Origin of the sequence: Curtobacterium flaccumfaciens, from assembly GCF_051548005.1 — a bacterium.
In the GTDB taxonomy this organism is placed as follows: domain Bacteria; phylum Actinomycetota; class Actinomycetes; order Actinomycetales; family Microbacteriaceae; genus Curtobacterium.
Window position 1 is genome coordinate 1 of the sequence record NZ_JBPUGH010000007.1, and the last position, 48,440, is coordinate 48,440.

The following is a 48,440-nucleotide window of genomic DNA, read 5'->3' on the forward strand; positions in this document are numbered from 1 at the left end:
GTCCTGCGCCGCCGCCACGGGCACCATCGCGCGCACCTCGTCGGCCGCGGCGTCGACGGTGAGCCGCGCCGTGCCTCCCGGCCGGTGTGCCGCGAGGCGGGCCGTCGGCCGCGTCGCGATCCAGGTGCGGCGGACGCCCTCGCTGGAGACGACCTCGAGGCCGTACTTCGTGCGGACCTCGGTGACGCGGCGCCAGGCGTAGCTGCTGGTGCGGCGGACGTCGACGATGCGGAGCGCGTCGGGCGTGAGTTCGATGCGGGGGCGCCACAGCACGGCCCACGCGAGGAACGCGATGAACACGCTCGGGATCGGGGCGAGCCAGGGCGACCCGTCGCCGACGAGGGCGAGGGGGACGAGCGCGACGGAGGCCGCCCAGAGCACGACGGCGAGCAGGCGCATCCCGGGCGCGACGATGACGGTCACGCACACAGCGTAGGAGAGTGTTCCGAGAGTGCCGACCCCTGGTGACCATCTGTGGCGTCCGGAGATCGTGTGTTCCGAGAGTGCCTCCCCGGAGACGTCCGGGGAGCGGGTGTGACACACCGGCGCGTATCTCCGGACGACCCGATTCTCCGGGGAGGCGAGTCCTACGTGGACCTCTCGTTCCACCAATGGTCCCCGCACCCCCGTTCGGGTGTCAATACCCCAGGCTGGGAGATTCCGGAGATCGACACGCCGTCACAGGACGAGTTGCTCGATCTGTTCGCGGATGACCTCGGCCTTCGGGAAGCGCAGGCCGACGAGGCCGATGTGCCGCCAGCGCACGATGCCGTCCGGTCCGATGACGAACACCGACCGTCGGAGGCCGATGCCCGGGGCGCGGACGCCGTAGGACCGGACGACCGCACCGGACGGGTCGCTCAACAGCGGGAAGGTCAGCGAGGAGCCGCGGGCGAAGGCCTCGTGGGAGTCGAGTGCCTGCGGGCTGATGCCCCACACGACGGCGCCGAGGTCGTCGAAGTCGTCGAGTTCCTCCTGGTAGCTGCACAGCTGCGCACTGCACACCGGGGTGGCGTCACCCGGGTAGAAGGCGAGCACCACGGTGCGGCCGATCTGCGACGAGAGGTCGTAGACGCCGTCGGTGCGCTTCCCGTCGCGCACGACGGTGCCGGCCAGGCTGAACGCCGGTGCGGGTTCGCCGACCTCGGGGATGCTCATGTGCTCACGGTACGGCCGGCGTCGACGCGGCTGTCCGCGGAGCGCTGTGGATCTGCTGTGCGTCTCCAGGAGTGGGGTGCACGGTGTCCGTGAGGTCGCTGACGCCCGGACTGGGGGCAGTGCACGGAACGCATCGTCCGGTCGGTCGCCCGGGGCGTCGGTGTGGCGCCGTCACCGGAAGAGCTGCGGGAACGCGGCCGCCACCCACGGGTAGCCGACGAACACGACGGCGTCGAGCAGGCAGTGCGTGATGACGAGGGGGAGGAGCCTGCCCCACTTCGTGTAGATCCAGCCGAACACGATCCCCATCACCGCGTTGCCGACGAACGCGCCGAACCCTTGGTAGAGGTGGTAGCTGCCGCGCAGGACGGCCGTGCTGAGGATGACCTGCCACCGCCCCCACCCGAGCCCGCCGAGGCGCTCGTAGAGGTAGCCGATGACGATCACCTCCTCCTGCAGCCCCGACCGGACCGCCGAGAGCAGCAGGACCGGGATCGTCCACCAGTAGGAGTCGAGCGCTGCGGGGTCGACGTTCACGGTGAAGCCGAGCGCCCTGCCGGTGAAGTAGAGGGCGAGCCCGGGGATGCCGATGCACAGTGCGATGAGGGCCGCGCCACCGAGGTCCGGCCGCACCCGGAACCGGTCGATGCCGAGGCGCGACAGGTGCGGACGGCTGGTGCTCCAGAGGAGGTAGCAGACGAGCGCGACCGGAGCGAGGTCGACCGCGATGCCGACGAGCTGCCGTGCGAGGTCGACGTACTGCACGGTGGTCGTCGACTGGTTGAGCGCGGTGGACTGCTGCCCGAGCGGGGTCGTCTGCGACAGGTCGTCGATGATCTGCAGGATCGAGTACAGCGCGCTGCCGCCGAGCGACAGCATGAGGACGATCGTGATCTCGGTCCACGTTCGCCGTCGGCTCATGGTCTGTACTCCTGCTGGTTGCGAACTACCGGTAGACTGGCGTGTCGGGCGTTCTGCCCACCTCCGGGCAGTGCCACCACGGCGCACGCGCCGCCGTCGGCCGCCCGATCTTCTTCCGAACACCAAAGGATGTCCTGTATGGCGCTCGCCACCCGGTCCGACCTGCGCAACGTCGCCATCGTGGCACACGTCGACCACGGCAAGACCACCCTCGTCGACGCGATGCTCACGCAGACCAACTCGTTCGACGCCCACTTCGAGGGCGAAGACCGGATGATGGACTCGAACGACCTCGAGCGCGAGAAGGGCATCACCATCCTCGCGAAGAACACCTCGGTGCTCTACAACGGGGAGCACGCCGAGGAGTTCAACCCGGGCGGTCGCATCACGATCAACGTGATCGACACCCCCGGCCACGCCGACTTCGGCGGTGAGGTCGAGCGCGGCCTCTCGATGGTCGACGGCGTCGTGCTGCTCGTCGACGCGTCCGAGGGCCCGCTGCCCCAGACCCGCTTCGTGCTCCGCAAGGCCCTCGCGGCCAAGCTCCCGGTGATCCTCCTCGTCAACAAGACGGACCGCCCGGACTCCCGCATCGACGAGGTCGTCTCCGAGTCGCAGGACCTCCTGCTCGGCCTGGCCTCCGACCTCTCGGACGAGGTCGACGACCTCGACCTCGACGCCATCCTCGACGTCCCCGTGGTGTACGCCTCGGGTCGTGCCGGTGCGGCGTCGCGCAACAAGCCGGAGGACGGCAGCCTGCCGGACAACGACGACCTCGAGCCGCTGTTCGAGGCGATCCTCCAGCACGTGCCGGCCCCGACCTACGACGACGAGCACCCGCTGCAGGCGCACGTCACGAACCTCGACGCGTCGCCGTTCCTCGGCCGCCTCGCGCTGCTCCGCATCTTCCACGGCACCATGAAGAAGGGCCAGACCGTGGCCTGGGTGAAGCACGACGGCAGCGTCGTCAACGCCCGCATCACGGAGCTCCTCATCACCAAGGCGCTCGACCGCTACCCGGCCGAGTCCGCGGGCCCCGGTGACATCGTCGCCGTCGCCGGCTTCGAGGACATCACGATCGGTGAGACCCTGACCGACCCCGAGGACGTCCGACCGCTGCCGACCATCACGGTCGACGACCCGGCGATCTCGATGACGATCGGCACGAACACCAGCCCGCTCGTCGGCAAGGTCAAGGGCCACAAGCTCACCGCCCGCATGGTCAAGGACCGCCTCGACCGCGAGCTCGTCGGCAACGTCTCGCTCAAGGTCCAGGACATCGGCCGCCCCGACGCGTGGGAGGTCCAGGGTCGTGGTGAGCTCGCGCTCGCCATCCTCGTCGAGCAGATGCGTCGCGAGGGTTACGAGCTCACGGTCGGCAAGCCGCAGGTCGTCACGAAGCGCGACGAGAACGGCAAGCTCCTCGAGCCGTACGAGCACATGACGATCGACACGCCGGAGGAGCACCTCGGCGCCATCACCCAGCTCATGGCCGCCCGCAAGGGTCGCATGGAGAACATGGTGAACCACGGCACCGGGTGGATCCGCATGGAGTTCATCGTCCCGTCGCGTGGCCTCATCGGCTTCCGCACGTCGTTCCTCACCGAGACCCGCGGCACCGGCATCGCCAACGCGATCTCGCACGGCTACGGCGAGTGGGCCGGCCCGATCCAGACCCGCATCAACGGCTCGATCGTGTCCGACCGCTCCGGTGTCGTCACGCCGTTCGCCATCACGAACCTCCAGGAGCGGATGACGTTCTTCGTCAACCCGACGGAAGAGGTCTACGAGGGCATGGTCATCGGCGAGAACTCGCGCGCCGACGACATGGACGTGAACATCACGAAGGAGAAGAAGCTGACGAACATGCGTTCGTCGACGGCCGACACCTTCGAGTCGATGACCCCGTCGCGGCAGCTGTCGCTCGAGGAGTGCCTCGAGTTCGCCCGCGAGGACGAGTGCGTCGAGGTCACCCCCGACGCCGTCCGCATCCGCAAGGTCGAGCTGGACGCGCAGGCGCGCCAGCGCGCGTACGCCCGCCTCAAGCGCCAGGACGCGTGAGCACGTCGCGTCGGCGCGTCGCGTCGGCACGTCGCCTCGGCGGGGGAAGCCCCAGCCTGGAGGCGCGACCTCCGTCCGTCGGCCCGGTCACCTCGTCGAGGTGGCCGGGCCGCGGTCGTGTCACGGCGCGGTTGTACGGTGGTCTGCGTGACGTTCGATCTGCTTGCCATCTACCAGGACCTCCACGCACACCCGGAGCTCGGCTTCCAGGAGCACCGGACCGCGGGGGTGATCGCCGAGCGGCTCGCGGAGCTGTCCGGTGTCGAGGTCACGACGGGCGTCGGCAGGACCGGCGTCGTCGCCGTCCTCCGCAACGGCGAGGGCCCGACGATCTGGCTGCGCGCCGACATGGACGGGCTGCCCGTGCAGGAGCGCACCGGTCTGCCCTACGCGAGCGAGCACACCGGGCAGGACGAGTCCGGCGCCACGGTCGCGACCATGCACGCCTGCGGGCACGACATCCACGTGACCTGGCTCCTCGGCACGCTCGAGCGGCTCGTGGCGACCACCGACGAGTGGCACGGCACGGTCGTCGGCGTCTTCCAACCGGCGGAAGAGGTGATCTCCGGCGCCCGCGCGATGATCGACGACGGGCTCGTCGAACGCTTCCCGAAGCCGGACGTCGTCCTCGGCCAGCACTCCGCTCCAGCCCCGGTCGGCACCGTCGCCGTCGGCTCCGGTCCGGTGATGGCGTCGAGCGACCGGCTGACCGTGACGTTCAACGGCCGTGGTGCCCACGGTTCGGCGCCGCAGGCCTCCCTCGACCCGGTCGTGACCGCGGCCTCGGCCGTCGTCCGGCTGCAGACCGTCGTCTCGCGCGAGGTCGCCCCGAGCGATGCGGGCGTCGTCACGGTCGGCTCGTTCCACGCGGGGACGCGAGCCAACATCATCCCCGACCAGGCGGTCATCGAGATCTCCACGCGCGCCCGCAACGAGGAGACCCGCGGCCGGATCATCGCGTCGATCGAGCGGATCGTCCGCGCCGAGAGCGAGGCGGGTGGGCTGCCCGAGCCGACCATCGAGCGCGCGCCGGGTGCCGACGTGCTCGTGAACGACCCGGAGCAGGCCGCGACGGTCCTCGCCGCCGTGCGTGCAGCCGTGCCGAACGCCGTCGACCTCGAGTCCGGTCTGGCGATGGCGTCGGAGGACGTCGGCCAGCTCGCGACCGCCGCGGGTGTCCCGATCGTCTACTGGTTCACCGGCATCACCGACCCCGAGCTGTTCCGCACCGGGCAGGAGATCCCGAGCAACCACTCGCCCTTCTACGCACCGCAGGCCGAGACATCGATCCCGGTCGGCGTGGACGCGGCCGTGGCCGCGGCGCGCGCGTACCTGGTCTGACCGCTGCCGGACGGGAGGTTCACAGCGAACGTCCGCCGGGCCTCCCGTCCGACCATCTAGGGTGCTGCGCATGCGCACCCCGACCCGCACCCTCATCGCCGCCGTCGCCGCCGGCATCGCCCTCGCCGGGCTGAGCGGCTGCTCCTCCGACTCGGTCCGACAGGCCACCGATCTCGGCTCGTCGATCGCCTCGGACGTGTCGAACGCGGTCCAGGGGATCGACGGCAAGGCGATCCAGGACGGCATGGCGTCGGTCGCGGGCGGCATCGACGGTGCGCTCGACACGGCGCTCAAGGGCGCGAAGGTGACCTCGGACGGGCAGCTGCCCGACGGCTTCCCGACGAAGGACGTGCCGCTCGTCGACGGGACCGTCCTCGGCGGCGGGTCGGGCCCGGACGGCTCCGGCTGGGTCGCCCAGGTCCGGGTCGGGTCGGTCGACGAGTTCCAGGCCGCGGCCGACGCCCTGACGCATGCCGGCTACACGGAGTCGGTGAAGCGGGCGGACGGGTCGAGCGCGTTCGGGCTGTTCCGGAGCGACGGGTACCGCGTCGTCCTGACCCTCGCGAAGACCGCCGCCGGGGTCACGGCGACCTACATCGTGACCTCGCGCTAGGCCGGTCCCGTACGCTGGGCACCGATGTCCCAGGCCCCCGTCACCCGCCCAGAGCGCGTCCTGTTCGTGCACGCCCACCCAGACGACGAGACCCTCGTGTCGGGCGGGACGATCGCCACCCTGCTGGAGCTCGGCGCCGAGGTCACCGTCCTCACCGCGACCCGGGGCGAGCGGGGCGAGATGCTCACCGCCGAGCTCGCACCACTCGAGGGTGACGGCCCGCGCGTCGCCGCTCACCGCGAGACCGAGATCGCCGCGGCGCTGGCCGCACTCGGCGGGCCGGCGCACCTCTGGCTCGGGGGAGCGGGAGCGCGCCCGACCGACCTGCCCGAGCGCCGGTACGCCGACTCGGGGATGCAGTGGGGCCCGGACGGACGCGCGACGGCCGCCGCCGACGCCCCGGCGGACTCGCTCACGATGGCCGACCTCGGCGAGGTCGTGGACGACGTCCGGGCCGCGATCCGGTCGACGATGGCCGACGCCGTCGTGAGCTACGCGGACGACGGTGGCTACGGGCACCCAGACCACGTGCGGGTGCACCACGCGGCCCGGTACGCCGCACGTGCCGAGGAGGTCCCGTTCTCGATGATCGTCGCAGCCGACTCCGGGCAGGCCGACCTGACCGTCGACGTCGTCCCGGTGCGGGCCCGGGTCCGTGCGGCGCTCGAGCAGTACCGCTCGCAGCTGACGGTGGACCCGGTCGACCCGTCCGACCCGATCGCGCTCTCGTGGGTGATGCCCCACGGTGAACGGCAGCACGCACCCGCCGTCGAGGCCTTCCGCCACGACGCCGACCCGGTCCCGCCGGCGCCGCAGACCTTCGCGGAGTTCTCCCCGCAGGGCAAGGCCACCGCGGTCGTGGTGTCGTTCGTGCTCGGACTCGTCGCGGGCGGACTCGGCTCCGTGACCCACCAGCAGACGATCGGCACGTTCCCGATCGGCATCTTCCTGCCGACGCTCGTCGTGGTCGGACTGCTCGCCGGCATCCGGCTGCTGTACCGCTCGCGGGTGCTCGTCGTCGCCATCTGGCTCGGCATCGCGCTCGCGACGACGTTCCTGCTCCAGCTCGTGCTCGCGAACGCCGCGGGCTACACGTGGATGATCGCTCCCACGGCCGTCGCGTTCGTCGTGCTCGTCTGGCCGGACTTCGGCAACAGGCGTCGTCCGGTCGGAACCGGTGCCGGATCGGCGGGGGCGACCGCCGGGCTGTCCGGATCCGCCCAGCGCCGCGAGTAGGATCGAACCGTGACGTACGTGATCGCTCAGCCCTGTGTGGACGTCAAGGACCGCGCCTGCATCGACGAGTGCCCGGTCGACTGCATCTACGAGGGCGACCGCTCGCTGTACATCCACCCGGACGAGTGCGTCGACTGCGGTGCCTGCGAGCCGGTCTGCCCGGTCGAGGCCATCTACTACGAGGACGACCTCCCCGAGGAGTGGGCCGACTACTACAAGGCCAACGTCGAGTTCTTCGAAGAGGTCGGCTCGCCCGGCGGCGCCGCCAAGGTCGGTGTGATCCACAAGGACCACCCGGTCGTCCTGGCCGAGCCCCCGCGCGGCTGACCCGGACCCGCACGTGGCGCTCGACCTTCCCGACTTCCCCTGGGACCAGCTCGTCCCGTTCAAGCAGCGCGCAGCGGCCGTCGAGGGCGGAATCGTCGACCTCAGCGTCGGCTCGCCCGTCGACCCGACACCGGAGCTCGTCCGCCGTGCCCTCGCCGAGGCCACCGATGCGCACGCCTACCCGCAGGTCGCCGGCACCCCCGCCCTGCGCGAAGCGATCGCCGCCTGGTACGGCCGTCGGCAGGGTGTGACGCTCACGGCCGAGCAGGTCCTGCCGACGATCGGCTCGAAGGAGTTCATCGCCGGGCTCGCGCTCTGGCTCGGCATCGGGCAGGGCGACACCGTCGTGTTCCCCGAGGCCGCCTACCCGACGTACGAGCTCGGGGCCGCCCTCGTCGGCGCGACCGCGCTCGCCTCCGACGACCCCGCTGCCTGGCCGGACACGACGAAGCTCGTCTGGTTGAACTCCCCGGGCAACCCCGACGGCCGTGTCCTGTCGATCGAGCAGCTCCGTGTCGCGGTCGAACGTGCCCGCGAGCTCGGCGCCGTCATCGTGGGTGACGAGTGCTACGCCGAACTCGGCTGGGAGGCGCCGTACGACTCGGCGCCCACCCCGACCATCCTCGACCCGCGCGTCGTGGGCGACTCGGTCTCGGGCGTGCTCAGCGTGTACTCGCTCTCGAAGCAGTCGAACCTCGCCGGCTACCGTGCCGCGTTCGTGGCCGGCGACGCCGAGCTGCTCGCCGAGGTCCTCGCGGTCCGCAAGCACACCGGCATGATGCCGCCGCTGCCGGTGCAGCAGGCCATGATCGTCGCGCTCGAGGACGAGACCCACGTGCAGCAGCAGAAGTCCCGGTACAGGGCGCGGCGGAACATGCTCCGACGGGCACTCGACGGCGCGGGGTTCCGGGTCGACCACAGCGAGGCCGGCCTGTACCTCTGGGCCACCCGCGGTGAGCCGGCACTCGACACCGTCGCGTGGCTCGCAGACCGCGGGATCCTCGTCGCCCCCGGGACGTTCTACGGTCCCGCCGGGGCGCAGCACGTCCGCGTGGCGCTCACGGCCACCGACGAACGCATCGCCGCGGCTGCGCAGCGGCTCGCGAGCGCGCGCCGCACGAGCCGGGTGTCCGTGGACTGAACGGTGTCCGACGGGCGCGTGTCGTGCCTCCCGGCCGGTCGGCACCACGTGGTGCGCTGTCAGCGCAATCCGTGGTTCCCACCAATCCCGGAGCGCGGGAGTGTGCACGACCGACAGTGAGCGCGATTAGGCTGTCACCGTGACTGACACTGCCAACGACGCTCAGAAGACGGCCACACCGCCCACCACGCCCGTCCCCGTGAGCCCGGCTGCGGAGCAGCAGACCGAGACCGCGACGCTGACGTACCCGGGTGGCTCGGCGGAGTTCCCGATCCTGCCGAGCGTCGACGGCGCGTCCGCAGTGGACATCTCGACCTTCAAGAAGCAGACGGGGATGAACACCCTCGACTACGGCTTCGTGAACACCGGCTCGACGAAGAGCGCGATCACGTACATCGACGGCGACCAGGGGATCCTGCGCTACCGGGGCTACCCGATCGACCAGGTCGCGTCGAACTGCACGTTCCTCGAGGTCGCATGGCTGCTCATCTACGGCGAGCTGCCGACGGCTGCCGAGCTCGAGTCCTTCGACGCGCGCATCCGCCGCCACACGCTGCTGCACGAGGACCTCCGTCGCCTCTTCGACGCCCTCCCGCACTCGGCGCACCCGATGTCGGTCCTCTCGAGCGCCGTGAGTGCCCTGTCGACCTACTACGAGGACGACATGAGCGTCGACGATCCGGAGAAGGTCGAGCTGCAGACCGTGCGGCTGCTCGCGAAGCTCCCGGTCATCGCCGCGTACGCGCACAAGAAGTCGATCGGACAGGCGTTCCTGTACCCGGACAACTCGCTGTCGTTCGTCGACAACTTCCTCCGGCTGAACTTCGGCACCATGGCCGAGACCTACCAGCCGAACCCGGTGCTCTCCAAGGCACTCGAACGGCTGCTCATCCTGCACGAGGACCACGAGCAGAACGCCTCCACCGCGACCGTCCGGCTCGTCGGCTCCACGAAGGCGAACATGTTCGCGTCGATCTCGGCCGGCATCAACGCGCTCTACGGTCCGCTCCACGGCGGCGCGAACGAGGCCGTGCTCGAGATGCTGCAGCAGATCAAGGACTCCGGCGAGCCGGTGTCGCGCTTCGTCGAGCGGGTGAAGAACAAGGAGCGCGGCGTGAAGCTCATGGGCTTCGGGCACCGCGTCTACAAGAACTACGACCCGCGCGCCAAGCTCGTGAAGGAGTCCGCGCACGAGGTGCTCGAGGCGCTCGGCGTGCAGGACGACCTGCTCGACATCGCGATGGAGCTCGAGGGGATCGCGCTCGAGGACGAGTACTTCGTCAGCCGCAAGCTCTACCCGAACGTCGACTTCTACACGGGCATCATCTACAAGGCGATGGGCTTCCCGCCGCGGATGTTCACCGTGCTGTTCGCGATCGGGCGGCTGCCGGGGTGGATCGCGCAGTGGCGTGAGCTCAACAACGACCCGCTGAACAAGATCGGGCGTCCGCAGCAGCTGTACGTGGGGTACCCCGAGCGCGACCTGCCGGCGCGCTGACGGGCGGGGCGGCGCTGCCGGCGCTGCCGGCGCTGCCGGAACCAGGTTCCGGACACAGCACCACGACGCTCCGCGGTGCTGTGTCCGGCACCTGGTTCCTCACACGCGGAACGACAGCGCCCACTTCGTCGCGAGGTCGAGCGTGGTGTCCGAGTCCGGCGTGCCCGGACGGTTGAGGAACGCGTGCCGAGTACCCGGCAGGACGTGTCGTTCGACGTCGACAGCGGCGGTCCGTAGTTCCAGCGCGAACCGGTCGCCAGACGACCGCATGGTGTCGTACTCGGCGTCCACCATCAGGACGGGCGGGAACACTGACAGGTCCTGCCCGCCGGGGAACGCGGTCTCCGTCGGGGCCCCGCGTCCGACGAGGTTCTGGTTCGCCCGGTCGAGCATGGCTGGGTGGTGGGTCAGTCGACGGTGCCCCCGGACGGATCCGGTGATGGCGGCGTCGCGCGGGGTGCGGGCGTGGAAGAAGCCGTAGGCCAGGAAGAGGCCGTCGGGTCGGGACTCCGCGGGCAGCGTCCGGGTGACGGCCGCGGCGAGGCACGCTCCGGCGCTCGCGCCGCCGAGCAGGAGCGGTCCTCGGTCACGGTCGCGGACGGCCTCGAGCACGGCGCGCACGTCGTCGGCCGCAGCCGGGTGTCGTCGTCGGCCGCGGGGACCGCGGCGTCCGAGGAACGGCAGGCCGGGTACGGGTGCGAGACGGTAGTCGACCGCCAACACGTCGATCCCGCGGTCCGCCAGGGTCGTCGCCACCGCGTGCGACTCCGGGAGGTCGAGGTCGCCGCGGAAGAACCCGCCGCCGTGCAGCCAGACGAGCGTGACGGCGGAACCCGACCCGTAGCGCCGGACCGGGACCGGACCGTGCGGGCCCGCGATGGTCGCTTCCGGAGGCACCGTCCTACGCGTGCAGGGCGGTGTTGAGCTGGATGCCCTGGCCCTGGCGCTGCAGGGCCTCGACCGCGCCGGTGACCGAGTTGCGCCGGAAGAGGATGTTCGGCGTGCCCGAGAGCTCCGCGGCCTTGACGGTCTTCGGGGTGCCGTCCGGGTTCGGCGCCGCTCCGACGAGGACGACCTTGGTGCCGGCGGTCACGTAGAGTCCGGCCTCGACCACGGAGTCGTCGCCGAGGGAGATCCCGAGCCCGGCGTTGGCGCCGAGCAGCGCCCGCGCGCCGAGCGACACCCGGTGCGTTCCCCCGCCCGAGAGCGTGCCCATGATGGAGGCTCCGCCGCCGATGTCCGTGCCGTCGCCGACGACGACGCCCTGGGACACGCGCCCCTCGATCATCGCGTCGCCGAGGGTGCCGGCGTTGAAGTTCACGAAGCCCTCGTGCATGACGGTGGTGCCGGGCGCGAGGTGTGCGCCGAGACGGACACGGTTCGCGTCGCCGATGCGCACCCGGTCCGGGACGACGTAGTCGACCAGCCGAGGGAACTTGTCGATCGCGTGCACCGCGATGCCCGCCCGCTGGAGGGCTGGGCGCAGGCGTGTGAGGTCAGCGGGGGCGACGGGACCGGCGTTCGTCCACGCGACGATCGGCAGGTGCGCGAAGACGCCGTCGAGGTTCACCTCGTTCGGGCGGACGTGCAGGTGGCTGAGGAGGTGCAGTCGCAGGTACGCGTCCGGCGTGCTCGTCGGTGCGGCGTCGATCGTGACCTCGGTGGTGACCGCCTCGATCCGGACGGCCCGTCGCGGGTCGTCGCCGACGTGCGCCAGCAGTTCCTCGGGGAAGGCGGCGTCGGACGGCCGCGCTCCGAGGTGCGTCTCCGGGTACCACGTGTCGAGCGTCGTGCCGTCGGCGGCGATCGTCGCGAGGCCGTGGCCCCAGGCGGTGGTCGGGCGGGCGGAGGCGGTCGTGTCGGTCACGTGGACAAGGGTAGCGAGGTGCGCGCGGCGACCACCGTCCGGCCGGACGGCCTGTGGAGGACGCCCCACGGGCCTCCCGGCCGGCTTGCGCAGGACGCGCGTTCCGCGCATCCGGACCGGCCTGGAGGCACGCCTCCTGTGGACGGACGGCACCCGGTCCACAGGTGGTCGGCTCGACGGCGGCCGGCAAGGGTCGGCCGGTAGGCTTCCCGCATGCCGGAGCAGCTCGACCTCACCGCCTCGTCCATCGACATCACCCGCGCCGTCTGCGACATCGAGTCGGTGTCGGGCAACGAAGGCGCCCTCGCCGACGCGATCGAGGCAGCGCTCGCCCCGCTGCCGCACCTCGACGTCGTCCGCGACGGTGACGCGGTCGTGGCGCGCACCGAGCTCGGTCGTGACCGCCGGGTCGTCATCGCCGGCCACATCGACACCGTGCCGCTGAACCACAACCTGCCCACCGAGTTCCGCACCGCGGAGGACGGCACCGAGATCCTCTGGGGTCGCGGCACGGTCGACATGAAGGCCGGCGTCGCGGTGCAGCTCAAGCTCGCGTACGACCTCACCGAGCCGACCAACGACGTGACCTGGGTCTTCTACGACCACGAAGAGGTGAGCGACTCGCTGAACGGCCTCGGCCGGCTCGCGCGCACCCGACCGGAACTCCTCGCCGGCGACTTCGCGATCCTCGGGGAGCCGTCCGGCGCGCAGATCGAAGGCGGCTGCAACGGCAACCTGCGAGCCGAGATCCGCACGTTCGGCAAGCGGTCGCACAGCGCCCGGAGCTGGATCGGCGACAACGCGATCCACAAGGCCGCTCCGATCCTCGCGACGCTCGCGGCGTACGAGCCGCGAACGGTGACGGTCGACGGGCTCGAGTACCGCGAGGGGCTCAACGCCGTGGGCATCTCCGGTGGCATCGCCGGCAACGTCATCCCGGACGAGGCCATGGTCCACGTGAACTACCGCTTCGCACCGTCCCGCAGCGCGGACGAGGCCGTCGCCCACATCCGCGAGCTCTTCGACGGCTACGACGTGCAGATCGTCGACCTCGCCGCCGGTGCCCGGCCCGGGCTCGACGCGCCGCTCGCGCAGGAGTTCGTCGCCGCGGTCGGTGGTCCGGCTCCGCGACCGAAGTACGGCTGGACCGACGTCGCGCGGTTCTCCGCGCTGGGCGTCCCCGCGGTCAACTACGGCCCGGGCGAGCCCGTCTTCGCGCACCACGACGACGAGCAGGTGCCGCTCGCGCAGATCACCTCGGTCGAGGACGGCCTCCGTCGGTGGCTGACCGCCTGACGACCGGCGGGACCCTCCGCGCACGGTCCAGCCCGGCCGTCCGGTGGCGCGCCCGCTACCGAGCGGTGCCGTGGTGGGCACGGATCACGGTCGTCTACGTCCTCGCCCGGATCGTGACCGGCGCGATGATGCAGGGCTTCGCGGCCGTGCAGTCGGCGAACTCCTTCACGTCGGAGCATCCGTCGTACCTGTCGTTCGCCGCGATCTGGGACGGCGCCTGGTACCGGGTGATCGCGACCGGTGGCTACCCGTCCACCCTGCCCGTGGACGCTGCGGGGCACGTCACCGAGAACGCCTGGGCCTTCATGCCCGCGTACCCGTTCCTCGTGCGCGGACTCATGGTGCTGACCGGTGCGTCCTTCGAGGCGGTGGCGGTCACGGTGTCCCTCCTGGCGGGCCTCGGGGCGGCGCTCGTGTTCCGTCGGCTCGTCGGTCGGTTCCTCGATGCGCCGCGGGCGACGTTCGCCACGGTGCTGCTCTGCGTCGCGCCGACCTCGGTGATGTTCCAGGTCGCCTACGCCGAGTCGATGGGGCTCTTCCTGCTCTTCGTCGCACTGCTGCTCGCGGTGGACCGTCGCTGGTGGACCATGCTGCCGGTGGTGCTCCTGCTCGGCATGACCCGGCCGACCGGGCTGGCGTTCGCGTTCTTCCTCGTGCTGTTCCTGGCCGTGTGGTGGTTCCGCCCGGCTTGGGTCCGCGAGGCCGCCCGTCTCACGCTCCGCTCCGGCCTGCCACCGCTCGTGCTCGCCATCGTGTCCGGGCTCGTGGGGTTGGCCTGGCCCGCGATCGCCTGGGCCGTCACCGGAGTGCCGAAGGCGTACACCGACACCGAGCTCGCCTGGCGGTCGTCCTACGTCGGCTGGGGAGAGCTCCTGCCGTTCTCGCCGTGGGTCGAGGGGTTCTCGTGGTGGTTGCGGTACCCCGGCGGCTGGCCGGCAGCGCTCGCGATCCCGCTCGGGCTCGCGGCCATCGCGTTCCTCGTCTGGATGCCGGCGGCACGTCGGGTCGGGCTCGAGCTGCGTCTGTGGGTCGTGGCGTACGTCGTCTACCTGCTCGCGGTGTTCTTCCCGCAGTCGAGCACGTGGCGCATCCTCATGCCGATCGCGCCCCTGCTCGCGGTCGTGGCGCTGCCGCGGTCACGGGTGTACCGAGTCGTGCTGGTCGTCGTCGCACTCGTGCTGCAGTGGGTGTGGTTGTACGCGAACTGGTGGGTGGACGGCTACGACTGGACGCCGCCGTGATCGAGGGTTGCCGCTCGTCCGTCTCCGGTACCGGTACGGGTCGCTAGTCCGCGTCCGGCGCCACTTCGTGCCGCTCGATACGCTCGATGTCGGAGAGCGGCACGCCGTCCTCGGGGCGCCATGCCGCGGCGGCGTTGACCATCGCGTTCACCGTGGCGATGAACGGCACGGCGAAGAACGCCCCGACGACACCGGCGATCGTCGTACCGGCCGTGACCCCGAGCACGACGCCGAGCGGGTGCACCTTGACCGCGCTGCCGGTGAGGAACGGGTGCAGGACGTGGCTCTCGAGCTGCTGCACGAGGACGATGATGCCGAGCATGATGAGCGCGGGCACCCAGCCGTTGAAGACGAGCGCGATCACGACCGCCACGATGCCCGCGACGATGGCGCCGACCACCGGCACGAACGCGCCGAAGAACACGATGACGCCGATCGGGATCGCCAGCGGGATCTGCAGGATGAGCGCTCCGATCACCACGCCGAGAGCGTCGGTGATCGCCACGACCAGCTGGACGCGGATGAAGCTCGTGAGCGTCTTCCACCCCGCGTGGCCGGCGACGTCGAGGCGGGCGCGCGCTCGGCGCGGGAAGATGCGCACGACCCACTGCCAGATGCGCGGCCCGTCGATCAGGACGAACAGGGTCGTGAAGATGATGATGAACAGGCCCTCGAACACGTGGATCGCGCCGGACCCCGCCGCGAGGAACCCCGAGAAGATCGACGATGCGTGCGACTGCAGGTAGTCCGAACCGTCCGAGATCCACTTGTTGACCTGGGTCGCCGTGATGCCGAACGGCTCCGAGGCGAGCAGCGACTGCAGTGACGAGATGCTCGCGTGCAGGCGCTTCTCGAGCGAGGGCAGGTCGTAGCGGATCTGCGCCGTGACGATGAGGCCGAGTCCGCCGATCGCCACGACGACGGACACCAGGCTCGAGAGGATCGCGAGCCACTTCGGCCAGTGGTGCCGGCGGAGGAACGACGACATCGGCACGAGCAGGGCGCAGAGCAGCAGTGCGATGAGGAACGGCACGATGATGTCCTGCAGGAGGATCACCAGCAGGATCAGCACGGCCAGCGCCGCGCCGACGACGAGCAGGCGCCACGAGAACGCCGCCGCGATCCGCATGCCCGCGGGCACCGCGTCGTCGATGGGTGCGGGATCGCTTCCGCGGAGCATGGAGCGGATGTTCGGCATCCGCATAGGTTAGGGAGCAGAACCGCGAGAACGTCGCGTTTCGCGACCCCCAACCTGGGCGGTTTCGCAGTTGCCCCTCCGATACGGGATAATGGGCAGGCATGTACTGCACGAAAGGGGACATCTGATGGCAGCCATGAAGCCGAGGACCGGTGACGGGCCGATGGAGGCTGTTAAGGAGGGTCGACTCATCATCGTGCGGGTTCCGCTCGAGGGTGGAGGCCGCCTGGTCGTCTCGGTCAACGATGCCGAGGCCAAGGAACTCCACGACGCACTCGCCGAGGTCGTCTCGGCCTAGTCCGTCGAAGCACTGAACGACGAAGCCCGGAGCGCGTACGCTCCGGGCTTCGTCGCGTCCCGTCGGTGGCACGGAGCAGGATGTTCCCGTGCGCAGGTCCCACATGCCGATCACCCGGGTCGAGGAGTTCAACGACCCGAGCCCGATGCCCCGCGACGTCTGGCCCGCGACGCTCCCGCCCGTCCGGCAGCTGCTCGACGAGGGGCTCGACCTCGACCCCGTGACCGTGTTCGTCGGTGACAACGGCGTCGGCAAGTCCACGATCGTCGAGGCGATCGCGCTGCAGTTCGGCATGGGGCCGGAAGGCGGTGGAACGGGATCGCAGCACTCGACCCGCCCGTCGGAGTCGACGCTGTGCGAGCACATCCGCCTGCGTCGCGACTTCGGTGCGCCCAGGGGTGGCTTCTTCCTGCGTGCCGAGACCATGCACGGCTTCTTCACCTACCTCGAGGAACACCCGAACCTCAGCCGCCCTGAGCCGCGGTTCCACGAGCGCAGCCACGGCGAGTCCTTCCTCGACTTCGTGATCGACCGCGCGCGGTGGCCGGGCCTCTGGATCCTCGACGAGCCCGAGTCGGCGCTGTCGTTCTCCGGGTGTCTCGCCCTCATCGGGCTGCTGCAGTCCATCGTCGACAGCGGGATCGGGCAGGTGATCCTCTCGACGCACTCACCCGTGCTCGCGGCGTTCCCGGGTGCGACGATCCACGAGGTGGGGGAGTGGGGCCTCCGTCGGACGGCGTGGGAGGACCTCGATCTGGTGCGGCACCAGCGGTCGTTCCTCGAGTCGCCGGAGCGCTACCTGCGCCATCTGCGCGACGACGACGACTGACCGAGGCCAGACGACGAACGAGCGAGACGCCCGACGAACGGCGCTACGCCGTGAGCTTGGTGAGCTGCAGCAGGCCGTCCCCGGCGGGCGAGAGCGCACTCCGCACCGCACCCGACGTCGACACCTCGGTCAGCAGCAGCCGGAAGTCGGTCGTCGCGCGGTCCCGCTTCACCGGGTCCGCGACCCGCCCACGCCACAGCGCGTGCGGCACGAGCACGGTCCCGCCGAGCCGCGCGAGCCGCAGCCCGTGCTCGACGTACTCGATCACGTGCTCCGGGTCGGCGTCGACGAGCACCACGTCGTACGAGGCCTCGTTCATCCGCGGGAGCACCTGGTTCGCCCGCCCGGGGATGAGGCGGATGCGGGCCGGAGCGGTACCCGCGGCGATGAACGCGTCACGTGCGGCCTGCTGGTGGTCCACCTCGACGTCGATCGTGGTGAGCGTCGCCTCGGGTGCTCCGGCGAGCAGGTACAGCCCGGAGACGCCGAGTCCGGTGCCGATCTCGATCATGCTCGTTGCCCGCGAGGCCGCGGCGATGACGCTGATCTGCGCGCCGATGGCAGGGGAGATCGCCTCGACCCCGAGCTCCAACGAGTGTTCACGCGCGCGGGCGATCGTCTCGGGCTCGGCGACGATGTCCTCGGCGAACTTCCAGTTCGACTCTTTCTCTGACACGCACACTCCGTTCGGTTGACAACTCTACGGGTGATGCGTGGGGTGGACGGGTTACGCTCGTACCGTGTTCGACGGCTTCGAGAAGTTCCTGGTCATCGGGATCATCGGTGTCCTGATCGTCGGGCCGCAGCGCTTGCCCGCGTACGCCGCGAAGCTCGCCGAGTTCGTGAAGGCCGTCCGCCGGTTCGCCGACACCGCGAAGGAGCGGATGCGCGACGAGATGGGCCCGGAGTTCGACGACATCGAGTGGCAGAAGCTCGACCCGCGGCAGTACGACCCTCGGCGGATCATCCGTGACGCCCTCCTCGACAGCGGGGGCAGCGTGGCCGCCGTCGAGACGGCCCAGGTCACCGCATCGAAGGTGCGCGCGACCGCGCCCGTGGTGCCGCTCGCCGCCGGCGAGGCGGCCCCCTTCGACAGCGAAGCCACCTGATCGCGCGGGCCGACGGCCCGTCAGGTGAGCGGCAGACGAACTGGAGGCGCGGTGCCGGCTGGCACCGCGCCTCCCGGCCGTCACGTGGTGGCGTCTACCGCAGGTCGGCGAGGAACCGGTCGGTCCACGCGAGCGCCGGCGCGCTCGGGACCGAGCTGCACGTGGCCATCGCCGTCGTCGAGGAGCACGGGGTGTCCCGGTCGAGCGACCACACGTGGACGCCGGCCAGGCCGTTCGCCTTCGCGTAGGACGTCAGCGTGTCCACGTCGGCGAGGGTGAAGACCTCGTCCGAGGCGTCGTTCACGCCGAGCATCGGGGTGACCTCGATCTTCGACGGCGCGATGCCGTAGGTGTGCTCGAGGTTGGTGACGGCCTGGATCGCGGACTGCCCCATCTCGCACGTCGACCCGGAGAGCACGCAGTTCGCGGAGGTGGCCCGCCCGAAGTCCATCGTCATGAGGTTGACCGTGTAGTGCGTCAGGGTCGACGCCTTGATGGCCTTCACGACGGCGTCACCGGTGCTGTTCAGCCCGCCGTACGTTCCGTCGGACGCCGCGAGGGTCGCGAGCGTGAACGAGAAGCGCATGCCGGGGTACTTCGACTGCGCGAGTGCCGCGGCGTTCACGAGGTTCTGCACGTCGGAGACGGACTGTCCGCTCTCGATGTCGAAGTCGACGCCGATCATGTGCGGGCTCGCGTAGCGGGCGATGAACGACTGCAGCGCCGTCCCGGAGCATCTGAACGAGCCGGCCGCGCCGCCGGTGCTCACGATGTAGTCCACCCCCGCGCCATCGAGCTTCGGGATGTTGGCGCTCGCGAACGCATCCGCGGCGACACCGCCCCAGTTCTCGCTGCCACAGGTGCCGGTGGCGAACGCGAGGGTGATCGCCTTCAGGCCCGGCTCGCGGGTCGAGACGAGACTGTTCGAGGATCCGACGACGGGGATGCGCGTCCCGGTGACCGCCGTGTTCATGACGTTCGTGTTCCAGTCGAGGTTGACCGTGACGTCCTTGTACGGACTGAACACGAGGCCGCTCGCGGTGCCGCCGCTGCCGCCGGTCCCGGTGCCCGTACCTCCGCCGGTGCCGGTCCCGCCGCCCCCGGTGCCGCCACCCGTGCTCGTGCCGCTGCACGCGCCCGTCGAGGTCCACGGCTGCCCGCTGCCCGTCGCGCCCGAGTGCGTCGCGGGCTCGTCGCCCTGCGTCCACCAGTTCGCGCTGTAGTTCGTGCCGTTCTCACTCACCGTGGCACCGCCGGTGTAGGCGGTGCCGGCGCTCCACGCGGTCGCGCACGGCGGCGTGGCCGCCGTGGCGGGAGCTGCGGCCACGGCTCCGCCCGTCAGCGCGGCCGCGACCGCCGCGACGATCCCGATCCTGGTCCTGGTCATGCTGATCACACGGTCCTCCTGTCCTCGGCCCGGCGACGTCGCCGGGCGGGCTGGAGCTCCTGCGGACCCGATTCCGCAGGAGCATTGTGGAATACCCCTGCACAATGCACCCGAGTGGAACGACCTGTCCATGAAAGGACGTACAGGCGGGTCGGTCAGTCCTTCGTCGCCACGATCGTGAACGTGGTCGGCACACGGTCGCGATCGGCACCGGGCCACGCGAAGTCGCCGTCGGGGAGCTCGTCCATCCGGGCACTGAACCGCCACGGCAGGGTCCGGCCCTCGTCCAGGAAGCGCAACCGCAGGCCGGCGCCGAGGAGCGCGTTCACGATCTCCGACAGCGGGTGCGGCCACTCGTAGGTCCGGGTGTTCGCGACCGTCCCCTCGCCGACGTAGGTGCCGGCGTCGTCCCACTGTTGCGCGGTGCCGTCGGCGAAGTACCGGTGCCGTGCGACGAGCTCGCCGGCGTCCTCGTCCAGGGCGTACATCGCCGGGTGGCCGTCGCGGATGAAGAACACCCCGCCCGGTCGGAGGAGCGCGGCGATCTGCGCGGCCCAACGATCGAGGTCGTCGAGCCAGCAGATCGTCCCGATGCTCGTGTAGACGACGTCGAAGGCCCCGGTGACGGCGGCCCGGGCGTCGAGGACGTCCGTCTCCACCCAGGTGACGTCGAGCCCGAGGCGATCGGCGAGCCCTCGGGCGGAGTCCAGTGCCGCGGGGGAGAAGTCCACGCCGGTGACCCGGGCGCCATCGCGCGCCAGTGACACCGTGTCCGTACCGATGTGGCACTGCAGGTGGCAGAGGTCGAGCCCGTCGAGGGAGCCCCTGGGCAGCCAACGGGCGAGGACGGGGAGGTCGGCGCGGACGACGCCCGAGCGGTGCTCGGGGTCGCTCAGTGCGTCGATGTCGTAGGCGCCCTCGTGGATCGGGACGCGGTCGTCCCAGTTCGCGCGGTTCGTGTCGCGGGCCTGGTCCCAGTCGACGTTGACGTGGTCAGTGCTCATGCCGTTGACCCTACCGAGCGAGCGGAACGGCCCGACTCCACCGAGCGAACGGGTGGGCCTGGCCGTCCTGGCGGAGCGGCGAGCGTGGCGGCGGGTCAGCCGACCGACAGTCCGAGCTTCCGACCTGCGAGTCCCCTGCCCATCGTCGACACCCGGTCCGCGATCGCGCCGAGGGCCACTGCCGCCGGGTCCTCCGGCGCTCCGAGCACCACCGGAACGCCCGTGTCCCCGCCCTCCCGGAGCGGCACGGAGAGCGGCACGCTGCCGAGCACCGGGACCGGGACGTCCTGCCCGCGGGAGAGCCGAGCAGCGGTCTCGGCACCACCGCCCTCGCCGAAGAGGTGCAGGACCGAGCCGTCGGGCTGGACCAGCCCCGCCATGTTCTCCACGACGCCGATCACCCGCTGCCCGGTCTGCCGTGCGACGATCCCGCTGCGCTCGGCCACGTCCGCGGCGGCGGTCTGCGGCGTCGTGACGACGAGGACCTCGGCGTGGGGGAGCAGCTGGCCGACCGAGATCGCGACGTCCCCGGTCCCCGGCGGGAGGTCGAGGAGCAGCACGTCGAGGTCGCCGAAGAACACGTCGGTGAGGAACTGCGACACCGTCCGGTGCAGCATCGGCCCGCGCCAGGACACCGCGGTCGAGACGTCGTCGACGAACATGCCGATCGAGACCACCTTCACGTCGTGGGCGACCGGCGGCAGGATCATGTTGTCGACCCGGGTCGGTCGTGGTGCCACCCCCGCGGCATCGGTGAGGCCCATGAGCCCCGGGATGCTGAAGCCGTGCACGTCGACGTCGACGATGCCCACCCGCTGTCCACGGGCAGCGAGCGCGACGGCGAGGTTCGCCGTGACGGTGGACTTGCCGACGCCGCCCTTCCCGCTCGTCACCGCGATCACCCGCGTCAACGAGTCCGGCGTGAACTGCACGCCGCGCGGGCGACCGGCACGGAGTCGCTCGGTGAGGGCCGCGCGGGTCGCCGGGGACATGACGGAGACGTCCACGTCGACCGCGGTCACGCCGTCCACGGAACCGGCGGCCGCACGGACGTCGCGCTCGATCGTGTCGGCGGCCGGGCACCCCGTGATCGTGAGCTGCAGGTCGACGCGCACCGCGCCTCCAGGCTGGACGTCGACACCCCGGATCATGTCGAGCTCCGTGACGGGCCGACGGATCTCGGGGTCCACGACGCGACCGAGCGCCGCGAGGACCGCGCCGCCCAGCTGTTCGTCCGAGTTGCCGGGGTCAGCCACGGGTCGCGGTGCCGGGCTCGTCGGCGAAGCCGGCGGAGTCCGCGTCTCGCCGGTCGAGCTCCTCGAGCAGCGACCGGATCTCGGCGCGGATGAAGTCCTTCGACGCCATGTCCCGCATCGCGAGGCGCAGCGCGACGACCTCGCGGGCGAGGTACTCGGTGTCGGCGAGGTTGCGCTCCGCGCGCTGCCGGTCCTGCTCGAACTGCACGCGGTCGCGGTCGTCCTGCCGGTTCTGCGCGAGGAGGATCAGCGGTGCGGCGTACGACGCCTGGAGCGAGAGCACGAGGGTGAGGGCGGTGAAGCCGATCGCCGCCGAGTCGAACTGCCACGGCTTCGGCGCGACGGTGTTGTAGATCATCCAGACCGCACAGAAGAGCGTCAGGCCGACGAGGAACCAGGGCGTCCCCATCGCCCGCGCGATGCCCTCGGTCGCACGACCGAAGGTGTCCCCACGGCCGCGGCGGCGGGTCGGCAGGACCCGGGTGCGCATGCCCTTGGGGGAGTCCAGGCGCTCCTGGCGGGTGTCATCCGTTCGGGCCACTGGTGGTCCTCCTTCCCGTGGTCACGGGCGTCTTGCGGGAGCGTTGGCGAGGAAGGGGTGAGGGTTCTCCCTCACCCTGACTTCGCCAGTCGTCGGGCAGGACGTGGTCGAGGACGTCGTCGATCGTCACCACCCCGACGAGACGGTGGGCGTCGTCGACCACGGGGACGGACAGCAGGTTGTAGGTCGCCATGATCCGCGTGACCTCGGCGGCGCTGGCGTCGACCCGGACCGGCTCGGTCTGCTGGTCGATGAGGGTGCCGAGCCGCTCGTTCGGCGGGTACCGCAGCATGCGCTGGAAGTGCACGAGCCCCAGGAAGCGCCCGGTCGGCGGCTCGTACGGCGGGAGCACGACGCAGACGCTCGCGCCGAGGGCCGGCGCGAGTTCGTGGCGTCGGACGAGCGCGAGCCCCTCGGCCACGGTCGCGTCGGCCGAGACGATCACCGGCTCGGTCGTCATGAGACCACCGGCGGTGTCGGGCTCGTACTCGAGGAGCATGCGGACGTCCTGCGCCTCCTCCGGCTCCATGAGCTGGAGGAGGGCTTCGGAGCGGTCGTCCGGGAACTGCGCGAGCACGTCGGCGGCGTCGTCCGGCTGCATCTGGTCGAGCACGTCGGCGGCGCGCGCGTCCTCGAGCCGGCTCAGGATCTCGATGCGCTCCTGGTCGGGCATCTCCTCGAGGACGTCGGCGAGCCGGTCGTCCGGGAGTTCCTCGGCGACCTCGAACCGGCGCTCCTCGGGGAGGTCGAGCAGCGTGGAGGCGAGGTCGGCCGGCAGCAGGTCGGAGTACGCGGCGATGACGTGCTCGGCGGACTGTGCCTCGCCGGGGAGTTCGTCCTCGGTGACCTCGTTCCAGGTCGCGAACGTGGTCGGACCCTTGCCGAACGGGGACGGCGTCGTCTTCGGCTTGCGGAGGAAGAGCTGCGACACCTCCCAGTCGCCCTGCCCGCGGTCCTCGATCGCGACGTCCTCGATCGTGGCGCGGATCCGCTGGTTCTTGATGAGCACCTTGCGGCCGAGCATCTCCGCGATCACGCGGACCTCGCCGCCGCGCTGCTCGAAGCGGCGCATGTTCACGAGGCCGGTGGTGATGACCTGGCCGGCCCCGATCGACGTGATGCGACCGACGGACACGAAGATGCGGCGCTTGCCGGGGACCTCGACGATCAGCCCGACGACGCGCGGGGAGTCGACGCGTCTGTAGACGACCAGGACGTCCCGGACGCGGCCCACGCGGTCGCCCGCGGGGTCGAAGACGGAGCACCCGGCGAGGCGGGCGACGAAGACCTTCGTGGCGCTCACCCGACCAGCGTAGCCGTTCGGTCCTGCGCCGACGCCGCCGCGCCTGTGCAGGCTCACCGACCGGACCGCCAGCCCTCGGGGAGGAGCTCGGTCGGCGGCTTCCCTGGGAGCGCACGTGCGATTGCAAGGTGCCCGGTGGATGATGGCTGAGTGAGCAATCAGAGCCCCTTCGGCGGCCGGACGGCCCAGGCATTCCCGACGCTGCCGCGTGGCGACGTCCTCGGCACCTACGACAGCTACCCGGAGGCGCAGCGCGTCGTCGCGAAGCTCGCCGAGTCGGACTTCCCGGTCGCCAAGATCGCCATCGTCGGCAACGACCTCAAGACCGTCGAGCGCGTCACCGGCAAGATGACCTACGGCCGTGCGGCGATCGCCGGCGCCCTGTCGGGTCTGTGGCTCGGCATCTTCTTCGGCATCGTGCTCACCCTCTTCTCGCCGACCGCGGGTGGCCTCATCATCGCCGCCGCCATCATCGGTGCGGCCTTCGGCATGCTCTACGGGATCGTCTCCTTCGCGATCACGAAGCGGCAGCGCGACTTCACGAGCGTCCACCAGGTGCTCGCGACGAACTACCAGATCGTGGTGGACCCCCAGCTGACCGGGCAGGCGCAGAAGATCCTCGGGCAGTTCGGCGCGACGCAGTCCACCCACTGGAACTCGCCGTCGCCCTCGCAGGGTGCGCCGATGAACCGGCAGGAGCCGTGGCGGCCGGAGCCGCGGCAGCAGCAGGCACCGTACGGCGGGCACGCGACGCCCCACCAGCAGCCTGGAGGCACGCAGCAGCCCGGTACGTCGGCCCCCGGCCCGCAGGCGGGAGCGCCGCGCTACGGCACCAACGACGGGCCGCGGTACGGCACGAACGACGGGCCGCGGTACGGCGAGACCCCGTCCGGGTCTCCGTCCGGTCCCGCCGCCGGGCAGCCCGGGGCCTCGTCGAGTGCTCCCGCCGGTCCGCCGCGCTACGGGACGAACGACGGGCCGCGGTACGAGCCTCCGGCCGCCGGGTCCGATCGCCCCGGCGAGGCAGCACGTCCCGATGAGCAGCCACAGTTCGGTGAACGGGTGACCCCCACGTCCGCGCCCTCGTCGGCCCCGGAGCAGCGCAAGAGCCCGAACGACGACCGGTCCTGACGGCGCCGCTCGCCGGGCAGACCGCGGGCCCGGGCAGTGCCGGATGCCCGGGCAGTGCCGCATGCCCGGGTCCGCCGATCGTCTGTGCCACCAGCGCCGTCGAGGTTCCACGACATGCCGTCGTCGATCCATGGAGGTTCCACGGATCGGTGGCGGCCCCGCTCGGGATGCCGGGATCCTGGAACCTCGGCGGCGGAGCGGACCGACGCGCCCGCGCTAGAGCACCTTGGAGAAGCAGACCGAGGTCGGCACGCCCGAGTACGGGCCGAAGTTGGCGATGCGCGTGAAGCCCTCGCGCTCGTAGAACCCGATCGACCGCTTCTGCTCCGTGCCCGTCTCGAGCACCAGCGCCGGCGACCCGAGGTCGAGCGCGGCCTCTTCCAGCCGACGGAGGAGCGCGGTCGACACCCCGGCACCACGCGACTCCGGTCGCACGTACATCCGCTTGATCTCCGTGATGCCGTCCTGCACGATCCGCAGTCCGCCGCAGCCGAGCGGCGTGCCCGAGGCGTCGCGCGCCACGAAGAACACCGCGATGGACTCGGCCGTCGGCTTCTCGCCGGGTTCGGTGTCCTGCCCGTAGGCACGGTCGATCTCGAGTCGCTGCGCGGCACGGAGCCGCTGGGCGTCCGGGGAGTCGAAGTGCTCGACCTCGATGTCGAGGTCGTCCGTCGTCGGCGTGTGCTCGGGCGTGGTCACCCGCTCAGGCTAGCGGCCGGAGCGGGCGATCCACCCCTCCACTTCCGAGGGGGTCCGGGGGATCCCGACCGAGAGGTTCTCGGCGCCGTCCTCGGTCACCAGGATGTCGTCCTCGATGCGCACGCCGATGCCGCGGAACTCCTCCGGGACGGTCAGGTCGTCCTGCTGGAAGTACAGTCCGGGCTCGATCGTGAACACCATGCCGGGCTGCACGACGCCGTCGATGTACATCTCGCGGCGGGCCTTCGCGCAGTCGTGCACGTCGAGCCCGAGGTGGTGGCTCGTCCCGTGGACCATGTAGCGGCGGTGGAACTGGTTCTCGGACTGCAGCGATTCCTCCGCCGTGCCGGGCAGGAAGCCCCACTCGGCGGTCTTGCGCGCGATGACCTCCATCGCGGTGGCGTGCACCTGGCGGAAGGTGATGCCCGGCTTGACGATCGCGAACGCCGCGTCCGCCGCCTCGAGCACGGCCTCGTAGACCATCCGCTGCACCTCGGTGAAGGTGCCGCTCACCGGCAGCGTGCGGGTGATGTCCGCGGTGTAGAACGAGTCGACCTCGACCCCGGCGTCGATGAGGATGAGGTCGCCCGGCTGCACGGCGCCGTCGTTCCGGGTCCAGTGCAGGATGCAGGCGTGGTGCCCGGACGCCGCGATCGTGTCGTACCCGACGGTGTTGCCGTCGGCCCGCGCCCGGCGGTTGAACGTGCCCTCGACGATGCGCTCGCCGCGGGGGTGTGCGAGCACGGCGTCGAAGTCGGCGATGACGTCGTCGAAGCCGGCCTTCGTCGCCGCGACGGCCTGGCGGAGCTCGTGCACCTCGTACGCGTCCTTCACGAGGCGGAGCTCCGAGAGGTCGCGGGCGAGGACGTCGTCCGTCGCCGGTGCGCCGTCCTGCTCGGGGGCGCCGCCGACCGTGCTGCCGAGGCGCTCGTCGAACGACCGGGTCAGCTCGGTGTCGGCGTCGCGGACCACGAGCACGGTCTGGTCGAGGCCGTCGACCACCGCGTCGAGGTCGCCCAGGTCGGCGGTGGAGACCCCGAGGTCGGCAGCGACCTCGGCCAGGGACGGACGCGGTCCCACCCAGAACTCGCCGATCTCCGGATTGGCGTAGAACTCCTCGGAGTCACGGCCCGCCGTCGCCCGGAAGTACAGCGTGGTGTCGTGCCCGGAGCCGTTCGGCGTCATCACGAGCACGGAGCCGACGACCGTGTCGGAGCCCCACCCGGTGAGGTGCGCGAACGCGGAGTGCGGTCGGAACGGGTAGTCGCAGTCGTTCGAGCGCACCTTCGCCTGGCCGGCCGGCACGACGATCGTCCGGCCGGGGTGCAGCTCGGAGATGCGGGCCCGACGTGCGGCGGCGTGCGCGGCCTGCTCGCGGGGTTCGGGGAGCGGGCGCTCGCGTTCGGCCCACTGCGACCCGATGTAGTCCTTGAAGGTCGAGGAGCCGGGGGTCGTGGAACGGTTGCTCGTCGCGCGGGGAGTGGTGTCGGCCATGCCCCCATCCTCGCACCGTCCGCGGCACCGCGGCCTGTGCGCGTGCTCACCTGTGGATAGCATTGGCGACGTGCCCGATCCGTTCATCGACCTGCACACGCACTCGAGCGTGTCCGACGGCACCCAACGCCCCGCCGAGCTCGTCCGGGCCGCGGCCGCCGCCGGGCTGGACGGCGTCGCACTGACCGACCACGACACCACCTCGGGCTGGGACGAGGCGATCGCGACCGTCCGCGAGCTGCCGGTGACGCTCCTCCCCGGTCTCGAGCTGAGCACCCGCATCGGGTTCCGCAGTGTGCACGTGCTCGGGTACCTCGTCGACCCGACCGACCCCGACCTCGTCGCGGAGACCACACGCATCCGCGACGGCCGTCTCACCCGCGCCCGGCGCATGGTCGAACGGATCGGCGCCGACCACCCGCTCACCTGGGACGACGTGCTCGCGCAGGCGAGTGAGGGCGCGACCATCGGCCGACCGCACATCGCGGACGCCCTGGTCGCCCGCGGCCTCGAACCCGACCGGAGCGCTGCGTTCCGCGGCATCCTGCACCCCGCATCCGGCTACTACGAGCCGCACGAAGCCCCGTCGCCCCTGCGCGGCGTCGAACTCATCCGCGGTGCCGGTGGTGTCCCGGTCATCGCGCACCCGGCGGCGTCGTCGCGCGGCATCGTCATCGACGAGGACGTGCTCCGTGCGCTCGTGGAGGCGGGCCTCGGCGGACTCGAGGTCGACCACCGCGAGAACGTCTCGCACGGCAAGCGCACCCTGCTCGACTGGGTGGTGCGCTACGACCTGTTCGTCACCGGGTCGAGCGACTACCACGGCACCGGCAAGCCGAACCGGCTCGGCGAGCACCGCACCTCGCGTGCTGCGTTCGACACGATCGTCGCCGAAGCCACCGGTTCAGCCCCCGTCTCCGGACCGGGCGCCCGCCTGGCCTGACCCGGCGGACCGGTCCGTTCCCCACTCCGGTGGGCGGGGACGACGAAGGGCCCGTCGCGTCAGCGACGGACCCTTCGGCCTGGAGGCGCTACTCGCCCTCGCCGGCGGCCTGCGGTGCCGAGGCGGTCGCCTCGGACGAACCGCCACCGCTGCGGCGACGACGCCGACGGCGGCGCTTGGCCGCACCGTCGCCGGAGCCGGCCTCCGCGGTCGCGCCGTCAGCGGGGGGAGTGATGGGCGCCTGCGCGTCGGACGGCTCCGTCGTGGCCGGTGCCGAGCCTCCCGAGCGGGTGCGACTGCGGGACCGCGAACGCGAGCCGCCGGTACGACCGTCGCCCTGCTGACCGCCGCGCTGGCGGTCGCCGCCCCTGCCCTCACCGGTGCCGGCGGACGCTGCGTGTGCCGACGCGCCGGGGAGGCGACCCTTGGTGCCGGCGGGGATGTCGAGGTCGGAGAAGAGGTGCGGGGACGACGAGTAGGTCTCGACGGGCTCCGGGATGCCGAACTCGAGCGCCTTGTCGATGAGCGTCCACTTGTGCAGGTCGTCCCAGTCGACGAAGGTGACCGCGATGCCCGTCTTGCCGGCGCGGCCGGTGCGGCCGGCGCGGTGCAGGTAGGTGTCGGGGTCGTCCGGGATCGTGTGGTTGATCACGTGCGTGACGTCGTCGACGTCGATGCCGCGGGCCGCGACGTCGGTCGCGATCAGGACGTCGCGCTTGCCGGCCTTGAAGGCGGCCATGGCGCGCTCGCGCTGCTCCTGGTTGAGGTCACCGTGGACGGCGGCGGCGTTGAAGCCGCGGTCCTTGAGCTCCTCGACGAGCTTCGCGGCGGCGCGCTTCGTGCGGGTGAAGATGACGGTCTTGCCACGACCCTCGGCCTGCAGGATGCGGGCGATGACCTCGTCCTTGTCGAGCGAGTGCGCGCGGTAGATGACGTGCTTGATGTTCGCCTGCGTCAGGCCCTCGTCAGGGTCGGTCGCGCGGATGTGCACCGGACGCGACATGAAGCGGCGGGCCAGCGCGACGATCGGGGCGGGCATCGTCGCCGAGAACAGCATCGTGTGCCGGACGGCCGGGACGGCCTGGAAGATGCGCTCGATGTCGGAGAGGAACCCGAGGTCGAGCATGCGGTCAGCCTCGTCGAGCACGACCTCCTGCACGTGGGAGAGGTCGAGCAGGCGCTGGCGCTGCAGGTCGATCAGGCGACCGGGGGTGCCGACGACGATCTGCGCGCCGGCCTTGAGCTGCTCGATCTGGCCCTCGTACGCCTTGCCGCCGTAGATCGACACGATCGTCGTCGGGCGGTTCGAGGTGGCGAGCTCGAGGTCCTCGGTCACCTGCACCGCGAGCTCGCGCGTCGGGACGACGACGAGGGCCTTCACGCCCGGTTCCGGAGCGGAGCCGAGGCGCTGGATGAGCGGGAGGCCGAACCCGAAGGTCTTGCCGGTGCCCGTCTTGGCCTGACCGATGATGTCCTGGCCGGTCAGGGCGAGCGGGATCGTCTGCTGCTGGATCGGGAAGGGCTCGATGATGCCCTTCGTCGCGAGCGCGTCGACGATGTCCTGCTCGATGTTGAGGTCTGCGAAAGTCAAAGAATCACCTTAGTCCTGGTGGAAGTCCCGACCAGTCTACCGACGCGGACGGGGGTCCCGGGTCCGGACCCCTATGCTGCTGGCGTGGTGTCATGGTGGAACCGGAAACGTGCGGCGCAGCTCGCTGCTGCCTGGCTCGCCTCGCGCAACCCGAAGAAGGCGTCCGGCGAACGACTCCGGCTGGACGACGTCAGCCCGGAGCTCGACGTCTACCTCGGTCAGGCCGCGTACCTGCAGCTGTCGATGTACGAGACGATGGGTCGGGCCGGAGCATCAGCGCCGACGCTCTCCGGGCGGCTGGTCACCGGCGTGCTCGCCACGACGGCGCTGGAGCGGCACCGCACCATCGTCGCCGAGATCGAGCGGAACGGGCAGGACCCGGCCGAGCTCATGGCGCCGCACCGCGAGGCGATCGACCGGTTCCTCGAGCGGACGAGCGGTGCCGACTGGTACGAGTCGATGCTGACCGGCTACGTCACCGCCGGGATCCTCAACGACCTGTTCGACGACCTGCTGCGCTCGCTGCCGATCGACGTCCGGCAGCGGCTCCGCTCGGTGTTCGACGCGCGTGAGGAAGCGGCCGTGGTCGAGGAGCTCACGGCGCACATCGAGGCCGATCCTCGGGTGGGTTCGCGGCTGGCGATGTGGGGCCGACGGCTCGTCGGGGACACCCTGCTCGTGGCGCGGTCAGCGCTCGCGTCGCACGCCCGCGAGGACCAGTCGAGGCTCGAACCGGTCTGGACGGAGCTCATCGCGGCGCACAGCCGGCGGATGGACGCGCTCGGGCTGACCGCCTGACGCGCGGACGTCCGGGCGCAGGGCTGCTGCGCCGGGTCGGGCGCTGCGCGGCGTGCGCCGGGTCAGGCGCCGTTCGCCCGGACCCGCTCGTAGTACGCGTCGTCCGCCGATCGGCGACGGCTGCCGAGCACCGTCGCGACGATCGCCGCCGCGACGGCCGCGCCGACGAGGGCCACGACCCAGATCCAACCGCCGTCGTACGGCCAGCCGGCCCAGGTCAGGGCTTCCCAGAGGACGGCCGCGGCGACACCGCCGACGACCGGACCCACGAGGACGCCCCGGCTCGCGCGCCACGGCAGCACGACGTGCGGGACGGCCCCGACGAGCAGGCCGCCGAGCACGGCGAAGAGCAGTTCCACGTCAGGCGACGAAGCCGATGCGACGAGCCTCTTCCGCGCCGACCTCGACGTACGCGAGCGACGCGACCGGCACGATGAAGCGACGGCCCTTCTCGTCCTGCAGGGACAGGTGCGTCGCCTTCGCCGTGAGGGCCTCCGACACCGCCTGTTCGATCTGGTCAGCGGTCTGCGCGCTCTCGAACGCGATCTCGCGCGGGCTGTTCATGATGCCGATCTTGATGTCCACGACCACAGCGTAGCGGGGCGGTCCCCGGCTGCTCCGGCCGTTCGCCGCGGGCGCACACCGCTGCGCGGAACGGTTCCCGCGCCCGTGTCGGGCACCGGCGGTGTCGGCCGTCGTGGGTACCGTACGAGCGTGCCCCGGACGACCCTCACGCCCACCCCCGCCGACACGGGTGTCGCGCGCGCACTGGTCCCCGACGCGGCGCAGGACGCGGTGCTCGCGCTGCCCCAGGGCCGGCACGCAGCGGTCATCGGCGCCCCGGGCACCGGCAAGACCACGACCCTCGCGCGGTTCGTCGCCCAGCGCCTCCGGGTGGCCGACGCGATCTCGGCGGACGGGCACACCACCGTCCTCGCGCTCACCTCGGCCCGCACCGCCGCGACGGCACTGCGCGACCGCCTGGCCACCGCGGTGGACCGGGTCGTGCCGGGGGCGCTCGCCCGGACGGTCAACTCCCTCGCCTTCCAGGTCGTCACGCACGCCGCCGTCGCGCAGGGGCAGGACGTCCCGACGCTCCTGACCGGCGGCGAGCAGGACCGCATCATCGCCGACCTCCTCGCCGGGCACGAGACCGACGGCACCGGGCCGGACTGGCCGGAGCCGATCACGGCCGTGGTCCGCGAGCGCGCCGGGTTCCGCACGGCACTGCGCGACGTGATGATGCGTGCCGTCGCCGCCGGGATCGAGCCGGACGAGATGCGTGAGCTGGGCGACGACACCGGCCACCCGGAGTGGCGGGCGGTCGGTGACTTCGTCGACGGGTACCGTGCGGCGCTCTCGGCCTTCCGGGCGACCAGCCTCGACGCCGCCGAGCTCGTCGCGTACGCCACCGCCGCCGTGCTGCGCGGCGAGGTCCCACCGGCGGTCGCCGCGCTCCGGACCGTCGTGGTGGACGACACACAGGAACTCGTCGAGGGTGAGATCGCCCTGCTCGGGGCGCTGGCCCGCTCGGGCGTGCAGGTCGTGGCGTTCGGCGACCCGGACATCGCCGCCTCGGCCTTCCGTGGCGCCGTGCCGGACGTGCTCGGTCGGCTCGGTGCCAGGCTCGGTGTCGCCGAGGTCGAGCAGGTCGTCCTCGGGACCGTCCACCGGCACGCGGCACCCGTGCGCGCGCTCGTCGCCGGGATCACCGCGCGGATCGGCACCGCGGCGGCCGGTCGGCAGCGGAACGCCGTCGCGACGGTCACCGACGCCCGGTCCGACGCGGTCGTGCACGTGCAGGGAGCGAGCCGCGCTGCCCTCGTGGTCGCGGTCGCCCGCCGACTCCGCGAGCACCGGCTCCTCGACGGTGTGCCCTGGCACCGGATGGTCGTCGTGACGCGCAGCGGTGCCGCGATCCCCGAGCTCGTCCGTGCCCTGTCCGTCGCCGAGGTGCCGGCGACCGCGGGGGCCGCCCCCGTCCGTGTCCGCGACGACTCGGCAGCGCGGTCGCTCCTCGACGCCGCTGCGGTCGCCCTCGGGGTGCTCCCGCTCGACGCCGAGCTCGCCACCGCGTTCGCGACCGGGCCGCTCGGTGGCCTCGACACCCTCGCGATGCGGCGCCTCCGGCTCGCCCTCCGGCGTGAGGAACTGGCCGGCGACGGCGGGCGCACGGCGGACGAACTCCTGGTCGAAGCGCTGGGTGCCCCGGAACGCCTGGCCACGATCGACGCCGGCTTCGCGCGGCGGGCCACCCGGCTGGCGAAGAGCCTCGTGCAGGCCCGTGCCGACGCCGAAGCGGACGCCAGCATCGAGGAGATCCTCTGGGGGCTCTGGGAACGCAGCGGGCTCGCGGAGGTCTGGCGGTCGCAGTCCGAGGCCGGCGGCGTCGGTGCGGGCGAGGCCGACCGGCACCTGGACGCCGTGGTCGGGCTCTTCACGGCGGCGAAGCGGTTCGTCGAGCGCACGCCCGACGCCCCCGCACGGGTGTTCGTCGACGACCTGCTCGACGCGGACCTGCCGGAGGACTCCATCGGACCGGACCGCACCGCGGGTCGTGTGCGTGTCCTCACCCCGTCGGCGACCGTGGGCCTCGAGTGCGACGTGGTCGTCGTCCTCGGCCTGCAGGACGGTGTCTGGCCGAACACGCGCGTGCGGGGCAGCCTGCTCGACCCGGACGGTCTGGTGCGCGCTGCCGAGGGGACGGAGCGCTCCGCCGTCGACGACCGCGCAGCAGTGGTCGCCGACGAGCTGCGCCTGTTCGCCCGCGCGGTGTCCCGCGCGACGACCCAGGTCGTGATCGGCACGGTCGCGAACGACGACGAGTCCCCGTCGCCGTTCGTCCGCCTCGTGCCGGAGCCGCCCGACCGCGCGGCGACCGTGCACCCGCTGTCGCTGCGTGGTCTCGCCGGATCGCTCCGGCGGCGTGTCGTGACCTCGGGCGACCCGGAGGCCGCGTCCGCCCTCGCCCGCCTGGCCGACGCCGAGGTCCCCGGCGCCGCACCGGACGACTGGTACGGCACGGCGGAACCGACGACCGACGCTCCGCTGGTCGACCTCGACGCCGAGCCGGCCCCGGAGTACGAGGGCGGACCGGTGGTCACGCCGACCGTGAGCGTCTCGCCGTCCCGGATCGGCACGTTCGAGGAGTGCCCGGTGCACTGGTTCGTCCAGACGTTCGGCGGTGGTGCCCCCAGCCCGGCGATGGGCATCGGGACGATCGTCCACGACGCGATGGAGCACGCGACGAGCGTCGACGTCGAGTCCCTCTGGGCACACGTCGAGTCCCGCTGGGGCGAGCTCACGTTCGAGTCGCCGTGGATCGCCGACCGGGAGCGCGCCCGCACCCGACGGATGATCGAGGGACTGAGCGACTACCTCCGCACGTTCGCCGCGGCGGGCCGGCGGCTGCTCGGCGCCGAGACCGCGTTCTCGCTCGTGACCGGGCCGGCACGGATGCGGGGCAGCATCGACCGCATCGAGGTCGACCCCGACGGACGGATCAGCGTGGTGGACCTGAAGACCGGCCGGTCGATGCCGAGCGAGAAGAACGACATGCCGGAGCACCCGCAGCTCGGCGCCTACCAGCTCGCGGTCGAGGACGGCGCCGTCGAGGGCGTCCCGGCCGGGGCACCGATGGCGGACGCCCGACTGGTGTTCGTGCAGAACGCCCGGAGCACCCAGGCGTACTCGGAGCGGACGCAGCACGCGTTCGACGCGGAGGCACGCGAGTCCTACCGTGCGCGCCTGCACTCGGTGGCACGGGGCATGGCCGGGCGGACGTTCATCGCGAACGTCGACGATCACTGCGAGCAGTCCCGGACCGGCGCCGAGTGTCGGATCCACGTGGTGGGGGAGGTCACCTGGTGAGCACCGAACAGGTCGAGTCCGAACAGGTCGAGTCCGAACAGGTCGAGTCCGAACAGGTCGAGTCCGAACAGGTCGAGTCCGAACAGGTCGAGTCCGGACAGGTCGACGCCGGACAGGTCGACCCCGAACAGGCCGAGTCCGAACAGGTCGACGCCGGACAGGTCGACGCCGGACGGGTTGGCACCACGCGCGCGGTCCGCAGCGCGGACGAGATCGCCGACGCCCTCGGCCGCCCTCGCCCCACCGAGCAGCAGCGCGCCGTCATCGAGTCGCCGCTCGCCCCCGCCCTCGTCGTCGCGGGCGCGGGCAGCGGCAAGACCGAGACCATGGCGTCCCGCGTCGTCTGGCTGCTCGCCAACGGCATGGTCCGGCCCGACGAGGTCCTCGGTCTGACGTTCACCCGCAAGGCGGCCGGCGAGCTCTCGGTCCGCATCAACGACCGCATCCGGGCCCTCGAGGACGTCGGGCTCATCACCCCGGGAGACGCGTTCGAGGCACCGACCGTGTCGACCTACAACGCCTTCGCGAACTCGGTGTTCCGCGAGAACGCGCTCCTGGTCGGCCGTGACGGGGAGTCGCAGGTCCTCACGGAACCCTCCGCCTGGCAGCTCGCCCGCCGGGTCGTCGTCGACGCCCGCGACGACCGGCTCGCCGGGCTCGACCGTGACGTCGACACCGTCACGGCGGCCGTCGTCGCGCTCGCCGGAGCAGCGTCCGAGCACCTCGTCGAGCCCGAGCAGCTGCGGCGGTTCGCGATCGAGTTCGCCGGGGTCCTGGAGCTGCCGGGCAACCGTGGGAAGCCCTACGCCGAGGTCGCGAAGGCCGTGGCCGCGGTGGGCGCGCTCGAACCCCTCGCCGACCTCGTCGAGCGGTTCCGACGGCAGAAGGTCGACCGGGGCTTCGTGGAGTTCTCCGACCAGATCGCCCTGGCGCTCGCCGCCGCCGAGTCGGCGCCCCGCGTGGTCGACGACCTCCGGAGCCGGTTCGGCGTGGTGCTCCTGGACGAGTACCAGGACACGTCGGTGGTGCAGACCCGGTTCCTCGCACGGCTGTTCCGGGGGCACCCGGTGATGGCGGTCGGTGACCCGCACCAGTCGATCTACGGCTTCCGCGGCGCGAGTGCGGCGAACCTCGGGCGCTTCCCGCGCGACTTCGGCGGCGACGACCAGCCGACCCCGGTGACGTTCCCGCTGTCGACGAGCTGGCGGAACCCCGTGACCGTGCTCGCCGCCGCGAACGCCGTCGTGTCGCCGCTGTCCGAGGCCTCCGACGTCGCGGTCGAGCGGCTCGTCCCGCGCCCGGGTGCCGACGACGGCTCGGTCGAGGTCGTGTTCACCGAGACCCTCCCGGAGGAAGCCGCGTCGGTCGCGCAGTGGTTCCGGACCCACCGGCACCGCGACCCGCGCGCCTCGATGGCCCTCCTGCTGCGTGCCCGGAAGGACCTCGCGGCGTTCACGGGGGCGCTGGCGGAACTCGGCGTGCCGTTCCACGTGCTCGGCACCGGCGGACTCCTGCAGCGCCCGGAGATCGTGGACCTGGTCGCGTGCCTCCGGGTGCTGCACGACCCGGCGGCCGGCAACGACCTCATCCGGCTGCTCGCCGGTGCCCGGTGGCGGGTCGGAGCCGCCGACATCGCGGCGCTGCACGACCTCGCGAGGTGGCTGTTCGGCCGCGACCACACCCAGCAGCGCCTCGACGACGACCTGACCGCGGCGTTCCGGGCGTCGGTTGCGGTGGGGGAGCACGGCTCGATCGTCGACGCGCTCGACTTCGTGGCGACCGCGCCCGACGAGCACGGAGCCCTCGAACGGATCTCGCCGGACGGACGCGAGCGCATGCGTGCACTCGGGCAGCAGCTCCAGGCCCTGCGGCAGCGCGCCCGCGGCGACCTCGTCGACTTCGTGACGCTCGTCGTGCAGGAGATGCGGCTCGACGTCGAGGTCGCCGCCCACGAGCAGGGCAGCCAAGCGTTCCTCGACGCGTTCCTCGACGAGCTCGCCGGGTTCGTCACCACCGACGACCGCGCCGACCTCGGCGCGTTCCTCGGCTGGATCGACGCCGCTGCCCGACGGGACGACATGGGGCCGCGGTCCGAGGAACCCGAGGCGGGGACCGTGCAGATCCTCACGATCCACGGGTCGAAGGGCCTCGAGTGGGACGCGGTCGCGGTGCCGCGCATGGTCGAGGGCGGCCTGCCCGCGCGTCCCCAGGAGGGCTCCTCGGGCTGGATCGGCTTCGGCCGGCTGCCGTACGAGTTCCGCGGCGACGCCGACGAGCTTCCGCGGTTGGCCTGGCGCGGGCAGGAGACCCAGAAGGACGTCCGCGACGCCATCGAGGCCTTCAAGGCCGAGATGCAGGCCCGCAACGAGGACGAGGAGCGACGCCTGACCTACGTCGCGCTCACCCGCGCGAAGCACGACCTGCTCGTGTCCGGATCGTTCTGGTCCGGCGGTGTGAAGCCGACCGCGCCGAGCCGCTACCTCGCCGACCTCCGCGACGCCGGGGTCATCGCGGCCGACGCCGTGCCGGAGCAGTCGCACCACGAGCACGACCCGCTCGGGGAGTCGGGGGCGACCCAGACCTGGCCGCACGTGCCGTACGGCCAGCGGGAGGCTCGGGTGCACGCTGCCGCCGAACGGGTCCGGAACGCGGACCCCGGTGCCGCCGGGCGCTTCGCCGCGGACATCGACCTGCTGCTCGCCGAACGGGCCGCCGTCCGCAGTGCGCGGCACGCCGTGGTGGTGCCGCACCGCGTGCCCGCCTCCGGCTTCAAGGACTACCTGTCCGAGCCGGACCGGGTCGCCGAGCGGCTCCGACGTCCGATGCCGGAACGGCCCTACCGCGCGACCCGGCTCGGCACACTGTTCCACCAGTGGGTCGAGCAGCGCGCCCGGGCGGGCGGCTCGCTGGAGACGCTCGACCTGTGGGCGGACGAGGCCGACCTCGACGCGGACGACCTGCCCGACGCCTCGGCGACGGCGCCGGTCACCGACGACGACGCCCGACGACTCGCGGCGTTCCAGGAGACGTTCGCGCGCTCGCGCTGGGCCGAGCTGACGCCGGTCGAGGTCGAGCGCGAGATCCACATCCCGTTCCTGGGGCACAGCGTCGTCTGCAAGCTCGACGCCGTCTACGAGATCGACGGACGTGCCGAGGTCGTCGACTGGAAGACCGGCAAGGCGCCGAGCGGACGCGACGACCTGGCGAAGCGGCAGCTGCAGCTCGCGCTGTACCGCGTCGCCTACGCCGAGTTCACGGGGCGGCCGCTCGACGAGGTCGACGCGGTGTTCTACTTCGTGGCCGACGACCTCGAGGTGCGCCCGACCGGACTGCTCGACCGAGCCGGTCTCGAGCAGGCCTGGCGCGGCGCGATCGGCTGATGTCCGGGGCGCGTCGCGCCCCGCGCGCAGGGCGCGGAACACCGGACGGGAGGCACGGTGCGGGCCGGTGCCGCGCCTCCAGGCCGTCAGGTGGTGGCGTCAGCCGTGTCGACGCTCCGTCGACGACAGCAGCTGCTCGACCTCGCCGATCTCCATCGTCTCGGGGGAGACCGACTGCAGCGGCGCCGCGCTCGGCGCGTGCACGGCGTCGACCAGACGGTGCATCATCGCGACCGCGTCGTCGACGACCTCGGTGCTCTTCACCTGCACGCCGTGCAGCAGCCACTGGGCGGTCTCGAGTTCGTGGTGCACCCGTGCGCGCTGCGCGAGTTGCCGGTCGCGACCCCCGCCGTTCGCCTCGTACGCGCTGAGCACGGTGTCGAACGCGTCCTTCCGCCCGGCGAGCACCCACGCCAGGTCCTTCGCCGGGTCGCCGAGCCGCAGCTCGCCCCAGCCGAGGACGCCCGTGACGGTGTCGCCGTCGGCGAGGACCGATTCGGTCCCGAACGAGCCGTGCACGACGGTCGGCGTGAACTGCCAGAGCTGCTGGTCGCGGGCCGCGCCCTCCCACCGCTCCTTGAGCGCGGCGGGGACGAGCTTCGTGGCGACCGCGCGGTCCATCACGGAGACCGCCGAGCGCAGCACCTCGAAGGGGGTGAGTGACGGCAGGCCGGCGTCGGTGACGAAGCTCGTGGGGAGCTGGTGGACGGCCGCGACGGCGCGACCCACCGAGGTGGCGAGCTCCGGCTGCTCAGCGAGCGACCGCAGCGTCGGGTGCGACCCCGGCACGTAGGTGGTCACGATGGCTCGCGTGGACCCGATCGGCGCCTGACCGCGGTACTCGGCCACGGCGAACGGGAGGCGCGTGCGGATCCCGGCGCTCAGCGCGCGGATCGCGACGAGGTCGGCCGACTGCCGCGCCTCGGCGCGCTGGTTGCGCGGTCGGCGGATCGCGAGGGTGCCGCCGTCCGCGTCGCGGAGGACCGCGGACTCGTAGTCGCCGGACGCAGCCGAGCCGAGCGTGCGCGTGCCCGTGACGACGAGCCCGGGCACGGCCGTCGTCGCCAACGCGGCTAGAGTGAACTGGGATCCCGCCATGCCCATCAGGGTAGGTCCGTGTCGTCGCCATCCGGGCGCGCCACGCTGACCCGGGCGCTCCCGGCCGAAGCCGCTGATCTGAGGAGCCCTCCGCCGTGACCGTCGAGTTCGCCGCCAGACTGCCGCTGTCCCGGAACGAGCTCGACCGCGACGCCGAGTTCCGCACCACTCCGGACCTCGACCGCGTCCTGCGCGAGGACCCCTCGACACGCTACCTGCCGCTCCGCGGGGCCGAGATGCTCCGGAACGCCGACGGCACGCTCCGCTTCGTGTCCGCGGCGGACGTCCCCGACGGCACCGTCACGCTCTACCTCGGACGCGCGATCACCGACGCGGTCGACGCTCCCGCCGGCACCCGGTTCGTCGCGGCCTTCGTCGACGCGGACACCGCCCGGGCGATCGAGCCGGACGAGGACGCCTGGGAGAGCCTGCGCATGTTCGGCACCGAGCTGTCCGCGCGTGACCAGGGGCTCGCCGTCGAGGCCGTCGCGATGGCGAACTGGCACGCCGTGCACGGGTTCTCGCCGCGGACCGGTTCACCGTCCGAGGTGACCACGGGCGGCTGGGTCCGTCGCGACCCGGAGGGGCACGAGCTCTTCCCGCGCACCGACGCGGCGATCATCGTCGGCGTGACCGACGCCGACGACCGCATCCTGCTCGGTTCGAACGCCGCCTGGGACGCGGACCGCTACTCGCTGCTCGCGGGCTTCGTCGAACCGGGGGAGTCCCTCGAGGACGCCGTGCGACGTGAGGTGTGGGAGGAGTCCGGGGTCCGCGTCGAGGAGCCCGAGTACCTCGGGTCACAGCCGTGGCCGTTCCCGGCGTCGCTGATGCTCGGCTTCCGCGCCCGCGCGGTCGACGGCGACCCGACGACCGCCCGGCCCGACGGCGTCGAGATCCTCGACGTGCGGTGGTTCTCGCGCGATGAGATCCGCGAGCGTGCCGGGGACACCCTGCTGCTGCCCGGTCGCACCTCCATCGCCCGCGCCATCATCGAGGAGTGGTACGGCGGGCCGCTGGACCTGCCGTGAGCGAGGTCGGCGCCGGCCGCGCGCCGAGCACCCCGGCAGCCGGTCCGGCGGCGCCGTCCCCGGACGAGCTGCTCGCCGCGCTCGATCCCGAGCAGCGCACGGTCGCCCGGACGCTGCTCGGGCCCGTCGCCGTGCTCGCCGGTGCCGGCACGGGCAAGACCCGGGCGATCACGCACCGGATCGCGTACGGCGTGGCGACGGGGACCTACTCGCCGAACCACGTCCTCGCGCTGACGTTCACGACCCGTGCCGCCGGTGAGCTGCGGTCGCGGCTGCGCGCGCTCGGGGCCGGCACGGTGCAGGCGCGGACGTTCCACTCCGCGGCGATGGCGCAGCTCAGCTACTTCTGGCCGGACACCGTCGGCGGGCACGCCCCACGGCTCGTGGACAAGAAGGGGCGGGTGATCGCGCACGCCGCGGACACCATCGGGCTGCACGTCGACACCCCCGTGCTGCGGGACCTCGCGGCCGAGGTCGAGTGGCGCAAGGTGCAGATGCTCACGCTCGAGGAGTACGAGGCCGCCGCGGCGGAGCGCACCATGCCGCGGGACACCACGCCGCGGCGGGTGGTGGACCTCATGCGCGCCTACGAGCAGCTCAAGGACGACCGCCGTCAGCTCGACTTCGAGGACGTGCTGCTCGCGACGCTCGGCCTGGTCGAGTCGGAGCCCCGGGTCGCGTCCTACGTCCGGCAGCAGTACCGGTTCTTCGTCGTCGACGAGTACCAGGACGTCTCGCCCGTCCAGCACGCGTTGCTCCGGGCCTGGCTCGGTGGCCGTGACGACGTGTGCGTGGTCGGCGACGCCAGCCAGACGATCTACTCGTTCGCGGGGGCGTCCAGCGGGTTCCTGCTCGGGTTCGGGTCGGAGTTCCCGCGGGGTTCCGTCCTGCGGCTCGAGCGGAACTACCGGTCGACACGCGAGGTCGTGCACGCCGCGAACACGCTCATGCGCGGCCAGCCCGGCGCGCTCGACCTCGTGGCGCAGAGCACGACACCGGGGCCGGAACCGACGGTCGTCGCGTGCGTCCACGACGGCGACGAGGCGCAGACCATCGCGCGGACGATCGCCGACACCGTCGCGGGCGGAGCCGCGTACGGCGACGTCGCGGTGCTGTTCCGCGTCGGTGCGCAGTCGGCTGCGATCGAGTCGGCGCTCGGCCGGGCGGGCATCCCCTACCGCGTCCAGGGCGGAACCCGGTTCTTCGACCGACCCGAGGTGAAGCTCGCGGTGCACCACATGCGGGGCGAGGCCGTGCGGCAGACCGACGACGAGCTCACCCGGCGGGTCGGGCTCGTGCTGCAGGTCAGCGGCTGGACCCCGACACCACCGGAGGGCACGGGTGCGGTGCGCGAGCAGTGGGAGGCCCTGCAGGCGATCATGGGCCTCGCCGAGGACGCACCCGCCGGCACGACCATGCAGCAGTTCACCCAGGACCTCGTCGACCGCGCCGCCACGCACCACGAGCCCGAGCTCGACGCCGTGACGCTCGCGACCCTGCACTCCTCGAAGGGTCTGGAGTGGCCGCACGTGGTCATCGTCGGCGCCGCGGAGGGGCTCCTGCCGATCTCGCACGCCACCACCGACACCGAGGTCGACGAGGAACGACGACTGTTCTACGTGGGTCTCACCCGAGCGCGTCGCTCGGTGACGGTGACGTGGTCGCGGCAGGGGTCGGTGCGCGGGGGCACGCGGGCGCCGAGTCGGTTCCTGGCAGCGCTCGACACGCGCAGCGCGGATGGGGCGGCACCGAGCGGCGGGTGACCGCCAGGTCGGACCGGTCGAACACGAGCTGGACGTCGTCGGCCTGGTCGTCCGGGCGCCCCCGGGCGACGGTCGCGCTCGGCAGGCGGGCGAGCACGATCCGCACGGTCGTGACGGCGACCGCCGCGGTCCGCCACGCGCCGAGCGCCGCGGCCGGGCGCCCCCACACCTGCGCGGCGATCGCCGGCCACGCCGGGTCCTCGTCCGAGCGGGCGTACTCGAGGCACTGCAGGCACGGACCAGTGTCGCCGGACACCACCGGTCCCACCCGCACCGTGCCGTCGCCGACCACCACGGCCAGGTGCGGCACCTCGCGCCGGGTCCACGATGCCCGGAGCGCCGGATCGACCACGTGGTCGGCGACGACGACGGCGAAGTCGAGCAGACCCTCGTCGTCCGGGGCAGCCTCACCGGCGGGGACGTCACCGCCGATCCGGGTTCCGGCGGCCCGGTCACGTGTGCGCGGCTCACGCTCGTTCGAGGACGTCCGGACGACCGCAGCGCCCTCGCCGGCCAGGTGGGCGGCGATGAGGTCTGCGAGTGGACCGGCCCCGTGCACCTGCACCCGGGATGACGAACGCGGCAGGACCTCGACGACGGCGGGGGACGCAGCCGCGAGCACGGACGCCGCGACCTCGGGCCGGCACCCGAGCGTCCCGGCGAGCGCGGTCAGGGCATCGCGACCGGTCTCACGCCGCAGTGCGCAGAGGAAACGCTCCTCCGCCGTCGTGGGCACCGGGACCACCGCGCGCGGCGGATCGATCCCGAGCTGCACGGTCGCCGGGTCGCGCCAGACGAACTCGAGCGTCGGGTCGATGCGGATGCCCATGCATCCACCGTCGCGCACCCGGGCCGTCCTCGGGGCGGACGGCCACGATCTGTGGAGAACCGCTGGCCGCTAGGCCTTCGGACCGCCGTCGCCGTCGCTGCCGGCGTGACCCTCGCCGTCCTCGCCGCCGTCGGTGTCCGCGACCCGGCCCTGCTCGTCCTCGTGCGGGCGGCTGCCGGTGCTGTCGTCGAGGAGGTCCTGCAGCGCCTTGTCGAACTCGTCGTCCTCCGCGGAGAAGCCCGGGTTCTTCAGTCGCAGCACGAGCGTGTCCGGGGCGTCGATGTCCTCGGATGTGGGCACCGCATCGAAGTGCGACCACAGGGCGTCGCGGCCCTCGGCGCCGAGTTCGTCGGTGACCCGCTGCCACATCGCCGCGGCCTCGCGCAGTCGGCGCGGCCGGAGCTCGAGGCCGACGAGCGTGGCGAACGCCGACTCCGCCGGACCACCGGCTGCACGCCGTCGGCGGACCATCTCGGCGATCGCGTCCGCTCGCGGCAGCCGTGCGGTGGCGGCGGCGGTGACGGTGTCGACCCAGCCCTCGACGAGCGCGAGCATCGTCTCGAGGCGGGCGAGCGCCGCGTCCTGCTCGGGCGTCCGCGGGGGGATGAGCGCGCCGGACGCGAGGGCGTCGCGGAGCTGCTCCTGGTCGGTCGGGTCGATGTCGGCGGCGAGTTCCTCGACCCGGTCGAAGGGGATGTGGATGCCCTTCGCGTAGTCGGTGATCGACGAGATGATGTGCAGCCGGAGCCAGCGCGCGGAGCGGAAGAGCCGGGCGTGTGCGAGCTCGCGCACGGCGAGCCAGATGCGGACCTCGTCCTCGGGGACGTCGAGCCCCTCGGCGAACTCCGCGACGTTCTGGGGGAGGAGCGCCGCGACCTGCTCGTCGAGCAGGGGGACGCCGACGTCGCCGCCGGACACGACCTCCTTCGAGAGCTGCCCGACGACCTGCCCGAGCTGGATCGCGAACAGTGCGCCGCCGACGCCGCGCATCGCCTTCGAGACGTCGCCGAGCATGGCCTTGAGCTCCTCGGGCGCACGCTGGTCGATGGCCTCGGTGAGGGCGTTCGCGATGCTCGACGCGACGGGCTCGGCGATCTGCGTCCACACCGGAGCGGTCGCCCTCGCCCACTGCTCGCGGGTGTACAGGCTCGGGGTGGCCGTGAGCTCGGCGACCGTCGTGACCTCGTCGAGCCACAGTGCGGCGACCTGGAACGCCTGGTCCGACGCCTGCGAGGTCGCCGGGTCGACAGCGTGACCGCCCTCCCGTGCGATCGCCGTCGCGCGTTCAGCCGTCACGGAGAAGTCGATGCCGTCCCCACCCGACTGCGCTGCCCGCTGGAGCTGACTCATCAGGTTCGCGACGAACGCCGGGTCGTTGGGGAGCCCGGCCGCACCGGCGAGCTGCGACGGGTCGATCTGGCCCTCCCCGGACAGCAGCTTGCGCAGCATCTCCTGGAAGTCGTCGTCCGGCCCCGGCTGCGGTTCATCAGGCATGCCGACTACGCTAACCGCTGCTCACGGGCACCGACCTGGGACGCTCCCGTGGGAACGCCCGAACCGCTGCGCCGAGGGCGAACACCCCCGTGGAAGGACCCTGCGTGACGCTCTTCGCCCCCGAGCCCCGTCGTCGATCGCGTGCCCGGACGCTCGGTTGGGCGTTCGTCATCGGCGCCGTCGTGCTCGGCCTCCTCGCCAGCTTCCTGCCGAGCCCGTACCTCATCGAGGTGCCCGGTCCGGTCTACAACACCATCGGCACGCAGGAGCAGGGCGAGGGGAAGGACGCGAAGCAGGTCGAGCTCATCCAGATCTCCGGCCGGAAGACCTACCCGACGTCCGGCGCGCTCGACATGCTGACCGTCGGGGTCCAGGGCGACGCCACGCACCGGCCGAGCTGGACGAGCGTCATCCGCGCGCTGTTCACGAAGTCGCAGGCCGTGGTCCCCGCCTCCGCGATCTACCCGCCCGGCACCACGAACGAGCAGATCAGCCAGCAGGACACCGCCGACATGCAGCAGTCGCAGCAGTCCGCGGTCGCCGCAGCCCTCGTGCAGCAGGACATCCCGGTACCGACCGAGCTCGAGGTGGGCACCGTCCAGAAGGGGTCAGCCGCCGACGGCACGATCGAGAAGGGCGACGTCATCCGAGCGTTCGACGGCACCCAGCTGAGCGAGGACGTCGACGCGTCGAGCCTCCGCGCCGCCGTCGCGAAGCACGGCACGTCGACGCCCGCGACGATCACGATCGAGCGCGACGGGAACGAGCGGCAGGTCCGGGTCACCCCGCGTGAGCAGGACGGCACCGCGCTCCTCGGCGTCGGCGTCGTCGAGCGCTACGACTTCCCCTTCGACGTGAAGATCACCCTGCAGGACGTCGGCGGCCCCTCCGCCGGCATGATGTTCGCGCTCGGGATCATCGACGAGATCACGCCCGGCAAGCTCAACGGCGGCAAGCACGTCGCGGGCACCGGGACGATCACGGCGCAGGGCCAGGTCGGGCCGATCGGCGGGATCCGCCAGAAGATGTACGGCGCGAAGGACGCGGGCGCGACGATCTTCCTCGCTCCCGCGGACAACTGCGACGAGGTCGTCGGCCACGTCCCGGACGGCCTCGACGTCTACAAGGTCGCGACACTCGACCAGGCGGTCACCGACCTGCAGACTATCGCAGCCGGGAAGAGCACCGCGGGCCTCGCGCGCTGCGGGTCGTAGGCCCGGCCGTCCGCGCCACGCGACGTGCGCGCACGTCGCGATCCGCGCCTCCAGGCGGTCTGCCGGGAGGCCCGGACCACCTTCCTGAGTCCCCGTACAGTTTCACTGTCGGTGGCGACCAATAGGATCGACGCACTGACGGCCCGCCGCGCCGGGCCCGCCGGTCCGACACGTCTGGAGCACATCAAGTGACGACCACCTCGTCCACCTCGGGTCCATCCTCCTCTGGGCGGCGTTCGCCGCGGGTCCCGATCGTGGTCACGATCATCGTGCTGGCCGCACTGGTGATCGGCTTCTTCATCTTCGCCAGCCTCTACACCGACTACGCGTGGTTCGCGCAGCTCGGGTTCCAGCAGGTCCTGACCACGCGCTGGATCGCCGGGACGTCGATGTTCTTCGCCGGGTTCCTCGGCATGGCCGTGCCGGTCTACCTCAGCATCGCGCTCGCGTTCCGCTTCCGGCCGGTCTACGCGAAGCTCAACTCGCAGCTCGACCGCTACCAGCAGGTCATCGAGCCGCTGCGCCGTGCGGTCATGATCGGCATCCCGGTCGTCCTCGGCGTCTTCGCCGGGCTCTCCACGTCCGGTCGCTGGAGCATGGTGCTCGAGTACTTCAACCGGACGCCCTTCGGCAAGAAGGACCCGCAGTTCGGGCTCGACATCGGGTTCTACGTCTTCGAGCTGCCGTTCTGGCGCTCGGTCGTGGCGTACGCCTCGGCGGTCGTGCTCATCGCCGGGCTCGCGGCGCTCGCCGCCCTCTACCTGTACGGCGCCATGCGCTTCGGCGGGCGCGAGGTCCGGATCTCCCGCGCCGCGCGCGTGCAGCTGGCGGTCACGGCCGCCGTGTACATCGCGCTCCAGGCGGTCAGCCTCTGGCTCGACCAGTACGCGACCCTCGCCAAGAACAACTCGCTCATCACCGGCGCGCAGTACACCGACGTCAACGCGGTCATCCCGGGTCGCGAGATCATGGCCGGCATCGCGGCGATCGTCGCGATCCTCTTCATCGTGACGGCCGTCATCGGCCGGTGGCGCATCTCGATCGTCGGCACCGGGCTGCTCCTGGTCGCCGCGATCGTCGTGGGCGGCATCTACCCGTGGATCGTGCAGCGCCTCCAGGTCAAGCCGTCCGAGGGGTCGTACGAGTCGTCCTACATCCAGCGGAACATCGACGCGACGCGGGACGCCTACGGGGTCGCGACCACCCAGGAGCGGAACTACGACGCGAAGACGAGCGCGTCGTCGGGCGCCCTGGCCTCCGACGCCCAGACGACGGCGAACATCCGCCTGATCGACCCGAAGATCGTCTCGGACACCTTCAGCCAGCTCCAGCAGTACCGGCAGTACTACAAGTTCCCGGACACCCTCGACGTCGACCGCTACGACATCAAGGGCCAGACCGAGGACACCGTGATCGCCGTCCGCGACATCAACCTCGACGGGCTGAGCGCGAAGACGAACACGCAGTACAACCGCACGTTCGTCTACACGCACGGCTACGGCGTGGCCGCGGCCTACGGCAACCAGCGCGCGAGCGACGGCAAGCCGGTCTTCCTCGAGTCGGGCATCCCCTCGAGCGGCGCGCTCGGCGACTTCCAGCAGCGGGTGTACTTCGGTGAGAACTCGCCGCAGTACTCGATCGTCGGTGCGCCGAAGGGCTCCAAGAACATCGAGCTCGACTACCCGTCCGGGTCCGAGGAGAGCGACGACGCGAACAGCGGCGGCAACGCCACGACGACGTACTCCGCGAACGGCGGACCGAGCATCGGCAACTTCTTCAACCGCCTCGTCTACGCGGCGAAGTTCCAGTCCGAGCAGATCCTGCTGTCCCAGCGGGTGAACGCCGACTCGCAGATCCTGTACGACCGCAACCCGGTGCAGCGCGTCCAGAAGGTCGCGCCGTACCTGCAGACCGACCAGGACGCGTACCCGGCCATCGTCGACCACCGCATCGTGTGGATCGTCGACGGCTACACCACCACGAACGCGTACCCCTACTCGCAGAGCGCGAGCCTGCAGGCGAGCATCAGCGGGGCCGAGTCGTCGGCCTACAGCACCGACCAGGTGAACTACATCCGGAACTCGGTCAAGGCCACGGTCGACGCGTACACGGGCAAGGTCACGCTCTACGCGTGGGACACCTCCGACCCGCTGCTGAAGACGTGGCAGAAGATCTTCCCCACGTCGCTCAAGCCGGTGTCGTCCATGAGCGCCGAACTCCTCGACCACGTCCGGTACCCGACCGACCTCTTCAAGGTGCAGCGGTCCATCCTCGCGACCTACCACGTCACCGACGCCAACTCGTTCTACTCGGGTGACGACGCCTGGCAGACGCCGCAGGAGCCCACGAAGGAGGCGAACAGCGACTCGTCGTCCTCCGACTCGTCGGCGATCACGAACACGAACACCAACGGCCTCGGAGTCCAGACCACGACGACGACCAGCGCCGACGACCTGCAGGACCCGTACTACCTGACGATGAAGGTGCCGGGTTCCGAGACGAAGTACTCGTTGTACACGACCTACATCCCGCAGCAGTCGGGACGTGGCGCGGACAGCCGGAACGTGCTGACCGGGTACCTCGCGGTCGACTCGGACGCCGGCGGAGCGGGTAAGGGCAAGAAGGCGTCCGGCTACGGCAAGCTCACACTGCTGACGATGCCGAAGACGGACAACATCCCCGGTCCACTGCAGGTGCAGAACCTCTTCAACTCGGACACGAACGTGTCGCAGGAGCTGAACATCCTGAAGCGGGGCAACTCGACCGTGAAGCAGGGCAACTTGCTCACACTCCCGGTCGGCGGCGGCTTCCTCTACGTCCAGCCCGTCTACGTCCAGTCGACGTCGAGCGGTTCGTACCCGCTGCTGCAGAAGGTCCTCGTGGCGTTCGGCGACAAGATCGCGTTCGAGGACACCCTCGACCAGGCGCTCGACACGCTCTTCGGTGGCAACTCCGGGGCGAACGCGGGCGACCAGGGCGTCTCGGACGGTTCGTCGGACTCGGGTTCGGGTTCCGGTTCGTCCGACTCCGGGTCGTCCAGCGGTTCGTCGGACTCCGGCTCGTCGGGTTCGGGTTCGTCCGACTCCGGGTCCTCTGGGTCGGGCTCGAGCTCGGGCAGCACGGACAACGCCGCACTGCAGAAGGCCCTCGACGAGGCGAAGCAGGCGCTCTCCGACCGTCAGGCCGCGTACGCGAAGAACGACCTCGTGGCCGCCGCCGAGGCGGACCAGCGGCTGCAGGACGCCATCGAGGCGGCGACCAAGGCCGAGGGCGGCAACTGACACGCCGTGGCGGGGCGCTCGATTTGCACCCCGCCACGGGCCCCGCTAGGCTATTGGATGTGCCGCGGGGTGGAGCAGTTCGGTAGCTCGCTGGGCTCATAACCCAGAGGTCGTAGGTTCAAATCCTGCCCCCGCAACCAAGCGTCACACGAAGGCCCCGGTCCGATGGACCGGGGCCTTCGTCGTTCCCGGCCTGCAC

Annotated in this window: 39 protein-coding genes, 1 tRNA gene and 2 pseudogenes; 22 read left to right on the forward strand and 20 right to left on the reverse strand. The window is 71.7% G+C overall.

Annotation, left to right across the window (positions count from 1 at the left end; all coding sequences use genetic code 11):
• From ACSW7Y_RS02015 to ACSW7Y_RS02025, 3 genes and pseudogenes are all read right to left on the reverse strand, one after another.
• Positions 1-423: pseudogene (locus ACSW7Y_RS02015) on the reverse strand (hypothetical protein); the annotation flags it as partial.
• A gap of 255 nt (positions 424-678) precedes the next feature.
• The gene (locus ACSW7Y_RS02020; protein ID WP_438124686.1) at positions 679-1,158 is read right to left on the reverse strand and encodes a peroxiredoxin; all 480 of its coding nucleotides are present in this window, start codon (positions 1,156-1,158) and stop codon (positions 679-681) included.
• A gap of 171 nt (positions 1,159-1,329) precedes the next feature.
• Entirely contained in the window at positions 1,330-2,079 is a 750-nt protein-coding gene (locus tag ACSW7Y_RS02025; RefSeq protein ID WP_438124687.1) for a CPBP family intramembrane glutamic endopeptidase, read from the reverse strand.
• Positions 2,080-2,217: 138 nt separating this feature from the next.
• Between ACSW7Y_RS02025 and typA the strand changes: the two genes are divergently transcribed.
• The 7 genes from typA to ACSW7Y_RS02060 all read left to right on the forward strand — a co-directional run bounded on the left by typA (position 2,218) and on the right by ACSW7Y_RS02060 (position 10,296).
• Positions 2,218-4,140, forward strand: coding sequence for a translational GTPase TypA (gene typA / locus ACSW7Y_RS02030; RefSeq protein ID WP_438124688.1), 1,923 nt, complete (start codon positions 2,218-2,220; stop codon positions 4,138-4,140).
• A gap of 147 nt (positions 4,141-4,287) precedes the next feature.
• Positions 4,288-5,481: an amidohydrolase gene (locus ACSW7Y_RS02035; protein WP_438124689.1), complete on the forward strand. Its 1,194-nt coding sequence runs from the start codon at positions 4,288-4,290 to the stop codon at positions 5,479-5,481.
• Between the two features lie 70 nt (positions 5,482-5,551).
• Complete coding sequence (locus tag ACSW7Y_RS02040; RefSeq protein WP_438124690.1) at positions 5,552-6,094, forward strand: hypothetical protein; 543 nt, start codon at positions 5,552-5,554, stop codon at positions 6,092-6,094.
• A 24-nt stretch (positions 6,095-6,118) separates the two neighbouring features.
• Entirely contained in the window at positions 6,119-7,330 is a 1,212-nt protein-coding gene (locus ACSW7Y_RS02045) for a PIG-L family deacetylase (protein WP_438124691.1), read from the forward strand.
• A 9-nt stretch (positions 7,331-7,339) separates the two neighbouring features.
• Entirely contained in the window at positions 7,340-7,657 is a 318-nt protein-coding gene (fdxA, locus tag ACSW7Y_RS02050) for a ferredoxin (RefSeq protein WP_071292706.1), read from the forward strand.
• Between the two features lie 13 nt (positions 7,658-7,670).
• On the forward strand, positions 7,671-8,798 hold the full coding sequence (dapC, locus tag ACSW7Y_RS02055) for a succinyldiaminopimelate transaminase (protein ID WP_438124692.1): 1,128 nt from the start codon (positions 7,671-7,673) through the stop codon (positions 8,796-8,798).
• 199 nt (positions 8,799-8,997) lie between these two features.
• Positions 8,998-10,296 carry a citrate synthase gene (locus tag ACSW7Y_RS02060; protein ID WP_438124718.1) on the forward strand — a complete coding sequence of 433 codons (1,299 nt, stop codon included), beginning with the start codon at positions 8,998-9,000 and terminating at the stop codon, positions 10,294-10,296.
• Positions 10,297-10,395: 99 nt separating this feature from the next.
• On the opposite strand, the gene ACSW7Y_RS02065 is transcribed toward ACSW7Y_RS02060, so the two are convergent.
• Together ACSW7Y_RS02065 and dapD are read right to left on the reverse strand one after the other, a co-directional pair.
• Positions 10,396-11,193: an alpha/beta hydrolase gene (locus ACSW7Y_RS02065; RefSeq protein WP_438124693.1), complete on the reverse strand. Its 798-nt coding sequence runs from the start codon at positions 11,191-11,193 to the stop codon at positions 10,396-10,398.
• Between the two features lie 4 nt (positions 11,194-11,197).
• On the reverse strand, positions 11,198-12,163 hold the full coding sequence (gene dapD, locus ACSW7Y_RS02070) for a 2,3,4,5-tetrahydropyridine-2,6-dicarboxylate N-succinyltransferase (RefSeq protein ID WP_438124694.1): 966 nt from the start codon (positions 12,161-12,163) through the stop codon (positions 11,198-11,200).
• Positions 12,164-12,376: 213 nt separating this feature from the next.
• On the opposite strand from dapD, the gene dapE reads away from it, so the two are divergent.
• Positions 12,377-13,459, forward strand: a complete 1,083-nt coding sequence (gene dapE / locus ACSW7Y_RS02075; protein WP_438124695.1) for a succinyl-diaminopimelate desuccinylase — start codon at positions 12,377-12,379, stop codon at positions 13,457-13,459.
• Positions 13,444-14,700 (forward strand): hypothetical protein, encoded by a 1,257-nt coding sequence (locus tag ACSW7Y_RS02080; protein WP_438124696.1) that lies wholly within the window; start codon positions 13,444-13,446, stop codon positions 14,698-14,700. Before dapE ends, ACSW7Y_RS02080 begins: the two co-directional genes overlap by 16 nt.
• Before the next feature lie 43 nt (positions 14,701-14,743).
• Here the strand turns inward: ACSW7Y_RS02080 and ACSW7Y_RS02085 are convergent, their stop codons facing one another.
• Entirely contained in the window at positions 14,744-15,898 is a 1,155-nt protein-coding gene (locus ACSW7Y_RS02085; protein WP_438124697.1) for an AI-2E family transporter, read from the reverse strand.
• 127 nt (positions 15,899-16,025) lie between these two features.
• On the opposite strand from ACSW7Y_RS02085, the gene ACSW7Y_RS02090 reads away from it, so the two are divergent.
• Positions 16,026-16,196 (forward strand): DUF3117 domain-containing protein, encoded by a 171-nt coding sequence (locus tag ACSW7Y_RS02090; RefSeq protein ID WP_017887054.1) that lies wholly within the window; start codon positions 16,026-16,028, stop codon positions 16,194-16,196.
• An 88-nt stretch (positions 16,197-16,284) separates the two neighbouring features.
• Positions 16,285-17,025, forward strand: a complete 741-nt coding sequence (locus ACSW7Y_RS02095; RefSeq protein WP_438124698.1) for an AAA family ATPase — start codon at positions 16,285-16,287, stop codon at positions 17,023-17,025.
• 43 nt (positions 17,026-17,068) lie between these two features.
• On the opposite strand, the gene ACSW7Y_RS02100 is transcribed toward ACSW7Y_RS02095, so the two are convergent.
• Positions 17,069-17,701: an O-methyltransferase gene (locus tag ACSW7Y_RS02100; RefSeq protein WP_058726222.1), complete on the reverse strand. Its 633-nt coding sequence runs from the start codon at positions 17,699-17,701 to the stop codon at positions 17,069-17,071.
• Positions 17,702-17,765: 64 nt separating this feature from the next.
• Here ACSW7Y_RS02100 and ACSW7Y_RS02105 point away from each other — a divergent pair, with 64 nt between their 5' ends.
• Entirely contained in the window at positions 17,766-18,134 is a 369-nt protein-coding gene (locus ACSW7Y_RS02105; protein ID WP_438124699.1) for a Sec-independent protein translocase TatB, read from the forward strand.
• Positions 18,135-18,228: 94 nt separating this feature from the next.
• Here ACSW7Y_RS02105 and ACSW7Y_RS02110 read toward each other — a convergent pair whose 3' ends face one another.
• The 5 genes from ACSW7Y_RS02110 to ACSW7Y_RS02130 form a co-directional block, all read right to left on the reverse strand.
• The gene (locus ACSW7Y_RS02110; protein WP_438124700.1) at positions 18,229-19,521 is read right to left on the reverse strand and encodes a carbohydrate-binding protein; all 1,293 of its coding nucleotides are present in this window, start codon (positions 19,519-19,521) and stop codon (positions 18,229-18,231) included.
• Positions 19,522-19,676: 155 nt separating this feature from the next.
• Positions 19,677-20,525: a class I SAM-dependent methyltransferase gene (locus ACSW7Y_RS02115; protein ID WP_438124701.1), complete on the reverse strand. Its 849-nt coding sequence runs from the start codon at positions 20,523-20,525 to the stop codon at positions 19,677-19,679.
• A gap of 95 nt (positions 20,526-20,620) precedes the next feature.
• On the reverse strand, positions 20,621-21,781 hold the full coding sequence (locus tag ACSW7Y_RS02120; protein ID WP_438124702.1) for an Mrp/NBP35 family ATP-binding protein: 1,161 nt from the start codon (positions 21,779-21,781) through the stop codon (positions 20,621-20,623).
• Positions 21,774-22,271, reverse strand: coding sequence for a DUF1003 domain-containing protein (locus tag ACSW7Y_RS02125; RefSeq protein ID WP_438124719.1), 498 nt, complete (start codon positions 22,269-22,271; stop codon positions 21,774-21,776). The genes ACSW7Y_RS02120 and ACSW7Y_RS02125 overlap by 8 nt, the downstream gene beginning before the upstream one ends.
• 34 nt (positions 22,272-22,305) lie before the next feature.
• Complete coding sequence (locus ACSW7Y_RS02130; protein ID WP_290132495.1) at positions 22,306-23,625, reverse strand: magnesium transporter MgtE N-terminal domain-containing protein; 1,320 nt, start codon at positions 23,623-23,625, stop codon at positions 22,306-22,308.
• Between the two features lie 150 nt (positions 23,626-23,775).
• Between ACSW7Y_RS02130 and ACSW7Y_RS02135 the strand changes: the two genes are divergently transcribed.
• Entirely contained in the window at positions 23,776-24,756 is a 981-nt protein-coding gene (locus ACSW7Y_RS02135) for a general stress protein (RefSeq protein WP_438124703.1), read from the forward strand.
• 216 nt (positions 24,757-24,972) lie between these two features.
• Here the strand turns inward: ACSW7Y_RS02135 and ACSW7Y_RS02140 are convergent, their stop codons facing one another.
• Positions 24,973-25,455: a GNAT family N-acetyltransferase gene (locus ACSW7Y_RS02140; RefSeq protein WP_438124704.1), complete on the reverse strand. Its 483-nt coding sequence runs from the start codon at positions 25,453-25,455 to the stop codon at positions 24,973-24,975.
• A 9-nt stretch (positions 25,456-25,464) separates the two neighbouring features.
• On the reverse strand, positions 25,465-26,949 hold the full coding sequence (locus ACSW7Y_RS02145; protein WP_438124705.1) for an aminopeptidase P family protein: 1,485 nt from the start codon (positions 26,947-26,949) through the stop codon (positions 25,465-25,467).
• Between the two features lie 70 nt (positions 26,950-27,019).
• Between ACSW7Y_RS02145 and ACSW7Y_RS02150 the strand changes: the two genes are divergently transcribed.
• Complete coding sequence (locus ACSW7Y_RS02150; RefSeq protein ID WP_438124706.1) at positions 27,020-27,892, forward strand: PHP domain-containing protein; 873 nt, start codon at positions 27,020-27,022, stop codon at positions 27,890-27,892.
• Between the two features lie 88 nt (positions 27,893-27,980).
• Here the strand turns inward: ACSW7Y_RS02150 and ACSW7Y_RS02155 are convergent, their stop codons facing one another.
• Positions 27,981-29,483, reverse strand: a complete 1,503-nt coding sequence (locus tag ACSW7Y_RS02155; protein WP_438124707.1) for a DEAD/DEAH box helicase — start codon at positions 29,481-29,483, stop codon at positions 27,981-27,983.
• A gap of 84 nt (positions 29,484-29,567) precedes the next feature.
• Between ACSW7Y_RS02155 and ACSW7Y_RS02160 the strand changes: the two genes are divergently transcribed.
• Positions 29,568-30,281 carry a ferritin-like fold-containing protein gene (locus ACSW7Y_RS02160; RefSeq protein ID WP_438124708.1) on the forward strand — a complete coding sequence of 238 codons (714 nt, stop codon included), beginning with the start codon at positions 29,568-29,570 and terminating at the stop codon, positions 30,279-30,281.
• A gap of 62 nt (positions 30,282-30,343) precedes the next feature.
• Here ACSW7Y_RS02160 and ACSW7Y_RS02165 read toward each other — a convergent pair whose 3' ends face one another.
• Both ACSW7Y_RS02165 and ACSW7Y_RS02170 read right to left on the reverse strand, forming a co-directional pair.
• Entirely contained in the window at positions 30,344-30,640 is a 297-nt protein-coding gene (locus ACSW7Y_RS02165; RefSeq protein ID WP_438124709.1) for a hypothetical protein, read from the reverse strand.
• 1 nt (position 30,641) lies between these two features.
• On the reverse strand, positions 30,642-30,866 hold the full coding sequence (locus ACSW7Y_RS02170) for a DUF3107 domain-containing protein (protein WP_400410082.1): 225 nt from the start codon (positions 30,864-30,866) through the stop codon (positions 30,642-30,644).
• A gap of 129 nt (positions 30,867-30,995) precedes the next feature.
• On the opposite strand from ACSW7Y_RS02170, the gene ACSW7Y_RS02175 reads away from it, so the two are divergent.
• Together ACSW7Y_RS02175 and ACSW7Y_RS02180 are read left to right on the forward strand one after the other, a co-directional pair.
• Positions 30,996-34,151, forward strand: a complete 3,156-nt coding sequence (locus ACSW7Y_RS02175; RefSeq protein WP_438124710.1) for an ATP-dependent helicase — start codon at positions 30,996-30,998, stop codon at positions 34,149-34,151.
• Positions 34,148-37,531 (forward strand): ATP-dependent DNA helicase, encoded by a 3,384-nt coding sequence (locus tag ACSW7Y_RS02180; RefSeq protein WP_438124711.1) that lies wholly within the window; start codon positions 34,148-34,150, stop codon positions 37,529-37,531. The genes ACSW7Y_RS02175 and ACSW7Y_RS02180 overlap by 4 nt, the downstream gene beginning before the upstream one ends.
• Positions 37,532-37,630: 99 nt before the next feature.
• On the opposite strand, the gene ACSW7Y_RS02185 is transcribed toward ACSW7Y_RS02180, so the two are convergent.
• Complete coding sequence (locus ACSW7Y_RS02185; RefSeq protein WP_438124712.1) at positions 37,631-38,629, reverse strand: phosphotransferase; 999 nt, start codon at positions 38,627-38,629, stop codon at positions 37,631-37,633.
• 95 nt (positions 38,630-38,724) lie between these two features.
• Here ACSW7Y_RS02185 and nudC point away from each other — a divergent pair, with 95 nt between their 5' ends.
• Entirely contained in the window at positions 38,725-39,660 is a 936-nt protein-coding gene (nudC, locus tag ACSW7Y_RS02190; protein WP_438124713.1) for an NAD(+) diphosphatase, read from the forward strand.
• A complete protein-coding gene (locus tag ACSW7Y_RS02195; protein ID WP_438124714.1) occupies positions 39,657-41,423 on the forward strand; it encodes an ATP-dependent helicase in 1,767 nt (588 codons plus the stop codon). The genes nudC and ACSW7Y_RS02195 overlap by 4 nt, the downstream gene beginning before the upstream one ends.
• On the opposite strand, the pseudogene ACSW7Y_RS02200 reads toward ACSW7Y_RS02195, so the two are convergent.
• Together ACSW7Y_RS02200 and ACSW7Y_RS02205 are read right to left on the reverse strand one after the other, a co-directional pair.
• Positions 41,380-42,252 (reverse strand): annotated as a pseudogene (locus tag ACSW7Y_RS02200) (hypothetical protein); the annotation flags it as partial. The gene ACSW7Y_RS02195 and the pseudogene ACSW7Y_RS02200 overlap by 44 nt on opposite strands.
• A gap of 69 nt (positions 42,253-42,321) precedes the next feature.
• A complete protein-coding gene (locus ACSW7Y_RS02205) occupies positions 42,322-43,746 on the reverse strand; it encodes a zinc-dependent metalloprotease (protein WP_438124715.1) in 1,425 nt (474 codons plus the stop codon).
• 104 nt (positions 43,747-43,850) lie between these two features.
• On the opposite strand from ACSW7Y_RS02205, the gene ACSW7Y_RS02210 reads away from it, so the two are divergent.
• From ACSW7Y_RS02210 to ACSW7Y_RS02220, 3 genes are all read left to right on the forward strand, one after another.
• A complete protein-coding gene (locus tag ACSW7Y_RS02210; RefSeq protein WP_438124716.1) occupies positions 43,851-44,960 on the forward strand; it encodes a YlbL family protein in 1,110 nt (369 codons plus the stop codon).
• Between the two features lie 254 nt (positions 44,961-45,214).
• On the forward strand, positions 45,215-48,241 hold the full coding sequence (locus ACSW7Y_RS02215; RefSeq protein ID WP_438124717.1) for a UPF0182 family membrane protein: 3,027 nt from the start codon (positions 45,215-45,217) through the stop codon (positions 48,239-48,241).
• Positions 48,242-48,304: 63 nt separating this feature from the next.
• Positions 48,305-48,381: transfer RNA gene (locus ACSW7Y_RS02220), tRNA-Met, on the forward strand.
• The last annotated feature ends 59 nt before the right edge of the window (positions 48,382-48,440 follow it).

Excerpts from the sequence above, each read along its gene's own strand:
- ACSW7Y_RS02205 (WP_438124715.1), bottom strand. The coding sequence starts at position 43,746 with ATGCCTGATGAACCGCAGCCGGGGCCGGACGACGACTTCCAGGAGATG.
- ACSW7Y_RS02045 (WP_438124691.1), top strand. The coding sequence starts at position 6,119 with ATGTCCCAGGCCCCCGTCACCCGCCCAGAGCGCGTCCTGTTCGTGCAC.
- ACSW7Y_RS02020 (WP_438124686.1), bottom strand. The coding sequence starts at position 1,158 with ATGAGCATCCCCGAGGTCGGCGAACCCGCACCGGCGTTCAGCCTGGCC.
- ACSW7Y_RS02185 (WP_438124712.1), bottom strand. The coding sequence starts at position 38,629 with ATGGCGGGATCCCAGTTCACTCTAGCCGCGTTGGCGACGACGGCCGTG.
- dapE (WP_438124695.1), top strand. The coding sequence starts at position 12,377 with ATGCCGGAGCAGCTCGACCTCACCGCCTCGTCCATCGACATCACCCGC.
- ACSW7Y_RS02110 (WP_438124700.1), bottom strand. The coding sequence starts at position 19,521 with ATGACCAGGACCAGGATCGGGATCGTCGCGGCGGTCGCGGCCGCGCTG.
- ACSW7Y_RS02085 (WP_438124697.1), bottom strand. The coding sequence starts at position 15,898 with ATGCCGAACATCCGCTCCATGCTCCGCGGAAGCGATCCCGCACCCATC.
- ACSW7Y_RS02090 (WP_017887054.1), top strand. The coding sequence starts at position 16,026 with ATGGCAGCCATGAAGCCGAGGACCGGTGACGGGCCGATGGAGGCTGTT.
- ACSW7Y_RS02145 (WP_438124705.1), bottom strand. The coding sequence starts at position 26,949 with ATGGCCGACACCACTCCCCGCGCGACGAGCAACCGTTCCACGACCCCC.
- ACSW7Y_RS02025 (WP_438124687.1), bottom strand. The coding sequence starts at position 2,079 with ATGAGCCGACGGCGAACGTGGACCGAGATCACGATCGTCCTCATGCTG.
- ACSW7Y_RS02125 (WP_438124719.1), bottom strand. The coding sequence starts at position 22,271 with ATGCGCACCCGGGTCCTGCCGACCCGCCGCCGCGGCCGTGGGGACACC.
- ACSW7Y_RS02115 (WP_438124701.1), bottom strand. The coding sequence starts at position 20,525 with ATGAGCACTGACCACGTCAACGTCGACTGGGACCAGGCCCGCGACACG.
- ACSW7Y_RS02040 (WP_438124690.1), top strand. The coding sequence starts at position 5,552 with ATGCGCACCCCGACCCGCACCCTCATCGCCGCCGTCGCCGCCGGCATC.
- typA (WP_438124688.1), top strand. The coding sequence starts at position 2,218 with ATGGCGCTCGCCACCCGGTCCGACCTGCGCAACGTCGCCATCGTGGCA.